This window comes from Mesorhizobium sp. MC2-1-1, from assembly GCF_057597255.1.
Genome location: NZ_CP195205.1, coordinates 4,733,933 through 4,789,065 on the forward strand (window position 1 = coordinate 4,733,933; position 55,133 = coordinate 4,789,065).

Below are 55,133 nucleotides of genomic sequence, written 5' to 3' on the forward strand. Positions count from 1 at the left end.
GACCAGGAGCGCGGCTGGTATCTCGAGCCGCCCGACCCGTTGCCCCGCCTCATCTATGTGACGCCGGCCTGCCAGCATCCGCTCGGCATAACCATGCGCATGGAGGAGCGGTTGCGCTTGCTCGACATCGCCGGGACCGCCAATGCCTGGGTGATCGAGGATGATTTCGACGGCGAATACCGGTTTCAAGGCCGCCCCGTGCCGGCGATCCAGAGCATGGACCGTTCCGGCCGCGTCATCTATGTCGGCACCTTCGCCAAGCTCCTGTTCCCGGCGCTGCGCCTGGGCTTCATGATGCTGCCGCCGGAACTCGCCGGCCGCATCGTCAACGCGCTCTCCACCACCGGCCAGTTCGCGCCGCTGCTCTTGCAAGCCGCCTTGGCCGATTTCATCACCGAAGGCCATATGAGCCGGCACCTGAAACGCATGCGCCGCATCTACGCCCAGCGCCGCCAGCTTTTCCGCGAGATCGTCACCGAACGCCTGCGCGACGAGATCACGCTCTCCCCCGCCGAAGCCGGCATCCAGGTGGTGGGCTATCTGAGGGAAGGCATCGACGACATCAAGGTCAGCCAGGCCGCCGCGAAAAGGGCGATCAACGTCTCGCCCCTGTCGAAATATTTCCAGAACACGGCGCCGACCCAAGGGCTGGTGCTGGGCTACGCGGCTTGTGACGCCGTGCAGACGCGGGACGGGGTGGAGAGGCTGGCTGCGGCGATCGGGGAGGTGCTGGGGTGAGGGGGCACCGGCGCCAGCAGATGATGGCGCACCCGACAGGATTCGAACCTGTGACCTCTGCCTTCGGAGGCCGATTTAGCTAGTCTTTTCAATAGCTTGTCTTTGTACGATATCGTTCGCTAAGCTACTACGACGACTGAGTTTTTGTCGATCCGAAGACCGAAGCCAGTATCCTATCGCAGGCCGGAGTTTCCGTCCGGGTGCTTCCGTGGTGCTTCCGCGGAATCACTTCGACAGAGCCGTGGGGTGCGCGATGGCTAAGCTGAACAAACGAACCGTGGATCAAGCAGGGCCGGGAAAGTCGGACTACTTCCTTTGGGATGATGAGTTGCCCGGCTTTGGGCTGCGCGTGTTTTCATCCGGTAAGCGCAGCTATCTCGTGCAGTATAGAGCTAAAGGTCGGACCCGCCGATTCACGATCGGTCCCCACGGGGCCTGGGCTCCAGAAGCGGCCCGAAAGGAGGCCCGCATATTGATCGGTCGGATCGCGCAAGGGGACAATCCCGCAGAGAAGAAACTCCTCGACGCCAAAACGATCACCGTCAAAGAACTTTGCACCCGATATTTGGCCGATTGTGAAGTTGGACTTGTACCAGGCAAAGGAGGTCGCCCCAAGAAGCCGTCGACTATGGAGATCGACCGTAGCCGCATAAAGCGCCATATCCTTCCGCTCCTCGGCAATCGGAGAGTGACCGAGATCACGTCGTCAGATATCGCCAAGTTTCTGCGCGATGTTGCCAACGGTAGGACCGGAGCCGACATCAAGACGAAGAAGCGAGGCCGCGCGATCGTTCGGGGAGGTATTGGCACTGGTTCGCGCGGCGTAGGTCTCCTCGGCGGCATCTTCACATATGCCATCCGGGAAGGGATCATCGAAAAGAACCCGGTTCACGGCTTTCGCAAACCAAAAGATCGTGTCCGTGACCGTCGTCTGACCGAGCGTGAGTATCGAACGTTAGGCAAGATTCTCGCGGACGCCGCTGACGACCCGCAGTTTTCAACGGCTTCCAAAATGGTGCGGACCCTCGCTTTGACGGGATGTCGACGAGGCGAGATCATCAATCTCAGAATGGGCGAGATCGATGTTGAGCGCAGCTGCATAAGGCTTCAAGATTCCAAGGAAGGAGCATCTACCCGGGCCATCGGCTTGCCCGTGGTCGAGTTGCTCCAACCACTATTGTCCAACGATGAGGCTGATTTCGTGTTTCCCGGTACGGAGGAAGGAAAGCCATTAGTCGGCTTCCCAAAGCTATGGGAAAAGCTCTTCAAAGACACATCGCTTGAAAGCGTTACGCCGCACGTGCTTCGTCACAGTTTTGCAAGCGTGGCAAACGATCTCGGTTTTACCGAGTCGACGATAGCCGCCTTGGTGGGACATTCTCGCGGAACGATCACGAGCCGCTACATTCACACGGTAGACACTGCGCTCGTGATGGCAGGCGACACAGTCGCTAGCTACATTCAGGCCTTGCTTGATGGAGTGAAGTTCGAGCGCGCAAATTATGCGCTCGATCACAGCGCGCGTAAGGATGCTATGCGGAAGTTCCTAAAGGCGGCTGCTTATTCTACCGATACCCAACTCTCCTAGTGATGCGATAGCGCAACATCTTGCAGGTTGGTCGTCGCGCTTGCGTGTAGGCGGGGACAGGGTGCCAGTGAGCGCCTCCCCCGAGGCTTTACCTTTGCTGGATTCGACCTCACGGTGTCTTCCGCCGCGATTAGGGCGTTAGAGGGAACGGCGTGACGATGCCTCGACATTGGAAGTCTTGCTGGACGGCCACGGGGAGGGAATTTTGTGTTCGCAGAGAGCTGAGTGGCACGCGGGCCAAAAATTAGGTTAAGGCTGACCCATCCTCTTGTTTACGCCCGTGATTGAAAAGGCCGGGCAAGGTCAGGCGCTTTCGAGCGCCTTATTTCTGACCGGCGCTATAATCCTGACGTTCTCAGCATATTGGCCTGGTCCCGGGGTGATTGCGTATTGGGAAACGGGCTCGATCGAGTAAATAAACGCGATGGCGCCGGTCACACCATCTATTTCAAGATAGTCCAAGGCATTAGCGGTTGCGTCTCGCGTCACGGTTCTCGGGGTGCGGCTTGTGCCCAGCCGCTTTATCTCAATGGCGATGCGTTCGCCTTCTTTTTCCACCATAATATCAACTCGCCGACCAAGCCCAGCCAACTCTTGAGAAACCTTCACCGTTCCGAGGCTGGATAATGCCGAATTGAGAAAGCCTGCCAACGCGCCTTCCAGTCGGTAGTAGTCGTTGCTGGCAGATTTGGTCACACCGATCCTATCAACGTGAGTTTCTCCAAACGACCGAATTCGTGCGGCTATAAGCTCAAGAAGCGGCTCTGCTTTTTCCATGTCGGTAGGCGGCTCCGCGGGTAAAGCCGCAGCCTCCTCATAAGCGAGCTTACCGGCAATTTGGTCGCTCAGAACGATTGCAAACCCTGCAACCGACGAGATCGCCAGAAGGGCTTCATCGTAATTGAAATCGAGCATGTAATCGTGGGTCGACGGGTTGCGCCATTCCTTCCTGTAGTTCTTGAACTGGTCCAGAACGCGCGTCTTGAGGATTTCCTTTTTTTCCAGGTACTGTTCGATTTCAAAAGGCTTCTGATGCGCCGGGTCCTTCCCGGCCAGAACGCGGTATGCCTCTTTGATGCTGCCTTCGAAGGCTTGGTTGCACCGGTAAATCGCATCCGTAAACAGGCTCTGGTCGGACTCGCTATGCCCCCTCTCAAAATGCTTGGCGGCGTTGTCGATGTGCAATTTCACCGACCGCAAGCCCTTCATGTGAGGGCCTTCCGGCAACGCGTCAATTTTCTCGCTGAGAATCTTTTGCAGGTCCATGCCGACAAGCCCACTAGCGGGGCTTTTATCGCCGGGCTGTCGAGTTATTGCAAGGCGGCAGCGGGATGAAGGCAGCCCAAGGCCATCAGCCGCACGCGAGTTGCGTAGATGGCAGTTCAGCTCTAGGGGGTAGAGCTCTCTGGGGACAGGTTCGTTCCGAACATCAACATGATCTTGCATCGACCTCTCTTCTGGCGGAGAAGGCCTGGAGCCAAAAAAATGACAAGCGGAGCTGGCTTTGGCGTTCAACCGACTGATATGGGGCATTGCCTGGCCTTCTGCCGCCCAAGGGCAAGTAGAATTTCCGGCCGATCGTATTTTAACTTCCTACACCGACGAGGGGACGAGGGCTAAGTGGAGTGTCGATAGAACTATAAAGGGAGCACCTGACTTCGCCCGTCTCGCGACGCTGCCTACCCTTTTCATGGCGGAAGGACGTGATCCGGACAGCGTTGCCCGCGTCGGCACCGTTTCGGTGCTCGGAAGCAATAGTAAAACCGCAATCATTCGATATCAATACGACCTCTCAGTGCCTCCAATTGGGCAGGATCGGTTGCCGAGTATTGCAACCGAATTGGGCCTCTCAAGCGTAGGACGCCAGTGGGATTGGACCACCACGCATTGGACGATCGTTGAGTCGGACCTTTACAGAGCGCTTTTCGGCCTAGCCCAAATTCAACAGAACGCGCCTCAGATTTTCGCCTTGCGGTATCCGCCCAGAGTGGATCCACAACAGGTATCAGCAATGATGCCATTCGAAGCCAGCTTCACTCCCGTTTACGACGCAATCAATCAAGCCGCGACTTCTATCAATCTCTTGTGCAATCGGGCTGACAACATTTGGGAACATAATCATGTCGTCCAAGACATCGTCACACTAATCGACCGCTCCCGAGTTGTGGTGTGCGACCTGACGGGTCGGAATGCAAATGTCTTCTATGAGACCGGCATCGTACACGCCCTTGGACGCAACTTCATTCTCATCACGCAAAATCCTGAGGACGTGCCGTTCGATCTAAGGCATCTGCGGTATATCCGTTATCTGAATAATGGTGAAGGACTTGCCGTTCTTCGCCAGCAACTTGTCGAGCGCATGACCACACTTGTGGGGTAGCAAAATCAAGGCGGCCGAACGACTCTGACTGATTTTCTCGACCCCTGCTAGCTAAAGCGAAAGTGAACTTTAGCAAGCTGACGAATCTGAATTGCCATTCCGTTTTTGCCCCCAAATCTGTCAGGCAGGCATGAGCCTCATTTCGGCCAATCCGGCTGATGGAACATTCTCCTGAATCTGACACGTATATTGAACAGTAGGGCCAGGTCGCGTCATCTCCCTCGTCGGAGAATTGTAGGGAGGTACTCGCTCGAACTGTTGCATACTCCCCCCAATATCTTGTGTGTGAAGAGCTTCGACCTATTGCGGGCATACTGCACCGATGACCGAAGTCTCGGTCCAAGCCGGTAGCATGCCGCCTGTACTAGCGCACTCGTGGCTTGCCGAGATGATGGCGCCGCTATAGACGTGGAATGAATAGGAATTGGCGGCTAAGACTTGATTCCGGCTGTCATTGAAAAACTGGCCACAAGAGCGCACCTGTCTCGCTCCAGTAGAACTTCAGCTAATCGAACATAGGAATCCGCCATGAGCGACCGGATACTTCTTCGTTTTCTCCACAGCGGATTGATTGACGTCGGCGGTGACGATGCGAAACTTGAGAAGCTGGCTGGCGCGGCCGACGATCTCGTCGAGGTTTTGAAGAAAACTCCGTCCAAGACAACTGCCTTCTCGCTTATTGCATTCGATCCGAATGCACCGTCGGACGATCCTGTGGTTAAGGAAGTCGTAGAGGTCTTAGCCAACCGCTGGGCTACCTATTCTAATACCTTTTCCGGTACGCCGATCGCGGTGATCCGGCCTATGTTGCTGGACGCCCTGGTGCGTGCAGCGAACGAGAACGACCGGATCGCCGTCGCCTTTGCCGTTTCTGCTAGGAATGCCCTCCCCTACATGGAGGTTGGGGACGAGAGGGACATCTGGACCGACGTTGTCCGGGAGGTTGAGCAGCGCGTCGATGACCGTGCGGAGAATGAGTGGGCTACGCCTGATTCTATTTCTGTCGGCAAGCTTAAGATCGATGCAATCCCCATAGTTGAAATGCGCTCGAAGGAGCGGACGATCAATCAGGCGGCGCTCGCGAAGAAGATCTCTGCCGCAGCAGGACCTCAGGATGCTCAGGGGCAGGCAACCGGTGGAAATCCGCATTGGTCAAACAATCCGCAGCCTTGGGCGACAGAGTTCGCCACGCGGATGGCGGCCGCCATCGCAAGTGTTGTCAACACCGCGGAAAATGAGACTCTTGGCGAAGCGATCGATTTGTCTAAACCGATCCAGACTCTGGTGACGGCAGTTGCGACACACGTCGACGTTACGCTGGCTGCGGTAAGCGCGGCCACCGCCGGACTTCAGCGCCGCGCAAACCTCCTCTGGTGGAAGGAAGCTCTCTTTTCGACGAGTGCCCGCGTCACTTATCGGAGCTTGCCGCCCTTTGCCGCCGCGGCTCTCATGGCTTTCGATTTGCACAAGCAGGTGCCGACGTTCTCACCGGCAAGCGTCGCAGCATTCCTAGAGGAAGCCGTTCTAGCGATCGACGGAGCGGCTGGGGGCACCAAACGAGGTATTGGCGAACTTGCTGAGGAACTCCAGACGATCGATGGCATGGCAGGTTTAATCCAGGCAGCAGCTCAACTCGCATCCGCCCCCGTCGGCAGAGGCCCAGTCATCGGCTTGGTTGGGCATCCTACGATGATGAAGGACGATTCGACCTTCAGGAAACTCTTCGGGGTTCCGGCAGACACTACGCTCACCGCGCCGCAATGGGCGACTTGGATTTTTCGCGAGCTCCAAGCGGCCCGCGCAACGCGCGACGTGCCGACGGTCAAACGAGCGGCGAAAGGCTGAGCCGTCATGAAATCGTGTCGGAAGCCGAATTGTTTTATGCCAGATGCGCCATGTGATCTAGGATATCTAGACGCGACCGAGTGTTCCGAATGGACTGGCACTACTCGGCCGGAGGGAGAAATCGTCAAGCTGTCCGACGAGCTGATGTTGCCGTGGTCGGGGAGCGCTATGGGACTCGCGGATCTCAGTTTCGTTTCAGGTAGAGGTAAGCCGATCGTCGTCGGCATTGCCGGCGTTGAGAATGCCGGGAAGACGACGCTTTTGGCCGCTTGGTACTTACTTCTCGGACGCGGACTGCTCTCCGAGCGCCATCGTTTCGCCGGCTCCTATACGCTCGAGGGATGGGAAGCTGTAGCGGGGGCGCTGCGCTGGGATCCAGGTCGATCGGCGGGATTTCCTCCCCACACAACAAGCGGGAACGGTAGGGTTCCGGGTCAATTGCACCTCGCGCTCGCTGGGGCGGAAGCGCCGCGAGATTATCTGTTCGCAGATGCGTCCGGGGAGTGGTTCCGAAAGTGGGCCGTGAATCGCGATGCACCTGATGGTGTGGGCGCCCAATGGGTGGCAGAGCATGCCGATGTCATCCTCTTGGTTGCCGACTGCGAAGCGTTATCCGGGTCTGCAATGGGTTCAGCCCGCGGTTCGTTCCAATTGCTTGCCGCACGCATGGCGGCTGAGCGTCATAATCGACCGGTGGCTTTGGTCTGGACGAAGGCAGATTTGGCTATCTCACCTGCTATGGAGAACGCAGTACGCGGTGCAGTCTTCAAACCGATGCCGGACGCTGTCGAATTCCGGGTGAGCATATTGTCCGAGACAGGGAATAAGGGAACAGGTCTGCTCGAGTTGCTCGACTGGGTGCTCGCGACGCGACGCGCAGTCGTCACACTTCCCTCACCTCCGTCGACGAAGCTCGATCCCCTCTTCCTTGTGGGCGTGAGGTGAGAATGAAAAAGACGAGAGCGATCCTTCTCGTCGGCGAATCCGACGTTGGCAAGACACACTTTGGTGCGCAGTTGCTAAAGCGCCTGATAAGAGGCGACGGCGAGCTGAAGATGGCGGGAGCGGCCACGAACCTGGCCCCGTTCGAGTCAGCGATGAAGCAGCTCGATGAAGGGATGACTGCCGACCACACACCCCGCTCAACTTATTCGGACAGTTTGTGGCCCATCGTCGACGAGGACGGTAGGACCGCCGAGTTGATATGGCCCGACTACGGCGGCGAGCAGGTGAAAGACATCATCGCCAATCGCAGGGTGCCCGCCTCCTGGAGAGCCAGGATCGCCAACACGCCCGCATGGGCGCTGCTGATTCGGCTTAATAAGATGCGTGTGACGGATGATATCTTCTCTAGGCCGCTGGCCGACTTGAAGGGAGCTAGCCGGCAAAACGAAGCGATACAAATCTCAGACCAGGCGAGGCTGGTCGAGCTGCTCCAGATATTGTTGCATGCTCGCGGCGGCGCGGAGGTCGAAAAGCTGGAAGCGCCACGTGTTGCGATTCTGCTCAGTTGCTGGGATGAGATGAACGTAGAAGGTAGACCGATGGACGTCTTACGCGAGCGCCTTCCGATGTTCGCAGACTTCATCACGAGCAGGTGGATCAGCCCGATCGTCCTAGGCCTATCTGCGCTCAGCCGCCCACTTGCTTCGGATCAGCCGGATCCTGAATACGCGGCCCTAGGCCCGGAGCAGTTCGGCTTTGTTATCAATCAGGGCGGAGAACAGACCACAGATTTGACGCTGCCTATCAAGCTGCTCCTAGCGGGCTCAGCCTGATCGCAGGACACTATATGATAATAGACCAAGCTGTGTATGGAGAGGCGAACGGTGCTCATGTGCTGCGGGCAGCGAGCGGCGATGCGCGCTTGGCGGCAGACTTGGCCAATCGGCTGGACTTGCCCGACACGGCGCCCCCAGGTGCAGATTGGTCTCCGTATTTAAGCGGGTTTCCGACCGGCGACATCTATGTTCTTGGCCGGACGTTCCGCGATGCCGGTGCCTCGCGTGCAGGTATGGTGCTATCACACGCACTTTTCATACCGATCGAGGCTATGGCGCAGATTTCCGACCTGCGCGCGTTGCTTGCAGTTCTCGCCACTTCGACGAATGTGCCTGAAACGCTCGTCAGGCTCGAAGTGAACGTTGGCAAGAGCGAAAAGGTCGCCACGCCGGACCTGGAAGCTACTGCGGCGGCTCTAGTGAGCCCAGGGCAAGCGCCGGTTGTTCGCGCCGGCCACCAGGGATTTGACGATCTCGTCGCCGCGTTGTGGCCGCATCTGCTGCCCTCTATTCGAAAAGCCTTTGCATTTCGACTGAGCTTCAGTCCCAAGGATCTGTGGGAGACGCCGTGTCCTTCCCTGATTTGTACACCGCAGGCACTCATCACGCGATGGTCTGGCTATCGCGTTGTCGGAGCAATGGCATCATCGACATCGCTGGCGGCCAAAATTCTCACTGGCGACGAGGAAGCGTCGCCCCTGCTTCAATTCATTCGCGAGATAGACGCCAAGCCGAGAACGATGTCCGATCTCGCCCTTCTGGAGAAAGCTTGGTTTCTCAGCTCGCGAGCTGATGCCACGTTCGAGCGGCTGATTTCAGCACTGCGACTGATCGACAAACTCTCACCGGATCCTGAGACCGGTAGCATGCATAAGGCTCTCATACTGGATCGCGTGCTGGCGACCGTCGGACAATCAACCGTACGGAATGTCCTCGCGCTTCGGAACCTGTCGATTCCAGGAATTAGTCCTGCCAAAGAGTTGTGGAAGGGCATCGAGCGTCGGGTCGCCGACGATTCGTTCGCGGCCGCTGACGACGCGGCCTACGCCGAGATCGTCGCTAGTGTGACAAGCGCCGAAAGAGCTATTCCGGAATGGAACGCCGCAGTGTTGGCCGGTCTTAACAATGCCGCGCTCGATCCACGGTCAAGTTTCGCTTCCGCGTTCTGGCGCTGGAGCCAGTTAGTGGGCGCGGCGACCGTTGAGCTGTTTACCATTCTGCCCAACAACCCTGCGGTTGAGGACAAGCTGGCCCAGGTCGTACCGATGAGCTTACCCGAGAAGTTGGCAAGTCAAATACTCGATGCGTCGCTTCGACGACACTGGTTCAAAGTTCACGGTGCCGTCGCCTCGTCATTCCTCGATCCCACCGCAGCGGCGAAGAGACAGCTAGAGGTCGATCAGGATAAGAGGCATTTGGCGGGATTGCGGCAGGCTTTGCGTCACGGGACTGGGGCCGAACTCGTCGCCGTCGCTCTATCCTTTGATGATCGACGTGTCGTGGAAATCGCAGTCGAGGTTGTTACAACCACCCCCGCTCTTCTCCGTGATCTTGACTATACAACGGGGCGTGCACAGCGATTGTGGGGCGCTGCGATGGAGACTGATCCCAAGCTCTGGCAGGCTCCCCAAAATCCAGAAGCAGCGCGAAACGCTGTGTTGACGAGCCTGCTCGATCAAGCCCGCGTCGACGGACGGCTGCTTTCAGTATTGTCACTCTCGCCGCTGGCGGACCTCGGCCGGTTCGAGCGGCGAGAGGAAGTTTGGGCAAGCCTCGACACGCAGGTGCGCCACAGATTCTTTGAGGCCTCGGCCGCAGGCTGGATAGACGCTTCAAAGGGAGGTAATCCGCCATACGCTCCGGACGGTGAACTTCAGGCAGAAATCATTGCTTCGCCGAGCCTAATAACCACCCTGGACAACTTAGCGCGCACCAACGTGGCCACTGCCGTGGGGATTATATCTGTTCTGTCCGACTACCGACAGGAAGTCTTCGTGGGCTGGCTGCGCCACGTTTTTGGGCGCGGTCGGGATCTTACTCCCGCTGAAGCTGAGGCAATCGGCCGTCTGGTCCTAGAAAGGAGATGGCAGAATGCCGCAAATGAACTCTCGGGTGCGGGTTGGCGAAATGATGTCAAAGTCGCATTGCGAATATGTCATAGTATGCTGGGGTTGATCACGCGCTTCATGCTAGGCATCACGCCCCTATCTCTCGATGAGAAATGGGACCTTGTAGCGAACGTAGCCGCTGATCTCTATTGGACTGGACCGGACCACAACGAGTTGTGGGAGCGAGCCGGTGGCAAAGGCGCAGATCTCACCTATCACGGCAACGGGCGCTCACGATGGCAGGATGCCATCCGCCGAATCCGGCAGGGAGGCGCTATGCCGCTTCGCGAACTTCTAAGCGAGATGCGGCGCGAGTATCCACAAAGTGAGGAACTGCGCTTCCTCTCGAACGACAACGATCTTACCCGTCGCTAAAGGAACTTTGTCCATGGCCGCAGGAGTTGGAACCACCGCGGACGCGAAGGGCTTCCCAATTGGTCGCGCGCTAATCATTGCGATCGCCAACTACGATGAGGTCAATCCCTTGCCGGGCTCCGTGCTCAACGACGCCCGTGACATTGCGACCGTCCTAACCTCTCCAGGCGAATGCGGCTACGATCCCAATCATGTGACGGTTCTGCTGGACGGCGAAGCTACGCTCAGCCGAATTCGACAGGGATTAGATGACCTAGCACGCCAGAGTGGCCCCGATGACACCGTGATTGTCTACTTCTCGGGCCATGGTGCGTTATTGGGCGATCCGTCCCATCAGCAGGCGGCCCTCGTCCCGACGGACTGCTCCCTTGCCGACATCGCTTCGACCACCCTGTCTGAGGACGAGTTTACCAACGCGTTGCGGGTGATCGATGCCGGCAGGCTTCTCGTATTCCTTGATGCATGTCACTCGGGTGGTGCGGGCAATCTCAAATCTGGCAGCGCGGTCGGCGGCCTTGATTTGGGCTTCACCGAAAAGGCTCTTGGGCGATTGGCGCAAGGCACCGGACGAGTGCTAATTGCTTCATCGAGGATGGACGAGACCTCCTTAGTGTTTCACGGCGCACGAAACAGCTTGTTCACCGAGCACCTACTCATGGCCCTGCGTGGTGGCGCGCCAAACCGTGGGGATGGCTTAATCCGAATATTCGAGACGTTCAGTTACGTAGGGGAGAAGGTGCGACAGGCGGCTCCAGGCCAACAGCATCCGATATTCAAGGCGCACGACGTCGAGGACGACTTCCCGATCGCACTCTTCCGCGGTGGGACGAAAGGCGCGGGAATGCCACAGTCGCTCGGGCTGGACGATTGGAAACGGTTCGAGCAGATCATGCTCGACCTCTATCCGACGGGCCCTCTTGAGCAAGACATTTGGGCGCGGGCTGGAGGCGACGTATCTCGACTCAAGCTCAGTGGCACCGGCCAAGCAGCTTGGTTTTCGGCGCTTCGAACGCTCCGGCAGGGTGGAGGTGGACGTGGCATTGACAGGAATGCCTTGATTCATACGGCCCTGCAAGAGTTCCCGCACCATCCAGAACTTTCCTCACTGGCTAAGCGCTGACAAGAAATGGCAATCGCTTGCCGACTTGCCCAACTCAAAACATTCGTCATTCGGCTATTGGCGCAACGCGGGCGGGGCTACACTGTCGGGGCTTCGCGCCGCCCGCTACTCGCGCTTCGCGCCGACCACCGCTACGTTCGCTGGCCCTTTTGCTCTTCTTACCGTTCGGCATTGAACGCCTGTTTTCCCTTCACGGCCCATAGGTTGCGCGGATGCTCGCTGTCATGGCTTTGCAATTTCGCAGCGATCCAGAGTAACGCGCCGTAGATGGTAGCGCGATCGTCATTGGCGAGCTCGACAATGCCTGCCTTGACGACGAGCCCGCCGAGTTCGATCAGAAGTCGCGTACGCTTGCGTCGCTCGACCTGCCACGTGCGCATGTCATTGCGAGCCTGTGCCGCCTGCCGGCGATTGTAGGCCGCCCGGTTGCGCCTGAGCGCTTCGCCGGTTGCCTTCAGATGCTGGAGCAGTTCGCCGCGATCGGCTCTCGAAAAACATCACCCCACGCTTAGCCCATGCATCACGCTTTGCGGTGTCGTTCGTCTCAGTGATTGCGACCAGTGCGCCGGCCAGCTCTTCGCTGCTGAGTTGGTCGGCGCCGGTGGCGATGACCAGCTCGCCAAGCTGCTGAACCTTTCGCGTCTTGAGCTCGCGCGCTTTGTCCTCCAGCGCCTTCAGTTCGGTGTCGAAGTCTCGTGGTTGTCTAATCGCTCTCATCTGGTCAACTCCATTTAGTCGGGCGATGGATTGCACCGCCGTAGGTTGGAACGAAGAATGGGCATGCCCGCAGTGGCCGCTTTCGCACGAGTCATAGGCGAGTGCCGGGAGCAGGGTTGTCTCCGCGATCGGCATTTGGCCGTCGCATTATGGGTCTTCGCAGGCGAGGCCTTCCTGTGTTTGCGCCGCAGTCTCCCGAGAGCTGCAATCACGAGAACGGAATGGTCTGACCCACGTCCCGGCAGGGACGCCTCGGCGCGCTAGAATGACGACGCGCTGAGAGTGTGGAACTGGGGGTTGCCTAGGCTAGGCGCTGGCCCCAGCCGATCGGTTGAAGGCTTCTCCTGACTTGAGCATCGCGTGCATGATGACTGACAGTTTACGCGCCACCGCGATCGCTGCGCGCTTGAAGCCCAGGCGCTCACGTAGCTGGAGTCCCCAGTTCTTGAGGCTGCTCTCGTTCTTGGCGCCGGTTCGGGTGAGGATCACCAGCGCGGCTTCATAGAGCAAGCTGCGCAGGCGTTTGTCACCTCGTCGTGAGATGTGGCCGTCATAGTCGACCTCACCGGACTGGTAACGCCGTGTGGTCAGACCCAGCCAAGCGCCCACCGCGCGTGACTTGCGGAAATTGTCGGTGTCTTCAATCGCTGCGACATAGGAAATAGCCGTCACCGCACCAATGCCGGGGACGGTCATCAGCAACTGAGCCCGCTGACTTTTGCGCACCGTGGCAAGTAGCTGACGATCGAGATCGGCCGCGCGCTTGCGAACGTCGCGCCAGGCTTCGAGCAGCGGCAGCATGATCCGAGCCAGACCTTCTTCGCCGTCCAGAAGGTTCCGGACATTGTTTTCGAACGCGCCTCCTTTGCCCCGTGGAACAATGAGTCCAAACGTCTTCATTGTTCCGCGTATCTGGTTGCCAAGTTGCGTCGAGATGAGGATGAATTGATTGCGTGCCGCCACCAGCGTGCGGATCAACATCGTGTCGTACGACTTGACTCGGACCGCTTTGAAGAAGCCCGCTTCGGCAAGCCGAGCTAACCCATCCGCGTCATTGGCATCGGTCTTGTTGAGCGTTTCGCTCAGCACCTTCTGCGCATGGCGCGCTTCGATGCAGATCGCAGGCAGACCTTTAGCCGCCAACGTGTGATAAAACCAAGTTGCCAATGGCCCTGTCTCGAAGACGACGCGGCTGGCGTGCGGTGCATGCTTGCGGATCACTTGCGCCAGTATCTGAGGGTCAGAAGGACATTTTCCACGCCAAATCCGCTCACCATCCTGGCGGATCGAAATTGCGGTGTCTTTCAAGGAAACATCAAGGCCGACATACTGCTCCATGGTTGCTCTCCGTCCGATATTTGGGCCCGGCGCCAATCGTGAGCCCGCTTCCGATTCTATCGAGGAGCAACCACCTTCACCATCCGCCGTCCCGACGGAATAGATCGTGAGTCGCGCCGCGATTAGCCCATGTTTTCGCATGGTTGTCTCCATTGATTGTCGATGTGGCAATGATAGGGGAGAGCTTGCCGGAAGGCTCCAGGGTTGCCGAGACAGCCCGGGACAGGCTGGTCCATCCCGAGATTTTTTCGAGGGAGGGCGCGCTTATACGTCGTGCCGACGTGCGCTTTGACGTGCAAATGATCTGGTCGCGATGGCGATCTATCATCTTCACGTCAAGGTCATTGGCCGCAAGGCAGGCTCAAGCGCTGTCGCGTCAGCCGCCTATCGCTCTGCCTCGCGATTGCGCGACGAGCGGATCGAGCGTGTGCAGGACTTTTCCAGCAAACGCGGTGTCGTCCATTCCGAGGTGATGTTGCCGGAGAATGCACCGGAGGCCTGGCGCGACCGCGAGAGGCTGTGGAATGATGTCGAAGCGTTCGAGGTGCGCAAGGATGCGCAGCTTGCCCGCGAGGTGGAGTTCGCCTTACCGCGTGAACTCAGCCAGGTGCAAGGCATCGAACTGGCGCGCGACTTTGTGGAAGCCGACTTTGTCAGCAAGGGCATGGTCGCCGATCTCAATGTGCATTGGGACAGGGCGGAGGATGGCAGTCCCAAGCCGCATGCCCATGTCATGCTCACCATGCGGTCCGTAGACGAGAACGGTTTTGGGTCAAAGGTTCGAGACTGGAATGCTACCCAGCTGGTCGAGCGCTGGCGCGAGCGGTGGGCGGAACTGGCCAATGAGCGCCTGGCCGAACTCGACATCGACGCCCGCATCGATCATCGCAGTCTGGAAGCGCAGGGCATTTCATTGGAGCCGCAAACCCAGATCGGTGCACCAGCTCAACGCATTGAAGGCAGCGGTACTGACGGCGCCGGTATTGAAGCAGATCGCGCCGAACTGCATCGCGAGATCGCCCGCAACAATGGCGCGCGCATCATTGCCGATCCATCCGTGGCGCTCGATGCAATCACCCATCAGCAATCGACCTTCACCCGAAAGGACATTGCGAAGTTTGCGCATCGACACAGCGACGGAATGGAGCAGTTCAACGAGGTGACGGCAGCCATCAGCAGCGCGCCCGATCTGGTCGAACTCGGCAAGGACCGGCGCGGCGAAGACCGTTTCACCACAAGACAGATGATCGAGACCGAACAGCGCCTTCACCGCGCGGCAGAGCGTATCGATTTGGACGACCGCCACGCGGTGAGTGACGCACATCGCGAGGCAGCGCTGGCGCGAGCTGCGCAACGCGGTCTTGTCCTGTCAGGCGAGCAGACCGATGCGCTTGCGCACATCACCGATGGTCGCGGTCTTGGTGTCGTTGTCGGCTTTGCCGGAACGGGCAAGAGCGCCATGCTGGGCGTTGCGCGCCATGTATGGGCAGCGGCGGGTTATGAGGTCCGAGGCGCCGCACTCTCCGGCATTGCCGCCGAGAATCTGGAAGGCGGTTCAGGCATCCCGTCACGCACCATCGCCAGTATGGAGCATGGCTGGGCACAGGGCCGCGATCTGCTCACCGCCCGCGATGTCCTGGTGATCGATGAGGCCGGCATGGTCGGCACGCGCCAGTTGGAGCGCGTGCTCTCCCATGCGGCGGACGTTGGCGCGAAAGTCGTCCTCGTCGGCGATCCGCAGCAGCTGCAGGCAATCGAGGCTGGCGCTGCATTCCGTTCCCTACGTGAGCGTCATGGCGGCGTCGAAATCGGCCAGGTGCGTCGGCAGCGCGAGGACTGGCAGCGTGATGCCACGCGCGATCTGGCGACCGGCAGGATCGGTGCCGCGATCAGCGCCTACGAGGCGCAAGGCATGGTGCATCAGGCTGCAACGCGCAATGAGGCGCGAGGTGAACTCGTCGAGCGCTGGGATCGCGACAGGCAGACAGAGCCAGACGCAAGCCGGATCATCCTCACCCACACAAACGACGAGGTGCGCGCGCTGAACCAGGCAGCGCGCGAGCACATGCGCGCTGCTGGAGATCTCGGCGACGATGTTCACGTGACTGTGGAACGCGGTGCAAGGACCTTCGCCAGCGGCGACCGTGTCATGTTCCTGCGCAACGAGCGCGGGCTCGGCGTCAAGAACGGCACGCTTGGAATCGTGGAGGAAGTCAGCACACAGAGCATGACGGTTCGCGTCGACGATGGCAGATCGGTTCGCTTCGAACTGAAAGACTTCGCGCACATCGACCACGGCTATGCCGCGACCATTCACAAGGCGCAGGGCATGACCGTCGACCGGACCCATGTGCTGGCGACGCCGGGCATGGACGCGCATGGCAGCTACGTCGCACTGTCGAGGCATCGAGACAGCATGGACCTGCATTACGGCGGCGACGACTTCAGTGCGCGGGACCGGCTGGACCGGACGCTGTCACGGGACCGCGCCAAGGACATGGCGTCGGATTTCGAGCAGGTCGATCCGGCGCAGAGCTATGCAGAGCGGCGCGGGATCACCTTCCGACAGCGTGTGGTCGAGATCGTACGCCGGATCGTTCCGGAGAAGCTGCGCGACAGGATCGGCGGGCTGATCGACGGGTTGCGCTCGCCTGGAGACGTGGAGCCCATGCAGGAACGTGGACCTGGGCCGGGAAGGGAGAGTGTTGGGGTGCGGATCGGAGATGCAGGCCCGACGCCCGACAGAGGAAATCTCGCGACCGGAGTGCGGCGCGACGTGAATGCGCCAGTGGACGCGGAAGCGGCGTTGCGCAGCGCTCGCACCAAGGCGCTTGTTCGTCACGCGCGCGCGCTCGACGCGATCCTCAGCACTGGAAACGCCGATGGCCAGGGCAGTCTGGAGCAGATGCAAGAACTGAAGGATGCTCGTAGCGCTTTCGAGAAGGTGCGGCCGCATGGCTGGCGCGATGCCGAAGCGGCCTATGTGAAAAATCCCAAACTTGTCCGCGAGGCGGGTGCCGGTCGCGTCAGCCGCATCGTGCTTGCTCTCCAGCTTGAAACGGAAATCCGCACCGGGATGGACAACGATCCCGGCCGCCGCGCAGACCGTTTCGTGGAACGCTGGCAAAAGCTCGACCGTACGGGCCGGCGCCAATACCAGGCCGGCGACATGTCCGGCTACAAGTCCACGCGCTCGGCCATGTCCGATATGGCCAAGAGCCTCGAACGCGATCCTCAACTCGAATCCCTACTGGCAAACCGCAAACGCGAGCTTGGGATCAACGTGGATTCGGGTCGTCGCCTTGGTGCCGAACTCGCCTTCAGCCATGGCATCGGCAAGGGGCGGGGGATTGGGATCTAAGACATGCCGATTTGCCGCCGTTTCCACTACACAGGCGGCACAGGCGACAAACCTGATTGCCTCCGGCATGGGTTCGTCCTGTCTGTCCCAGCAGAAATCAGCAACAACCAGTGAGATGCAGGCAGGCAATGCCCGAGCCGGATCGTATCATACGCCTCAAAACCGTCCTTGCCCGGACCGGCCTGTCCCGTTCGACCATCTATCGCAAAATCGCCGAAGGCACGTTCCCGGCCCAGATCAAGATCAGTGTCAACGGGGCTGGCTGGCGGGAATCCGAAGTCAATCGATGGGTTGACGATCCAGTTCTGTGGTGCGCCAGAACGCGGCAAAACAATAGCGACTAACCGCAATCGGTCATCAGGCATCGCCGCCATCAGACAGGTTCGCCCCTAGTATATCCAATGACCGATTAGGCGCCGTGAGCGGACGGTCTGCTGGAGAGCGAGGCGGAGAAAACTGGCTTACACAATGCCTTCGAATCCTGTGGTGTGGTTCGACCCTCTCCTCCGGGGGCGATGCAGGGTTCAGGAGGCGGTTAACTGCCGAGAATCAGCGAAACAGAAAGACCAACGCGCTGATCCAGAGCAAGCAGACCAGCGCGACAATGATGCCCAGCTTGCCCGAAGCCCTGACGTGCAACAGGCGCGCAAAAGCAACCTCAATTTCCTCCAGATTTTGGGAGGGAGGCCGGAAGGGCGCGCGCTGATCGGGATCATCTAGCATTACGGCTGAACCACGTGTAATGTGTTGCATTACACGTTACAGATCGCTATTCTTCTTGTCAAATAGGGAGCAGCGAATGGTCAAGAGATCCACGTCGGGCAAAACAGAAACCCCCCGCCATCCTGGGCAATATGTGCGTGAGGTTGCCCTAGAGCCGAAGGCTCTCACAGTGACCGAAGCGGCCAAACTCCTCGATGTCAGCAGGCCGAACGTTTCGAACTTCCTCAATGGCAAGGCGGCGGCCACCGCTGAAATGGCGGCACGGATCGAGCGTGCGTTTAAGATTCCGGCACAGACCCTGCTTGATATGCAGGCATCCTTCGATGCGGCCGAGGCCAAATCGAAGGGTGCGCAGTCCAGCGCCACGGCGTATGTGCCGCCGTTTCTTGCCTTCAAGCGGAATGACATAGAGGACTGGGCCGTCAGAAATATTTCTGCGCGCACACGCTTTTCGGTGTTTCTGCGTACGCTAGTCAACTCGACCGGGATCGGACTATCCAAGGTCGATTTCCCCGGCAATGACGATGCAGAGAGCCCCGGCTGGGACGGATTCGTTGAGACGACGGAAGGAACCCGGTGGATTCCGGCAGGCATTTCGGGTTGGGAGTTCGGTGTAAGCCAAGACATCAAAGGCAAGGCAGACGGGGACTTTGCCAAAAGCATTAAGGCTCTCAGCAAGTCTGAACGCATGACGATGACCTTCGTCTTCGTCACACCGAGGGCGTGGCCAGGCAAGACGAAATGGACAGCCGACGCAAAATCCAAAGGACAGTGGAAGGATGTGCGCGCCTATGATGCCCAGGACCTGGAACAATGGCTGGAGCAGTCACTTGCCGCCCAGGCTTGGTTCGCAAATGAAACACGCCATCCTTCGGAAGGTGTTCGCTCTCTAGACAAATGCTGGGCTGACTGGGCCTCGGTGACCACGCCTCCTTTGTCAGCGACGTTGTTCAAATCAGGCATCGACGCGGCCAAACGCACGATGCTCTCTCGGCTTACCAAAGAGCCGGATGGACCAACGGTCATAGCCGCTGATTCCACTGGTGAAGCATTAGCAATGCTATCGCAACTGTTCGGGCCGAGCGGCGGCGAAGAACTGGCCGCATATCGAGATCAGGTGTTGATATTTGATGCGCCAGGCGTTCTGCCACGGTTAGCGCAGAGCACACAGGGTTTTATTGCGGTGGTGGCGAGCCGCGAGGCAGAACGAGAGCTCGCTCCATTCGCGCGGACATTGCATACAGTAGTCGTGTATCCGCGCAACGCGGCGGTGGAGCCGCACATCGTCCTTGAGCCAGCGAGCGATCAGACTTTCCGCACCGCCCTAGAAGAAATGGGTTACAGCCGGGATGATACCAACCGGCTTGACAATGAGTCGGGACGATCCCTGACCGTGTTGCGCCGCCGGCTTTCAACGGTTCCTGCCGTACGTACACCCGAATGGGCCGAACCCAATGTGGCGGCACGTCTCGTACCGTTCCTGTTTGTCGGCGCCTGGAACTCGGCCAACGAAACGGACAGGGAGGCTCTTTCCCTGCTGTCCAACGATCTCTCCTACGAGACACTTGAGAAGGAATGCCACCACCTGGCGCAGCTCGATGATGCGCCGATTTGGGCTATCGGAACCTACCGAGGTGTCATTTCAAAGATCGACTTGCTGTTCGCCATAGCAGGCTCCATCACGACTAATGATTTGGATCGCTATTTTTCGATTGCGCGGATGGTGCTTGGCGAGGACGATCCGACACTTGATCTTCCGGAAAGCGAACGGTGGGCAGCCTCCATCCACGGAAAGGCGCGAGACTTCTCTGCCGCTTTTCGGGAGGGTTTTTCCGAAACGCTTGTCCTGCTGGCAGTTCATGGAAACACGCTCTTCAAGAGTCGCCTTGGGAAAGACCTGGAGTTCGAAGCGGAACGCCTTGTCCATGACCTTTTGCCAACGCCTCTCACCTTACGCAAACTAGAGGCGAACGATCGCGATCTGCCCACCTACGCTGAGGCCGCGCCCAACGCTTTTCTCACCATCATCGAACGCGATCTGAAATCCGACAATCCCGTCGTGCTCGGGCTTCTTCGCCCCGTCGATTCTGGGGTTTTCGGCAGTCATCCGAGCCGCACCGGCTTGCTCTGGGCCTTGGAGGGCCTGTCCTGGAATCCGGCCACGCTTTCTCGTGCGGCGCGAATTCTCGCGCGGCTCGCAGAAGTCGAGATCAATGACAACTGGATAAACAAGCCGACGCATTCGTTGGGTGCGATCTTTAGAGCCTGGATGCCTCAAACGGCGGCAAGTCTCGATGAACGCGTTGGACTCATGAAGATTCTCGCGGACAGGCATCCGGGCGTCGCGTGGAAGATCTGTATTGAGCAGCTCGATACCCGCGGACAGATGGGAGACTACAGCCATAAACCGCGCTGGCGGCCGGATGGCTATGGTTACGGGGAGCCTCTTCCAACATGGGGGCCAATCATCGCATTCAGGCGTGAGATGTTGAACATGGTCCTCGACTGGCCGAACTATTCGGCGAAAATGTTGTGCGACCTCGTTGAACACATTCATGACCTTGATGACGACTCGCGTGTCAAGGTCTGGGACACCGTGAGGTTATGGGCAAAAGACGCATCCGATGACGACAGGGCGGCAGTTCGTGAAAAGATTCGCGTGACGGTAATGTCACGTCGCGGCATCAGGCGAGCCGAGACAACCGGACGAGCCGTTATGACGGCAGATGCACAAGCGGCGTATGCTGAGCTGGAACCAGTGGACCTATTGAACCGGCATCACTGGCTGTTTCGCGATGTATGGGTCCAAGAATCGGCGGATGAACTTGAAGGGGAAGGTTTCGACTACCAAAAGCGCGACGAGCGGATCAGGCAACTGCGCGTAGCAGCCTTGCGGGAGGTGTTTCAGGAGCGTGGCGTAACCGGGATCTTCGAATTGGCCCAGCGGGGCAACGCGGCGTGGCAAATCGGCTGGTTGCTGGCAACCGATCTGATCCCGGAGTCTGAGCTTCCTCAGGTTCTTCTGGTCGCGATTCGGTCAATGATCAAATCGGAATCTTGGACAGATAAGAATCTGGTTTCAGGTGCACTTCATGCAATTCTCGATCATGAAAAGCGCAAGATTCTCCTCCGCAGCCTAGCAGAGCAGCTTTCCGGAGAAGAAGCCGCCAGGTTGCTGCTGTTGGCCCCGTTCCGCCGCAGTACGTGGGAGTTGGCGGACACGCTCAATCAGGCCGAACGAGAACATTATTGGGCCGAGGTTGCGCCCGGCTGGATACATGATTCCGATGCTGAGAACAGCGAGGCGATAGAACGCTTGCTGGCCGCAGAGCGACCGCGAGCGGCTTTTTCATGTGTCCGCTATAAACCATCGAAACTTCAGCCATCGATTCTCTATCGTGTCTTGAAGGCGATGGCGGCGGATAGCAAGGACAAGCCGGGGCAGTACCAAGTGGAGCAATATAGTATTGAGGAGGCCTTTGTCGCACTCGATCGCGCTTCCGAAATCACGTTAGAGCAGAAGGCGGGACTGGAGTTCACCTATTTGGACGCTCTCGCTCGTCCTCGGTCCAGTAGGCAACATGGAATCGTCAATCTCGAAAAGTACATTGAGGATCATCCCGAGATGTTCGTGCAGGCCGTCGTCTGGGTCTACAAGCGCAGGGATGGAAGGGAAGATCCTCAGGAATTTCGGGTACCCCCTGAAAGCCTCCAGCACTTTGCAGAGCGCGGATACAAGCTACTTGACGCCCTTGAGAGAATACCTGGGCAGGATGAGCCGGAAGAGCGGCAGGCCGGCAAGCTTGCAGCATGGGTAAAAACAGTGCGTGATGCTTGCGCAGAGTTGGGCCGGGGAGACATCGCCGATATTTGTCTGGGAAAACTGCTTTCGAGCGCACCGGTGGGAAGTGACGGCGTTTGGCCATGCGAACCTGTTCGACAGGTAATGGAGGACATCCAGTCGGAAAGGATTTCAGAAGGCGCACATACAGGACTGTATAACGCACGCGGTGTGGTCTGGCGTGGCGAGGGGGGCAATCAGGAGCGGGAGCTTGCTGAGAAATACCGCCGTTGGGCTACCGCCCTGCAATATTCTCATCCGTTTGTTGCCTCGACACTGCTGATGAGTATGGTTCGGACGTACGAGCACGAAGCATCCCGTGAAGATATGGAAGCTGGTATTCGACGACGTCTACGCTAAGGCTGCGGGAGAGCGCTAGCAAGGTTCAGCAGCCGTTTCCGTGCGATTGCGAGACACTGGAGCGGTCCCCCCTGCATTTTCTGGCGCCACAAGTGGCCGGCCTAAAATCCTCGAAGGGAAAGTGAACATGCCTAGCGCTCACGCAAAGATATTTTATGATCTGCAATCTGCTAATTTGGCTATTCTGTAGCGGACCTCCATTATACTCGCCGAGGCCATAGGGGAGAGCGTCACCGCTCACCGTCCAAAATGTTGCCGCGCCTGATCAGCAGAAAAAGGTCTGAGACCAATTCCTTCAGATGCTCGGGCAGGATTGATGCGTCGTCGTTCTTGCGGGCCAACCAAAGAAGCCCCGCCTCGAACGATCGAATGTGCATCAGTCGGATCGGGTTCTCGCCGTTCTCAAGGGCTTGGTATGTCCTGAACGGCATGCGCATGTGGTGGGCCATTTCTTTCTGAGATGCCCCAACGCGTTTTCGCATGTTGGCCAACGCTTCCTTGTTGATGTGCGGTTCGATCATCGCGACGTTCCTTGTTACTCCAAGGATTGTCTTGCACATAATATGGTTGGTTTGCAAACCATATTATGTGCATTGGAGGAGTGCAGGCTCGCGACAGCGACCGGCCGAGTCCGACGCAAGAACTGTCAACAGCGATGACACGTTTCGTTCCTTCCCGTGTGAATGTGGGCTTCGAACCGTTAGCCGAGATTTGGACGCACCTGCTTCCACCCCGATCTTGCTGACCTCACTGAACAACCCGTATGCTGATCAAGTAGTGGATCAAATCGTGGAGCGGCGTGTGCCGTCGTTTTGTAGCTTCCTAGTATTTAAACCAAGTCAAACTGAATTGGTGATGTCCCTCTGTCGCCGAGCCGGTTGGAAGGTTCGCTTCATTCCTGATCCGTCCAAACGTTACAGATTTAGAAAAAGTGGGTATTCGGAAGTTACAAAACCCGGGGCTTTGGCGGATTTCGGCCCTCTCGGAGAGGGCGAAACTCACGGGCAGTTGTTGGTCGTGGAGGCTGGAGAGACCGAAGCTAACAACATCATTCAACTCATCCGCGCCGCCGATATTGTCGTTGAAGGGTTCCCGGATCAGAAGCATGGAAACCCTTCTGGCTTCCAAATGCCGGACGACGCGTCTGAGCAAGACAGCATCTTTGAAAACGTCTTCCAAACTACTGGGTTCTTTGAACTGTTCTCGTTCAATATGGAGAGGCCAGTGGCCGTTGCGATGGCAGTCAACGCTTGGCCAGATACGCGCATTGTCTATGCTATCCACAAACTCTCAATAAGCTATGAGACAGAAGCCATTACGCCTTGGTCAGCGCACCCACGGTATGGGCAGAGTCTTCGGGAAACACTCCGGCGAGTTCTCTGATCACGTCCGAAGTTCCATTGCTATTAACCTTGCCTTCTCCGCGATCGAGGAGATGAACCTGCAAGTGAAATCCAGCCGGGAAAAACCACGATGGTTGGATAAGGAATACACGTGGAACCCTCCAGTCTTGAAGGACATCAAATCCAGGCTGGAAAAGGCAGGCATCAATCCGGAGAGAACCGTTGATTGGATAGTAAGGGGAGATAAGACCGAACTCACAGTCGAGCCGGTACGCGACCGATTTTCACTCTACAGCGACGGGCGAGTAACCCGAGACATCGAGCTCTCTCTTCCCGACGCAATTCACGCCTGCAGTTACTTACGGAATTTCGTGACGGCACATGCTTTCGGGAAAAAGACGTCACTCTTGGGGCCTTACGAGGTTTATAATGTCCAGCAGGTGGCGCGCTTTCTAGTTCTCTCGATATGCGGCCTCTTTAACGTGTGGACCGATGACCTGTTAGAAAACATGGCCTCATCAACTTAGAACTTATGATGCCCCAGTGACTGAGGAACGTCCGCTTCAGCCCGAAAGCGCGGTAAAGATCGGATGCATCCGCTTCCCAATTGGAAACGATTTTCCGAGCCGGATTGGGCCGACAACTGACCGGCAGCTTTCAAGTTCCGATATCCCTGCCGCCCAGGTTGAAGAGGGCGACGAGGATGGAGATGGGTGGCCCCTGATGGGCAAGAAATCGGAACTAACGACTCGTCTTCGTCGGCTTCTCTTGCAGCGTGAATCCCGGGTGGTGCGGCAAGACGAGGCCTTCCACTATCTGTCTCGCCCAGCCTACCACCTCGACGGTGTCTGGCTCTTCGGCGAACGCGCCCCGGTGCACGATGGCGTTGCGCTTGCCGTTGATCTTGTCGGCGATCCCTTCGAGGGCCTTGAGCTCTTTCTTGCGGTCCTTGTCCTTCTCCGAGGGCACGATCAGACGGCTGAACTTCCCCTTGATCCCGTTCGCCCATTCGAGCAGCTCATTCACGAACTCGGGCGAGAACTGGCTGTTGGCCTCGAAACGCTTCCGAACCGCGATGTTGGCGGCAATCTCCGCTGCCGTCGCCGCGCGGACGATGGCTGCCGACCAGTCCCGTCGCGAACGAAGCCCCGCGATCTTGTTCCATTGTGACTGTAGCTTGTCGATGTCGGAGCGGTCATTGTACGGCGTCGCGCGCATGTCATCTCCTAAAGCGTTTCGATATTTGGCATGCGCCTGTTGACATCGGCCCACGATGCCAGTTCGACGCTGAGGAAGAGGCGGGCGTATTCCCTCTCGACATCCTTCATCGCTCGACGCGAGATGACTACGGCGGTGCCGTCACTCCTGACCTGTCTGTCTACATCGAACGGGGCGGATTGAAGCCGGTCCCCTCCCCACTCGCGGAGGTCGCCGATGTGCTCTTCGGTGAAGAAGTAGCAGGCAGCCGACATCTCGTAGCGGAGCCATTCAAGCTTCCGTCCGGCGGTGCCGATGTACTGGACGGCCTTGGCGGCCTCTTTGCGTTCCAGCAGGCCGATGGTCATGTCCATCGCCGCAGTCTCGTCTTCGCAGCCCGCGAAGGAGAGTAGCCATTGCTCATACTTCCTGAGCTCGACGAGAAACTTGCAGTTGGCGCGGACCAGGGCCTCACCCTGCATGCTTCCGAAATAGCTGTCCCGGGCGACCTTCTTCGGCAGCCTGTCGTCATACCGTGCGGCCTCGTTGTCGACCATCTCGACGAGAATGTAGTCGCCGCCGGTCTTCCGCACCTGCCGCAGCGCCTTTTGAATTGACGGTGCGCCGCTCTTGAAGGCGCGGAAGATGCTCTCAATCTCCGTAGCGATCGGTTTGAGTGCTTCGATCTCCTGCAGCATGCCGGGGACCCGGGTGAGGCGCGGCATCAGGAAGTCTTCCTGATGCCTTCGGGTGTCGTCCGCCTTCTTCTTGCTAAGGGCGGCATGCTTTACCTCAGCGGCTGCGCAGTCGTGGCCAATGATGGCGACACACTGTCTACCGAACAGGAAGACGAGGGAGCCTTCGAGAAATTTCTCTTTCTTGCGGCACATGGGACAGGGGATGTAGTCGCCCTGCGAGCGCTTCTTACTGTCGACGGCAAACTGATGCAGGATCTCAAACGGTTCGGTTGTGCGGAGCCGTCCCCAATACAAGCCCGGGAAGGTTTCGGGCGCGTAGGTCTCTTTTACGTGGGCCTTGAAGTCTTCGATGATGTGGAACGGTGACTCACGGTACGTCGTGTGTCCCGTGTACTCTTCAGGAAACGTAAACTCTATCGCATGAGCAGTGGCTTCCATGGTGGGTCTCTTCCCTGTTGTTTGCCATTCGCTCCTCCCTGGCGGTTCAGTACGACTCGTCTCCTCCGACAACTGCCGATTTTATTAGCAGATTCGGTTTTCCATGCGGAGTCCGAATAGCCCGGGGATGTCAGCAGTCGGTTGATATCGGGGAAAAGTGTTCCTTGACTGTTCTTGCCCGATGTCGCGCCGGCACCAATGATTCCCGGGTTTTGGATGGGGGAAGGACATGGAAGAGTTCTTGGGGTTGAAGACGCAGGGCATGGACGATGTCCTGACCCTTTTGACGACTTCAGCGGCGGCGATCATTGGCGCTCGCCATCATCCGCCCGCTCCTTCGCTGGGAATGTCTGCTTTCGGGGAGCAGCAAAGACGCCCTGAATGAACCGCATGGGGGCGCCAAGCTGCCGCCCGCTAGCCACAGGTCCGCTCGACGCGTGCTGGCGAGCGGCTCGTAACTATGCCAGGACTAGAAGTCGTTAGGTTTGACCAACTCCAAATGACTTACCCCTAATGCTTGGGCAAGCTCGTAAAGAGTAATTACGGTGGGGTTCCGCCGACCGCGTTCGAGGCTGCTTAGGTACTGCTGACTGAATCCAGAGCGTGCTTCCACATCCTCCTGCGTCAGGCCTTTCTCTCGCCGTATCCGCGCGAAGTTTGTTCCAACCAGCTGACGCATGTCCATGCGTCGGACAATCGAGGTTTACACACTTTAAGTTTATCAACTATAATATGTATTCACTGAGCCCGAAACTCGCCTGGAGCCCAAACCGTGTCGACGACAAATCCGAATGTCTTTGCTGCAAGCCGGAACGAGGTGGAGCCGCAACTGGCTGGCGTGCATGACCCCGCGCTGCAGTTAGTGAACGATTGGCAGATGGCTCGATACGTCTCCCTGCTATTATGTCGCGTGCAGCAGCGTTTGGAGAGCCGAATGATGGTCAATACCGGAAATTGGGGATTGACCGCAGATTTACGAAGCCAGGCTGAAAGCCAAGCAGGGTGCACTGTCAGTGATTCAGGGGCGTATGCGGTTGCGCGAGAGGCCGAGGTCTTAGCGATGACCAAAACTCTAAAGCTTCAAGATATCATCCCCGAGGTGGCGGCTTCGACGCTCACGGGAGTCATAGCCAAGTTGGAGATGATCGTCGGTGCAGATCGAGATATCGGGGACCCTACTGACTTCCCGTGGCCGCATATTGCTTCCGTGCTACGCGACCTCAAAGACGTTGCGGGCGAATTGCCTCCTTATCGGCCAGACCGGGCCTCGACACGCGCGGATGCAGCGCGCTATTGGCAGGATGCTTGTAAGCTTGTCAGGGCGCTTGCGGACGAGGATGCTCTGCTGGCAACCACTTTATAAATCTCGCTACACTGGCCAAGGCTTGCCGGGTGGCAAGTTCCCTGACGTGGGCATGTTGAAACTGGCCGTTGTCCAAAAGCATCGTCACGGCCATAAACGTAGCTATTGCCGCAATCGGTAGTTTGTTTGACGGGAAACGGGCGCCTGACTGGACAGCGTCTGGCCTATAGCTAATCCGAATATCCTGCCGACTGCTTCCGTGGTGCTTCCGCGACGGTTTTCCCGACCGCTTTCCATCGAGAAATGGTCTTGCTAACTACATGTTTTTGCAGTATAAAAGTGGCGCACCCGACAGGATTCGAACCTGTGACCTCTGCCTTCGGAGGGCAGCGCTCTATCCAGCTGAGCTACGGGTGCTTTCCGGGTAACCGGAAAACGAACCAGCCGGTGAGCCGGCCAGCCACGGCTTCTTAGCGGAAGCCGCAGCACGCTTCAACGGGCAATTGGCGAATGTGCGGCGGCTGTGATTGTCCGACTGAGATTGTCGGATAGGGCGCTCCCCTTTCCGTCTCGGCTTCGCCGAGCTACCTCTCCCCACTTCGTGGGGCTAGGAACTGCCCTCACCCCTCCGCCGGCGCCTTCGCCGCCTTGCGGCTCACGGCACGCCTTGCCGTATGCTTCTGCTTTTTCGCGCTTGCCAGCTCATGCATGGCGTCGAGCTGCATCTGCTGCATTTCGGCCAGGCGCTGCCATTGGCGCGAGATCAGGTAGTCGAGCTTTTCGTGCAGGTGCCGCACTTCCAGCTCGGCCTTCAGGTTCACCCGGTAGTCGTTGAAGGAGCGCAGCCGGTCTTTGGCTTCCTGGCGCTTCTGGCTCATCATGATCACCGGCGCCTGGATGGCGGCGATACAGGACAGCAGCAGATTGAGCAGGATGAACGGGTAGGGGTCGAAGGCGTTGGTCGTGCCGGCGACGAGGTTGATGCCGATCCAGGTCAGCAGCACCGCCCCGAAGGAGATCAGGAACCACCAGCTGCCGCCGAACTCGGCCATGGTGTCGGAAACGCGGTCGGGGAAGGAGCGGTGCTCCTCATATTCCTCTTCCGAGTTTTCCGAGATCGTGTCCTGCTTGGCGATCGATTCCACGACCTGGCGGTCGAGCTCGGAGAATTCGCCATGCTCCTGCTGCAGCAATTCCTCCATGTAGCGCATGCGGTAGCGGCCGAGCTCCTCGCGGCTGATGCGGGCGCCGCGCGGCAGGTCGGGATGGTCGGAGCGGATGCGGTCGGCGAGGCTGGGCCTCAGATCGTCGATGCGCACCAGGTCGCGCTTGCGGAATTTGCGCCCCGATATCGCCGAGGGTTTCTTCTTGGGCTTGATCCGGGCGGCGCCCGGAACATGCGGTTCGGCGTGCGGCTCCGAATCCGGCACTTCCGGCGCTTCGAGGATTTCGTCGGCGGCTGCCTGCGCATCCTCCGGCACGGTCTCCGCCTCGAGATACTCGCCTGCGATGTCGTGCTCGTCGTCGGCCTGGACTTGCGCGGATGCCTTCGGGTCGCCTGCCATGGTCGGGTGCTCCTGTTCGAGGCTTTGCGCTACGATACGCCAAGCCGGCGCGGCATATCCATGGTCTGTGTGAAGAGTGTGTGACGGAACAAGTTCTTGTGATTGGGGCGGGGCGTCGTGTTCTTCGCCGACCTTCGCCTCGCGGTCACATGAGGGCCGGCGATTTCTCGCCCGCCCGCTGGCGCAATGATCCGTGCCGGCTGGCCTTGATGCATATCAAACTGCCCCCTGTGGTTGGCCTGCTAGGCCAATTATATCGGGACCAGGCCTGATCGCTCGCAGTGCTTGACCAGGCTCCCGCCACCCAGGGGCGTGCGCCCCGCAAAATGAGGGATCGCCACCATGTACAGGAAAATCCTGATCGCCACCGATGGGTCGGAGCTTGCCCAGAAGGGCGTGGACCAAGGCCTGGAGCTGGCCAAGGGCCTCGGCGCCACGGTCACCTTCGTCACGGTCTCCGAGCCGTTCCCGGCGCTGGCCTGGGGCGGCGCCATGGCCGGCTACATCGCCGCCGACGAGCTGGTCAATTACGAGGAAAGCGCGCGCAAATACGCCCGCGAGCTGCTCGACAAATGCAAGGCCGAGGCCGATGCCAAGGGCGTCGGCTCGAAGGGCATCCATGTCGAGAACCGGACGCCAGCCGAGGCGATCCTCGACATCGCCGGCAACGAGGCCTGCGACCTGATCGTCATGTCCTCGCATGGCCGGCGGGGCATCGGCCGCCTCGTTCTGGGCAGCCAGACGGCGGAAGTCGTGTCGCTGACGCAGATCCCGGTGCTGGTGGTTCGGTAGGGCTAACGCAAGGCGGCCCCGCTCAATTCGTGATTCCAGGGTCTGCGCGCGTCGCTTCGCTCCTTGCTCCGCCCTGGAATGACGAAAGAACGGCGGCAGGCGCTCCTCGTAATCCGCCGCCCTACTGCGCCGGCGGCAGCAGTGGCGAACCGGACGAAGCTAGATCCGGCGACGGAAAATCGGACGCCGGCTGGCCGGGCTGCGCCGACGCAGGCGTCGCCTGATCCGGCGGCGGCGGCAATCCCGGCAAGGCCGAGTCCGCCTGCGGCAGGCCGGGAAGCGGCGTGGCCGAGGGCTGCTGTCCGGAATACATCAGCCTGGGCTGGGTCGCGGCGGCGGTCGTCGGCCCGAGGCTGCGCTGGATCAGCGCCTCGGCATGGTCGTTGCGCTGGCGCGCCGAGTCGGCGCCCATCACCACCACTATCAGATGCCGCCCGTCGGCATTGTAGGAGGTGACGATGTTGTAGCCGGAAGCACGGATGTAGCCGGTCTTGATGCCGTCGACGCCGCGCACGCGCCCCAGCATGTCGTTGTGGCCGCGCACCAGCTTGCCCCGGAACATGAAGTCGCTTTCCGAGAAATAGTGGAAATGCTGCGGGAAGCGCTTCTCCAGCGCCATGCCCAGCACCGCCATGTCGCGCGCGGTGGTCACCTGGCCGTCGTCGGGCAGGCCGCAGGCATTGCGGAAATTGGTGCCGGTCATGCCCAGCGAGCGCGCCTTGGCCGTCATCATGGCGGCGAACTGGTCCTCCGAGCCGCCGCCCAGATATTCGCCCACCGCCACGGCCACGTCGTTTGCCGACTTCACCACCATGGCGCGGATGGCGGAATCGACGTCGATCGTCTCGCCGCGCCGGAAGCGCAGTTTCGTCGGCGGCTGCGAGGCGGCGTGATCGGAAACCGGGATCCGCGTCTCCTTGGTGACGCGGCCGCTCTCCAGCGCCTCGAACAGCATGTAGAGCGTCATCATCTTGGTGAGCGACGCCGGATAGCGCTGCGACCTCGAATTGACCTCGAACAAGGTCTTGCCGGTCGAGGCATCGACCACGATCGCGGCATATTTCTGCGGCTGCGCCGGCACGGCCAGCACGCTCTCCGGCGGCGCGGCCGTGGTGCAGCCGCCCACCAGCGCGAGCAACGCCAACGCGACGATCAGTTTCTGCAGGAAAGGGAAGATACGGGGCAAGACGTTCAAAAAGCTGTTGCTGAGACGCGGCGAAGCTAGCGTAACCCATCGGTCGCGTCCAATCGGTTAAGGGCGCCAACATGGCATTTGCCCAGGTTTTAAGCCGCAACGTCTGCCCCGCCGCAAGGGTGAGGGTGGGGCGCTGATGCAAATTGCCTGCCGCGGCGCTTGCATCCGCGACGCCGGACAGGCTTTGCTGGCGCGCTGTGAAAGATTCGCGGGAGGCTGGCTTGGACATCGTCACGATCGGCGCAAAGGGCATCTCCGTCTCGCTCGATCTCGCCGTCGGCCATATCGCCGCCATGGAGGTCGAGGCCGAAGGCCGCGTCCTGAAGCCGCTGCATCGCGCGCCATGGGTCGGCTCGCCGCGCGAGACATTGCCCGCGAACCTCCCCGAAGGCACGGTGCGCCTGTCCGGAGATTTTCTCTGCGCTCCTTTCTCCGCCAGCGATGTCGAGCCGGCCCCCCTGCATGGCTGGCCGGCCAACAGCGAATGGGACGCCGTCGAGAACGGTGCAATTCCCGGCGGCTGGCGCGCCGTCTTCCGGCTGCGCCGCAAGGTGATGGGCGCCGCCGTCGACAAGATATTCACGCTCCGCGACGGCCATCCTTTCCTCTACCAGGAACACATCTTTTCAGGTGGCTCCGGCGCGATCTCCGTCGCCCACCATCCGATGACCGTGATGCGCGACGGCGGCCGGCTGGCTTTCTCGCCGAAACGCCTGGCGGTGACGCTCGCCACACCGCTCGAGCCCGATCCGGCGCGCGGCCGCTTCATGCTGGCCTATCCGGCCCGCTCCACCGAGCTCGCGCGGTTCCCGCTCGCCGCTGGCGGCACCATCGACCTCGCCGATTATCGCATGGAGGACAGGCGCGAGGATTTCATCACCCTGGTCGAGGCCGATCACGGCGGCCCGGGCTGGACGGCGGTAGCCCGCCACGCCGAGCAGGACCTTGTGCTGGTGCTCAAGAACCCGGACGAACTCCCCGTGACCATGCTGTGGTTCTCGAATGGAGGCCGGGATTACGCGCCCTGGAGCGGCCGCCATCTCGGCGTGCTTGGCGTCGAGGACGGCCGGACGGCCGTCGGTCACGCCGCCTCGCTCGGCGACAACTGGCTGAAGCATGAAGGCGTGGCGACGGCCTTCGCGCTGGCCGAAGGGCGATCTGTCTCGTTCCGCCATGTCATAGGTGGCGTGCCATTTGCCGTGGCCGAGCCGCCGGCCGGCCTGGAACAAGCGACCGATCGATTGCGCATCCTTGGCCCGAGCGGGGCGGTGAAGGAGGTGCCTTTCGACGGCGGGTTCCTGCGCATCGGGCGCTCTGTTCCGGCGTAAGGCTCAGAGGCGGAGCCGTTTAAAGAATTCGCCATTCCAGGCCGGGGCAAGGAGCGGAGCGACGCGCGTTCGCCTCGCATGACGATGGGACAAGGCGTTCCGGCCAATCTCGGGGCGACTGCCAAGCAATCGGATCAAACCTCTGCGTCCGGAAACGAGGTTTGAAATTTCCATCCACACCCGCCAAGATGCGGTCCGAACCGCAGCCGGAAAGCCGCCTATGTCCGAGATCGCCCATATCACCGCTGCCATCTTCAAGCGCGCCGGCAAGGCCAGGCGCTTCATCGTCGCCATCGCCGGCCCGCCGGGTTCCGGCAAGTCGACGCTGTCGGCGACCCTGCATGAGCTTTTGCCGGAAGGCACATCCGAGGTCGTGCCCATGGATGGCTTCCATTATGACGACATCATTCTGAACCGCCGCGGCCTGGGTCCGCGCAAGGGCGCGCCGGAGACCTTCGATTTCGCCGGCTTCGAGACCCTTTTGAAGCGCATCCGCTCCGGCGAGCCCGATATCGCCATTCCGGTTTTCGATCGCAGCATCGAACTGTCGCGCGCCGCGGCCGAGATCGTTTCCGCCAACACCAAATTCATCCTGGTCGAGGGCAACTACCTGCTGCTCGACGAGGAGCCCTGGTCGCGGCTGGCGCCTTTGTTCGATTTCACCATCTTCGTAGACGTGCCGCGAGACGAACTCGAGCGCCGGCTCATGGAGCGCTGGCGGGAGCACGGCAAGTCGGATGAGGACGCCCGCGCCTGGATCGCCTCCAATGACATGCCGAACATCGAGCGGGTGCTGGCGCGCCGGCGGCCGGCCGACATGGTCATTGGCCTATGACCTTGGTTAACCTGTTCAATTTTCAATATTTTTGGGCGGGAACTTTAAGGTTTTCAGGCCGTTATTAAGCTACCCCGAATTATCCGGCGCCGGAGCAATTCCAGGAAGCGCGCAGCCGCTTCCGTGCGGAATTGTGAAAAGAACAAAGCAGGAGCCGTCAGATGGCAACCAACAGCAGAAAATCCCCACCCAAGAAGAGCAAGTCCAGCCAGCCCAGAGCGACGCAGGCCAAGGCCGGCGCAGGCCCGGCGGTAGCGGAGCGTTCGAAAGACGCCAAGCCAGCCTTCGGCAAGGCGGCGCCGAAAAAGGTGACGGCTGCCGCGACGCACAAGGTCGCGGCCAAGAGCGCGAAGCATTCCAGGACGCCCACGGGGCCGGCGGCAAAGGAGCCAGGTCCGATCCGCACTGCCGCAACCGTCGCCACCGGAGCGGTCGTCGCTACCGCGCGTCTCGCGGCTTCCGTGTTCGGCCGGGGAGGTGCCAAGGCCAAGGCGAAATAGCAAAGGCGAAATGGCGGTCGGCGCGACGCAATCACGCGCGGAAAGCCGCGGCGAAGCTGCCGGGCCCGACGCATGGACTTCCTGGAACTGCGTTCGAGCCTGTCAGCCCTTAGCCGGGATGGCGAGGCCTCGCTTCACCGCCGGCCGCGCCAGGCCGCGCTCCAGCCAATCGGCGACGGTGGGGAAATCGTCGAAGCCGACCAGGTCGCGGGCGTCATAGAAGCCGATCAGGTTCCGCACCCAGCCCAGCATCGAAACGTCCGCAATGGTGAAATCGTCGTCCATGATCCACTTGCGGCCCTTCAGCCGTGTTTCGAGCACGCCGATCAGCCGCCGCGATTCGTCGCGGTAACGCTCCAGCGGCCGCTTGTCGGCAATCTCGCGCCCGGCGAATTTGTGGAAGAAGCCGACTTGCCCGAAGATCGGGCCGATCGCCGCCATCTGGAAGAACACCCACTGGATGGTCTCGTAGCGCCGGGCCGCATCGGCGGGAATGAGCTTGCCGGTCTTGTCGGCGAGATAGAGCAGGATGGCGCCGGATTCGAACAGGCCGATCGGCTTGCCGCCCGGACCGTCGGGGTCGATGATCACTGGGATCTTGCCGTTCGGATTGAGCGACAGGAATTCCGGCGTCCAGCTCTCGTTCTTGCCGATATCGATATAGTGCGGCTCATAGGGCAGGCCGATCTCCTCCAGGGCGATCGAGACCTTCACGCCATTGGGCGTCGTGGCGGAATAGAGCTGCAGGCGGTCCGGGTGCTCGGCCGGCCAGCGCTTGGCAATCGGAAAGGCGGACAGGTCGGTCATCGCAAGCTCCGGAAGGGGATTGGCGCCGGGCGGCGCTCATGGCGGGTGAGCTAAGAGTTAGGGCCCCTGCCGGACGGGATCAATACATCCGAAGCCGGCTTTCCAAGCACACAAGAAGGGTCGGCAGGCCGCGATCAGACGGCCTTGAAGGCCAGCACCGCATTGGTCCCGCCGAAGGCGAAGCCATTGGAGAGCGCCGCACGGATCTTGCGTTCGCGCGCCACGTTGGGGGTCACGTCGAGATCGCAGTCGGGATCCGGCTCGCGATAATTGGCGGTCGGTGGCACGATGCCCTCGCGGATCGCCATCACGCAGGCGATCATCTCCAGGCCGCCGGAAGCGCCCAGGCAATGCGCGTGCATCGACTTTGTCGAGGACACCGACAGCGAAGAGGCATGCTCGCCGAAGACGCGCTTGATCGCCGCGGTCTCGATCTGGTCATTGGCCTTGGTGCCGGTGCCGTGCGCGTTGAGATAGTCGACGTCTTCCGGATTGAGCCCGGCATCCGCCAGGCAGAAACGCATCGCCGCTTCCGGTCCCTCGACGGTCGGTGCGACGATGTCGGAGGCATCGGCCGAAAGCCCGGCGCCGGCGATCTCGGCCAGGATGGTGGCACCGCGCGCCATCGCATGATCGTAGCTTTCCAGCACCGCCATGCCTGCGCCCTCGCCAAGCACCAGGCCGGCTCGGTCGGCCGAGAACGGCCGGCAGGTGTCGGGCGAAAGCACCCTGAGCGCCTCCCAGCCCTTGAGCACTCCCCACACCAGCGGCGCTTCGGTGCCGCCGGCAACCATCACGTCGGCGCGGCCGAGCCTGATCTGGTCGACGGCCGAGGAAATCGCGTGGTTTGCCGACGAACAGGCCGAGGTGGCGCCGAAGACCGGGCCGCGCAGGCCGAGCGCCATGCTGACCTGGCCGGCGGCCGCGCCCGGCATCACCTTCGGCACCGTGAAGATGGCGGCGCGGTTGCGACCCTCGAGCAGGATGGCCCGGTAATTCTCCTCGATTGTCTCGAAGCCCGCCACGCCGATGCCGATGACCGCGCCCATCCTGTAGGTGTTGTCGGCATGCGCCGTCAATCCGGACTGCCGCATGGCTTCGCGCGCCGCGATCACCGCCAGCAGGCTGAAGCGGTCCATCGACACGACCTGCTTGCGGTCGATGCCGTGATCGGGCAAGTCCTTGATTTCGCAGCCGACCTTGACCTTGAGATCATGCAGCGACGGATTGTCGATCGGGCCGATGGCCGAGCGGCCGGCGCGCATCGCGTCCCACATCGTCGGCACATCATTGCCGAGCCCGCAAATCCCGCCGATGCCGGTGATGACGACGCGTTTTTTCATGCGGTTCAGGCTTTTTTCGCGATCAGCTCGCGAACCGCCTCGACCATGTCACCGACGGTCTTGAGGTTGCTCCAGGCGTCGACCGTGTTCATTTCGATCTCGATGCCGTATTTCTCCTCGAGATCGAAGATGATCTCCGTCAGCTCCAGCGAATGGATGCCGAGCGTGTTGAGATCGGTGCTGGTGGTGATTTCCTCGCCGCCCGTATCGGCATGCGCTTTGATCTTTTCGATGATCTCGGTCGTCAGTTGGTCAGCCATTCGGTTCCTTCCCTGTCGTTTCCCGACGCCAACTGATCAGCGCCCCTTTTGATCCCCGGATCCAACAAACGCCGTCGCCCTTACCTCGCCGGGCACCGCGCGACCGCTCCAAGGTGGCTTCCCTCTATAGAAACCAAAACGATGTCAAGCAACAAGCGATATATCGACAAAGCCGCCGGAGTGCTTAACCTTGGTGCCGTGGACATGATCGACGACACCGTGACATCCCGGCCCGTCCTGCCTGCCGCGCAACGCGCTGCCGGCTTGGGCGGGCTTATATGCGCAAAGAGCGGCGGACGCACGCGCTTGCAGCGGCTTTACCAGGACGGATCTGCCAAGATCCGCCTGCCGGCGGTAGAAGGCGATCCGTTCGAGGCCGTGCTTATCAACACGGCCGGCGGGCTGACCGGGGGCGACCGTCTCGGCTGGACGATCGAGGTCGGCGCCGGCGCTTCCGCCTCCGTCACCACCCAGGCCTGCGAGAAGGTCTATCGCGCGGCCGTCGACAGGGCCGAGACCAGCGTCGGCCTGCGGGTCGCCCCGGGCGGCCGCTTGGCCTGGCTGCCGCAGGAAACGATCGTTTTCGACAATGCTGCTTTCGCCCGCACGCTGGATGTCGACCTCGCCGAGGATGCCGAGGCATTGATTCTCGAAGCGACGCTGTTCGGCCGGCTGGCGATGGGCGAGCGGACGGTCAAAGGCGGTTTCCAAGACCGTTGGCGGGTGCGCCAGGGCGGCGAGCTGATCCATGCGGAGGATTTTCGCGTCGGCCCTGACATCGCGGCAACGCTCCGGCGGCCGGCCGCCGCCGGCGGCGCTCTTGCCGTTGCCACATTGCTGCTCGTTTCGCCGCTGGCCGAAAGCCTGCTGGAGCCGGCCCGCGCCGTCATCGGCGAACCCGTCGCCGCGAGCTGGGGCGGCGCCAGTTTCTGGAGCGTCGGCCGATCTGGCAAGCTTCTTGCGAGGCTCTGCGCCGGTGACGGCTGCCAGCTCCGCAAGCGGCTGGTTCCGCTCGTCGAACTGCTCAATGGGCGGGCGGGCCTGCCTAAATTGTGGTCACTCTGATCTGGAATACCGGGACATCGCATGAACCTGACGCCGCGTGAAAAGGACAAGCTGCTCATCGCGATGGCGGCGATGGTGGCGCGCAAGCGGCTGGAGCGTGGCGTCAAGCTCAACCACCCCGAAGCGATCGCCCTGATCACCGACTTCGTCGTCGAAGGCGCGCGCGACGGCCGTCCGGTCGCCGAACTGATGGAGGCGGGCGCCCATGTCGTCACCCGCTCCCAGGTTATGGACGGCATTGCCGAGATTATCCACGACGTCCAGGTCGAGGCGACGTTTCCCGACGGCACCAAGCTGGTGACCGTGCATGAACCGATCAGGTGAGGAGAAGGGCCCATGCTGGACCTCAGGCCGAATTGCGAGTGCTGTGACAAAAATCTGCCGCCCGACGCGACCGATGCGCTGATCTGCACCTTCGAATGCACCTTCTGCGCCGACTGCGTCGACAATGTGCTGGGTGGCGTCTGCCCCAATTGCGGCGGCAATTTCACACCGCGGCCGATTCGGCCGGCGGCCAAGCTCATGAAATATCCGCCATCGACCAAGCGCGTGCTCAAGGCAGAAGGCTGCGGCCCACGCAAAGCCGCTTGAACAGACAACCGGAAGGCAGACCGATGATTTCCGCTTCAACCAAACGCAGCGCGCTCGCCGTCATCCTGTTGCTGGCGGCCGCGATGCCGGCTTACGCCCATGTCGGCGCGGGCTCCACCTCGTCCTTCGCTGCCGGCCTCGCGCATCCGCTGTCCGGGCTCGACCACATGGCGGTCATGGTCGCCGTCGGCCTGTGGGCGGCGCTGAAGGGGGGCAAGGCGATCTGGGCCTGGCCGCTAGCCTTTGTCGGCGTGATGCTGGTGGGCGGGACGCTTGGCATGGTGCATGTGCCGTTGCCCTTCGTCGAGCCGGGCATCCTGGGTTCCGTCGTGGCGCTCGGCCTGCTGGTGGCGCTGGCGATCGATCTGCCGGTCTCGGCCGGTGTCGCCATCATCGGCCTGTTCGCGCTGTTCCATGGTCATGCCCACGGCACCGAGGCGCCGGAAAATTCCGGCGGACTGTACTATATGGCCGGTTTCGCGATGGCCACGGCGCTGCTTCACGGCGCCGGCATTGCGGCCGGCCTCGGGCTTGGCTCGCGCTTCCGCGGCCTGGCGCGCGCCGCCGGCGCCGCGTGTGCCGCGGTCGGCGTCGGCCTCGCCTTTGGCCTGTTGTGAGGGCGCGATGATCCCCGGCGAAGTCATTGCGGCCAAAGGCGAGATCGAGCTCAACAAAGATCGGCCGACCGTCACGCTCAAGGTCGCCAACAGCGGCGACCGACCGATCCAGGTCGGCAGCCACTATCATTTCTTCGAGACCAATGAGGGCCTGAAGTTCGACCGCGAACGCGCGCGCGGCATGCGGCTGGACATTGCCGCCGGCACAGCCATGCGCTTCGAGCCGGGGCAGGAACGCGACGTCACGCTGGTGCCGCTCGGGGGAAACCGCGAGGTCTATGGCTTCCAGAAAAAGGTTATGGGCAAGTTGTGAGGGCCGCCGGCGCGCTCAAATCGTTTCGGGGGCCGTCACTTCGGGGGCTTGGCCGCGGCATAGATGACGATCCTGCCGGGATTGTCGAATTCGACCGCGAGAACGTCCTCTGCCAGCACCCGCCGCGAATCGATCGCGTTGAAAAGCAAGGCATTGGCCTCGATCTCCCGGCGCAGTTCGGCCACGTCGTCCTTATGCTGCTTCACCTTGCTCTCGATGGCCGGCGGTGGCCCACCTTCACTGCGCGCCGCATCGGTCAGGAATACGATGTCGACCGTGTTGAGCTTGGTGGTCTTGCGCACCATGCCGATATTTTCGCGGATGCGATCGATGGCCGTGATGACCTTTCCCGCTTCCGTCCTGGAGAGCGTCTCCTCCTGGCGAATGTCGGAATCGACGATTGCGGCGGCGGGCTTGTCGCCACCCAGCGGCTGCGCCACGGATACTGCACCGGGCACGGCCAGGCAGAGCGGGGCGGCAACAACGAAACTCCATCTTGCAAGGCACCGGACACTCGGCATCGCGCGCTCCTAGCTGAACTTGAGGCGGGGCGAGAACAGCGAAACGGTCGTGATCGGCTGGAGGTTCCGCTCAAAAGCCGGCAGGCGGACCGCGCGGCGGCCCGCCTTACCTTGAGAATACGACAGGCGGATCGCGCGGCGGCCCGCCTGGGCGCGCAATCAGCTCGCCTTCTTGGTGATCAGCGTCAGGGCGCCATTGGGCTGCATGCTGGCGGCGATGACTTGCGCCGAGCTCACGCCCTTGGCTTCGAGCGCGGATTTGACTTTGGGCGTGGCGTCGATCGACTTGCGCAAGGTCTGCAGGCCGGCATCGCCGCGCTGCGCCACGATCTGGTTGACCTGTGTCTGCGCATCCTTGGGCAGTTCGCTGATATCGACGACGTTGACGCTCTGGATCGTCGGCACCGAGGGCTGAGCCTTGGGCGCGGCGGGCTCAGTCGGCGCCGGCCTGGGCTGAGGAGTCGGCTGCTGCTGGGCGCTCGCGGCACCCGCCATCATCAGGGTCGCGGTCGCGGCGAGAAGCATCGCTTTGCGCATGAATATTCCTTCCATTGGCTTGGGAGTGATACCGCCCGCCTCAACCGCCCGATGGGAAGGCCCAAATGGGCGCTCAGAGTGTCGCCGGGCGGGTCATTGCATGACCATTGGATGGCGGCAATGTGTGCCCCTTGCGCAAACAGATGGAATTTCGGGAGCGATCGCTGATGGCCAGGATAAGCCGTGCCGCCTATGCGCGGATGTATGGACCGACGGTCGGCGACAAGGTGCGGCTTGCCGACACCGAACTGTTCGTCGAGGTCGAGAAGGACCTCACCGTTTACGGCGAGGAAGTGAAATTCGGCGGCGGCAAGGTCATCCGCGACGGCATGGGCCAGAGCCAGGTCACGCGGGCAGGCGGCGCGGTCGACACCGTCATCACCAATGCACTGGTCGTCGACGCGCTCACCGGCATCATCAAGGCCGATATCGGCCTGAAGGATGGCCGCATCGCCGCGATCGGCAAGGCCGGCAATCCGGATACGCAAGCTGGCGTCACCATCATCATCGGCCCTGGCACCGAGATCATCGCCGGCGAGGGCAAGATCCTGACGGCCGGCGGCTTCGACGCGCATATCCACTTCATCTGTCCGCAGCAGATCGAGGAAGCGCTGATGAGCGGCGTCACCACCATGCTCGGCGGCGGCACGGGTCCGGCGCATGGCACCCTGGCCACCACTTGCACGCCCGGCCCCTGGCACATGGCGCGCATGATCCAGTCCTTCGATGCTTTCCCGATGAACATCGGCCTGTCCGGCAAGGGCAATGCGTCGAAGCCGGCAGCGCTGGAGGAGATGGTGCTGGCCGGCGCCTGCTCGCTGAAGCTGCATGAGGACTGGGGAACGACGCCTGCGGCAATAGACTGCTGCCTGTCGGTCGCCGACGAGTACGACGTCCAGGTGATGATCCATACCGACACGCTGAACGAATCGGGCTTCGTCGAGAACACGGTGGCAGCCATCAAGGGCCGTACCATCCACGCCTTCCACACCGAGGGCGCCGGCGGCGGCCATGCGCCCGACATCATCAAGGTCTGCGGCCTGCCCAACGTCATTCCGTCCTCGACCAATCCGACCAGGCCCTACACGGTCAACACCCTGGCCGAGCACCTCGACATGCTTATGGTCTGCCACCATCTGTCGCCGTCGATCCCCGAGGACATCGCCTTTGCCGAAAGCCGCATCCGCAAGGAGACGATCGCCGCCGAGGACATACTGCACGACATCGGCGCCTTCTCGATCATCTCCTCCGACAGCCAGGCCATGGGCCGCGTCGGCGAGGTGGCGATCCGCTGCTGGCAGACCGCCGACAAGATGAAGCGCCAGCGCGGTTCGCTTCCCCAGGAGACCGGCGACAACGACAATTTCCGCGTCCGCCGCTACATCGCCAAATACACCATCAACCCGGCCATCGCGCACGGCCTGTCGAAGCAGATCGGCTCGGTGACGGTCGGCAAGCGGGCCGATCTGGTGCTGTGGAATCCGGCCTTCTTCGGCGTCAAGCCGGAGATGGTCCTGGTCGGCGGCTCGATCGCCGCGGCCCCGATGGGCGATCCCAATGCCTCGATCCCGACACCGCAGCCGATGCACTACCGGCCGATGTTCGGCGCCTATGGCAAGGCGCTGACCAATTCTTCGGTCACCTTCGTCTCGAAGGCGGCGCTCGATTCGGGCCTGCAGGGCAGGCTGGGTGTAGACAAGGCGATGGTCGCGGTCGAGAACACGCGCGGCGGCATCGGCAAGCATTCCATGGTCCTCAACGACGCCACGCCGCATGTCGAGGTCGACCCTGAAACCTATGAGGTTCGCGCCGACGGTGAATTGCTGACCTGCGAGCCGGCAACCGTGCTGCCGATGGCGCAGCGGTATTTTCTGTTTTAGGATCGGTGCGCCCACCAAGTATCGGACTCACCCATGAATGAGCAAAAGAAGCTGGCGTTGATTTCCAGGATGGGTGCGTTGCGCAAATACAATGGCGGCGTCACCCCGCTCACCATGCCGCTTGTTACGCCAGAAGAATATTTTGACGGGGCCGAAGGTGAAGCCGGATTGCTCTGCAATAGTGCGGAAGCGCTGGACAATAATACGGTTCTGGCAGAACTTCAGTCGATACGCAAAAGGCCCGAAGTTCACGACGTCCGGATAGCGATCGTCTAGTGCGATGATGGAGAATGGCCGTTCTCGGACAAGATCGTCATCACGACGCGCGCCGCTGAAGCCGATGTCATTGGCTGGCTGCCGTCAGGGTTTGAACCGGATGAAACGTGGGAAGGCGATGTGGAGCACCTGCCGGCCGAGCAAGTTGCAGTTCCGGCGGGCTACCGAAAGCTATGGCTCTGGTATGACTGACCGAGCCTGTTCGTAGATGACCGCCGAAATCGCCTCTCCGCACGACATCTTCCCCCACATCCGTATCGTCATGGGAATGGTGATCGGTCTCGGCGTCACGCGGCTGCTTTCGGGAACCGCCCGCATCGTCCAGCATCCCGGCCAATACCGGCTCTATGCGGTCCATCTCGCCTGGGTCGGCTCGGTTCTGTTGATGCTGGTGCATTTCTGGTGGTGGGAGTTTGGCCTCTACGCCATCGAGAACTGGACCTTCGGCAAATACCTTTTCATCATTTTCTACGCCATCGCACTGTTCCTGCTCTGCGCGCTGCTGTTTCCGGATTCGATGCTCGATTACACCTCCTACGAGGACTATTTTTACTCGCGCCGCGCCTGGTTCTTCGGGCTGCTTGGCGCGACCTATCTACTCGACGTCATCGACACGCTGCTCAAAGGCCCGGAGCACTTCGCCCGCTTCGGCAACGAATATCTCTTCCGCACTCCGGTCTTCGTCGCGCTCTGCCTCGCCGCCATCCTGGTCCGTGACCGCCGCTTCCACATCGCCTTCGTCGCGGCGACGCTGATCTACCAGATATCGTTCATCCTGCGGCTGTTCGACACCATCGTCTGATCATTCGCGATGCGTTAGGGTTCTCGCAAAAGGCAAGAGTTTAACCATGTACAAGGCCGTCGGATCACGCGGGTCCCGGGTCAGCCGGGTGCTCTGGATGCTCGAGGAGCTCGGGCAGCCCTATGAGTTCGTCGAGGTCAAGCTGCGCTCGCCGGAGGCCTTTGCTCTCAACCCCTCCGGCAAGGTGCCGGTCCTGATCGATGGCGACCTCAAAGTGACCGACTCGGCGGCGATCTGCGTCTATCTGGCCGACAAGCATGCCGACAAAGGCATGGGCGCCAATCCCGGTCTCGCCGGCCGCGCCGAGATGGATTCCTGGATGCATTTCGCGCAGAGCGAGCTGGAAGCGCCGCTGTGGAACAAGCTGCGCCATCGTTTCCTGCTGCCCAAGGATGTCCGGGTCGACGTCGGTCCGGCCGCGGCCTATGATTTCGCATCCGAAATAAAAGCGCTGGACCGCCGGCTTGGCGACAAGCCCTTTGCGTTGGGCGATCGGTTCTCCGCTGTCGACGTGCTGCTCGGCGACATGGGCGGCTGGGCGCGCGCCGGACGGTTTCCAATCGAATCCGAACGGGTGAATGCCTATTTCGATCGTGTCCTTCAGCGCCCCGCCCGTGCTAGGGCGCAAGCCAATGGCGGAGCCATGAAATGAAGCTGAACATCAACACCGATTTCACCAAATTCCCGCGCGCGGTTTCGGTTCTGCCGGCCGGCGAAGCGGGAGCAGCCGCGCCCTACGACAAGGCCGTGCTGCCGCATGACGAGCGGCATCTGCGCCGCCGCGCCATCGAGACAGCCGGCGGCGACAAGGTGCTGGTCGACCTGCCCGAACCGGTCGCTTTGGCCAATGGTGACCGGCTGGTTCTGGAGGATGGCCGCCAGCTCGAGATCGTGGCGGCGCCGGAGGAGGTCTACGACATCCGCGCCCGCGACACTGTCCATCTCACCGAGCTTGCATGGCATATCGGCAACCGCCACCTCGCCGCAGCGATCGAGGCGGACCGCATCCTGATCCTGCGCGACCACGTCATCAAGGCGATGCTGGAAGGTCTCGGCGCCACGGTAAGCGAGGTTTCGCAACCGTTCAGCCCGGTGCGCGGCGCCTATTCCGGCCATGGCCACGATCACGGCCATTCGCATGATCACCACGGTCATGACCCCCATGACCATGATCACGGCCACTCGCATGACCATCGCGATCATGACGATCACCATGATCACGACCATCATCACCACGACCACGGTCATCACCATCACCATGACTGAGCAGCTTTCCGCCGGCGCGCTCTTGCGGCTGATGGCCTGGTTGTCGCCGGCCTTCCCGGTCGGCGGCTTCTCCTACAGCCACGGCCTCGAGCGCGCGGCGCATGACGGGCTGGTCGCCGATCGGAAGGATCTCGCAGGCTGGCTGGAGACGCTGGTCGAGCTGGGTTCCGGCTGGAACGACGCCGTGCTCTTCGCCGAAAGCTGGCGGAGGGGACGGGACGGCGGCGATCTCAACGAGGTTGCCGCGCTGGCCGAAGCGCTTGCCGGGTCGCAGGAGCGCCATATGGAAACCATGCTGCAGGGCGCTGCCTTTCTCCAGGCGGCGTCTGCCTGGCCATCTCCGGCCTTGCAGCGATTGCCGGCCGATTGCCCCTATTGCGTTGCCGTCGGGGCCGTTGCCGGCAGCGGCGGCATCGATCTTTCGCAGGCGCTGTCCGCCTTCTTGCAGGCTTTCTTTTCCAATCTTGTGCAGGCGGCGATCAGGCTCGGTATCATCGGTCAGATCGACGCCGTCGCATTGTTAGCCGGCTTCGAGCCTCTGGCTCTTGCGACGGCATCGCGCGCCGCCGCTTCCAGTCTGGACGATCTCGGCGGCGCGGCCTTCATGTCCGACATAGCGGCGATGCGGCACGAAACACAATATTCGCGGCTGTTCCGTTCATGATAATGCTTGCCGTCTTCCTCTCCCTTGTCCTGCTTTTGATCACCACGCTGCATGTCTATTGGGCCATAGGCGGCATCTGGCCGGGTACGGACCAGGCATCCTGCGCGCGCGCCGTCGTCGGCTTCCGTGGCGTCGACGAGATGCCCTCGGCCGTCGCGAGTTTCGCCGTCGCGGCTTGCCTGGCGCTTGCGACGCTCTGGCCGCTGGCGCTTGTGGGTGTGTTCGCCACGCCCTTTCCACGGGAAGGCCTGGCGGCCACTGCATTGATGATCGGCCTTGTCTTCCTCGGCCGCGGCATGGCCGGCTTTACGCCTTGGTGGCGCCGGCTCGCGCCCGAACAGCCTTTCGCGCGGCTCGACCAGCGTCTTTACTCGCCGCTCTGCCTGCTGATCGGGGCAGGTTTTGCAATCCTTGCCATCACGGAGTTTCCCGCATGACCCAACCCAACGGTCCTCTTCGCGTCGGCATCGGCGGTCCTGTTGGCTCCGGCAAGACGACGCTCACCGAAAAGCTCTGCAAGGCGTTGCGCGATGATTTCTCCATCGCCGTCGTCACCAACGACATCTACACCAGGGAGGATGCCATGATGCTGGCTCGCCTGCAGGCGCTGCCGGAAGAGCGTATCGTCGGCGTCGAGACCGGCGGCTGCCCGCACACCGCCATTCGCGAGGACGCCTCGATCAACTTGCGCGCCATTGCCGAGCTGAACCGGAAATTCCCCGACCTCGACATCATCTTCATCGAGTCCGGCGGCGACAACCTCGCCGCCACTTTCTCGCCCGACCTTGCCGATCTCACCCTTTATGTCATCTCGGTCTGCCAGGGCGAGGAGATCCCGCGCAAGGGCGGCCCGGCCATCACCCGCTCGGATTTCCTCATCATCAACAAGAGCGACCTGGCGCCTTATGTGAACGTCAACCTCGACGTCATGGAAAGCGACGCCGGGCGCATGCGCGGCAAAAGGCCGTTCGGCTTCACCGATCTGTCGCGCGGCAAGGGATTGCAGGAAGTGATCGACTTCATCGTCGAGCATGGCGGGTTGCAGTCGGCGCGCCCCGCCGCCTGAACGCGGCCTGACCTACCAGTTTGCGGTTGCTGGCGGCTGCCAAGCGCGGCATTCTCGTACGACAAACCAAGCGGAGGATTTTCAATGAGCCTTGCCCGCCTGCACAAGGAACCGCTGAGCAACCTGCCCTATTATGAGGAGCGGGTCGATCTCGCCGCCGCCTTTCGCTGGACGGCGCGGCTCAACATGCACGAGGCGGTGGCCAACCACTTCTCGCTGTCCGTCAACGAGGACGGCACCAAGTTCCTCATGAACCCGAACCAGGTGCATTTCTCGCGCATCAAGGCGAGCGACCTGCTTCTGATCGACGCCAACGATCCCGAAACGCTGTCCGGCCCCAACGCGCCCGACCCGACCGCCTGGGGCCTTCATGGCGCCATCCACCGCAACGTCCCCCATGCGCGGTGTGCAATGCATGTCCATTCGATCCACGCCACCGTGCTCGCCTCGCTGGCCGATTCGACACTGCCGCCGGTCGACCAGAACTCCGCCATGTTCTTCAATCGCCACGTCGTCGATGCCAATTATGGTGGGCTGGCCTTCGAAGAGGAGGGCGAGCGCTGCTCGCAGCTTCTCACTGACCCCAAGGTCAAGGTGATGATCATGGGCAATCACGGCGTCATGGTCATAGGTGACACCGTTGCCGACACATTCAACCGCATGTTCTATTTCGAGCGCGCCGCCGAGACCTACATCAAGGCGCTATGGACCGGCCGACCGCTGCGCACCCTCTCAGACGAGATCGCCGAGAAGACCGCGCGCGAGATGGACGACTATCCCGGCCAGGCCGAGCGCCATCTGGCCGAGCTGAAGGCGATTCTCGACGAGGAAGAGCCGGTCTACCGGAACTGAATATCCTTCCTTCTGCCCGTTTACAGGGAGAAGGTGCCGGCAGGCGGATGAGGGGCGGCGCCGACGTGGGCGGGCTTCAGAGTCCTAACTGCTTTCGCAGTTCCTCGGCGCTGCTGATCACGATGGCGCCGGGCGGCCCCTTCATCGGCGCTTCCGGCCAGAAGATCGTCTTCATGCCCGCCGCCAGCCCCGCCATGGCGCCGGTCACGCTGTCGTCGACGGCAAAGGCATCCGCCGGATCGACGCCGGCGAGATAAGCCGCGCGCAGGAAGGGCTCGGGAAGCGGCTTGCCGTCGATCACGTCGTTGCGGCTGACCGTCATCATGCCCGGATAGGTGAGGCCGACGGCGCGAAGATTGGCGTCGACGATGAGCCTGTCGGAGTTCGACACCACCGCCTGCTCGACGCCCAGCGCGCGCAAGTCGTTGAACACCTCGATCGCGCCGGGCCGTGGCTTCAGCGTTTCGGCAAGCGGCAAATAGTGATCGTATTTGCGCACGATCCAATGGTCGAAAGGCAGGTCGAGGCCGAATTCGTCCCGCAGCATCTCGTAGACCGGCCATGCGGCGATGCCCAGCACGCGCTGGTGCAGGTCGACGGGCGGCGCGATGCCGACGCTGCGCAACGCCGCCACAAGGGCCGCCTCATGCAGCGGCTCGCTGTCGACCAGCGTTCCGTCCATATCCCAGAAAACGGCTTTCGGCGTCATGCGCGGCTCCCTTCGCCGATCCCCTTAAAGCATGTCTCCCGAAAGTGGTAACCGGTTTCGGGACAAAGACATGCGCAAAACAAAAAACTAAAGCGCATGGAGCGAATCTGAAAGATCGCGACGCGCTTTAGTGCGTTTCCCGATGGAGATAAACCGTCCCGGCGGCAAATGGTTGGGCAGGCGATCTGCATGTCTTTTGCGAGCCTGACACAGCCCAAGCAATTGCCCTTTCGATAGACAATTGCGCGTAGGCGTATTCGCTGTAAGCTATAGCGCCCGTGTCAGCATTCGAGCGGGGCGGGAGGCAGAACGTGAATTCGCGACAGGAAACCGGCAACACCAGGTTGGACGACGCCGCGCGCGCCGGCTGGCTTTATTACGTTGCCGGCAACACACAGGACCAGATCGCGGCCAAACTGGGCATCTCCCGGCAGACGGCGCAGCGGCTGGTGTCGCTCGCCATGTCCGAAGGCCTGATCAAGGTGCGCGTCGATCATCCGATAGCGAATTGCCTCGACCTTGCCGCGCGGCTGAAGTCACGCTTCGCTCTCGACCTCGTCGAAGTGGTGCCGAGCGACCCGGCGTCGAACTCGACGACCATCGGCATCGCCGAGGCGGCGGCGGCCGAGATCGAACGCCGGCTGCGTTCGGAAACCCCCATCGTCATGGCGATCGGCACCGGGCGCACGCTGAAGGCGGCGATCGAGCAACTGCCGCCGATGGAATGTCCGCAGCACAAGGTGGTGTCCCTGACCGGCAACATCTCGCCCGACGGCTCGGCCGCCTTCTACAACGTCATCTTCACCATGGCCGACCGCGTCAAGGCGCGCTCCTTCCCGATGCCGCTGCCGGTCATCGCTTCCTCGCCGGAAGAGCGCGAGATGCTGCTCAACCAGCCGATGATCCAGCCGACCCTGGCACTGGCCGCGGAAGCCGACGTCACCTTCGTCGGCATTGGCGACCTCGGTCCGAAGGCACCGCTCTATGAGGACGGCTTCATTTCCGAAAGCGAGCTGAAGGCGCTGCAGAAGGCCGGCGGCATCGCCGAGATCGTTGGCTGGGTCTTCGACCGCGAGGGCCGCATGATCGAGGGCATCACCAATGATCGCGTCTCGTCCGCCGCGCTGCCGTCACGCGAAAAGTCGCTGGTCATCGCCCTGGCCATGGGCGAGCGCAAGCTGCCGGGCATCCTCGCCGCCGTCAACCGCCGGCTGGTCAACGGGCTCATCACCGACGAACGGACAGCAGAAGCCCTGCTTGCCGCTGATCGCCGATAAAAAAAGGACCGGCTACTGCGAACGGCCACGCGGATCGTTGCCGTCGAGAAAACCCATGTCGCGCTGCAGATACTCCGACAGTTCCCGGACATCGATATAGCCGCGCCTGCGCCGCGAAAACCGTGAGAATTCCCGCGCCAGCACGAGAAACCAGCCGCGTATGGGGGTCGAAACGCGTTTTTCCTGGACCGTGATCATGATCGTCAGCCTTCGCAGTGCTTGAACTGGATTGATCGTCTACCCCAAATATCGGCTTGGGCGGTTCGTGCTTCCAATTAAACCTCGATCATGACCCATAAGGAGGCCTTATGCCCGATCTCAGCTCTCCGCAGTTTGCGCCCCTGCCGCCGCTGCAGGCGATCCGGGTGTTCGAAGCGGTGGCAAGGCACCTGTCCTTCACCAAGGCCGCACAGGAACTGGGCATGACCCAGGCGGCCGCGAGCTATCAGATCAAGCTGCTGGAAGAGCGCGTCGGCGCGCCGCTGTTCCTGCGCAGGCCAAAGCAGATCGAGTTGACCGAGCCCGGCCAGCGCCTGGCGCCCGCGGTCAGCGAGGCTTTCTCCATCATTGCGCAGGCCTATGCCGCGGCGCGCGGCGGCGCCGAAGGACTGCTTTGCGTCACCACCGTGCTGACCTTCGCTTCGAACTGGCTGGCGCAGCATCTGGGTGCGTTCCAGATCGCTCATCCAGCGCTTGCCGTGCGGCTCGACACCTCGAGCCGCCTGACCGATTTCGCGCGCGAGGATGTCGATCTCGCCATTCGTTCCGGCGCGGGCAAGTGGCCAGGCCTGGAGGCTCACAAGCTGCTCGACGCCGATTTCACGCCGATGCTGAGCCCGAGCCTTGCGGCGAGCATCGGCGGCGTCAAGGAGCCGGCCGACCTGTTGCGGCTGCCGATCCTCGATCCCGGCGACATCTGGTGGACGCAATGGTTCGAGGCTGCCGGGGTGACCGGGCATGATCTTGCAAAGCGGCCCGGCTCCAGCATGGGCGCGCAGGCCTACGAGGCGAACGCGGCAATCGCCGGCCATGGCGTGGCGATCCTGACCAGGGCGCTGTTCAAGAACGAGATCGCCGACGGCCGCCTGATTCAGCCCTTCGACCTGGTCGGCGACGACGGCCATGCTTATTGGCTGGTCTATCCGACGGCGCGTCGCAACGTGCCGAAGATCCGCGCATTCCGCGACTGGATCCTGGCCGAGATCGCCCGCCCCTAGGCCGACCGCCCCCCGGCTGACTGCCAGAAGGTTCCGGCACGTCGCCGGACCGGGGCCTGGTCGCGTCATTTCTGCTGCGCCGCAGCATAGATTCCGGCTTGACATAAATCATGTTAAGTGAGTAATTGCCCATAGCCAAGGCAAATGCTCACTTGGTTTAAGGGAGGAATTTGATGAAACTTCGCACGCTAACCCTGGGCCTGTTGTCGGCAAGCGCTCTTGCTTTCGCCGCGCATGCCGAATCCATCACCATCGCCACCGTCAACAATGGCGACATGGTCCGCATGCAGAAGCTGACGGACGACTTCACCAAGGCCAACCCCGACATCCAGCTCAACTGGGTTACGCTCGAAGAAAATGTACTGCGCGAGCGCGTCACCACCGACATCGCCACCAAGGGCGGCCAGTACGATGTCATGACCATCGGCACTTATGAGGTCCCGATCTGGGCCAAGCAGAACTGGCTCCTGTCGCTCGACAAGCTCGGCGACGACTACGACGTCAAGGACATCATCCCGGCCATCGCCGGCGGGCTTTCGGTCGACGGCAAGCTCTATGCCGCGCCCTTCTACGGCGAAAGCTCCTTCGTCATGTACCGCAAGGACCTGATGGAAAAGGCCGGCCTCAAGATGCCCGACGCGCCGACCTGGGACTTCATCAAGCAGGCCGCCGACAAGATGACCGACCGCGCCAACGGCGTGAACGGCGTGTGCCTGCGCGGCAAGGCCGGCTGGGGCGAGAACATGGCCTTCCTCACCGCCATGTCGAATTCCTTCGGCGCGCGCTGGTTCGACGAGAACTGGAAGCCGCAATTCGATCAGCCCGAATGGAAGAAGACGCTGCAGTTCTATGTCGACCTGATGAAGGCCGACGGTCCGGAAGGCGCTTCGTCCAACGGCTTCAATGAAAACCTGGCGCTGTTCCAGCAGGGCAAGTGCGGCATGTGGATCGACGCCACCGTCGCGGCGTCCTTCGTCTCCGATCCGAAGGCCTCCAAGGTCGCCGACAAGGTCGGCTATGCGCTGGCGCCCGACAACGGCCTGGGCAAGCGCGGCAACTGGCTGTGGGCATGGTCGCTGGCGATCCCCGCCGGCACCCAGAAGGCCGCCGCCGCCGAGAAGTTCGTCTCCTGGGCAACCAGCAAGCATTATGCCGAGCTGGTCGCTTCGAAGGAAGGCTGGGCCAATGTGCCGCCGGGAACGCGCACCTCTCTCTACAACAATCCTGAGTATCAGAAGGCGGCGCCCTTCGCGAAGATGACGTTGGACTCCATCAACGCAGCCGATCCGACGCATCCGACCGTCAAGCCGGTACCGTATGTCGGCGTGCAGTTCGTCGCTATTCCAGAATTCCAGGGCCTCGGCACCACCGTCGGCCAGCTCTTCTCGGCCGCCCTTGCCGGCCAGTCGAGCGTCGACGATGCGCTCAAGCAGGCCCAGGACGCGGCCACCGCGGCGATGACCGAAGGCGGCTACATCAAGTAAGGCTCCTCCCGGTGCCGAACGCCGGTCGCCTATCAGGCCGGCAAGGGCCGCCCGAAACCCAGTTCGGGCGGTCCCCCTTAAGAACCGGGAAAATTCTGGCGCGACTCTGAAAATCCGGCTGACTTTGGGAGGGTGACCGTCATGGCTACTCAGCAAACCCGTTCGCTTGCCCGCTTCATGATGGCACCATCGGTGATCCTGCTGTTCGTCTGGATGATCGTTCCGCTGGCTTTCACCCTGTGGTTCTCGTTGCTGCAGTACAATCCACTGAACCCGATCCGCGACGGGTTCGTCTGGTTCGACAACTATAAGCTTTTCTACTCCAACCCGGCCTTCCTCCATTCGATCCTCAACACGCTCACGATTGTCGGCAGCGTGCTGGTCATCACCGTGGTTGGCGGCATCCTTCTGGCGATGCTGCTCGATCAGCCGATCTGGGGCCAGGGCATCGTGCGCATCCTGGTCATCTCGCCGTTCTTCGTCATGCCCCCAGTCGCGGCGCTCGTCTGGAAGAACATGATCATGCACCCGCAATACGGCGTCTTTGCCGATATCGCGCGCTTCTTCGGCGCTGAGCCGATCGACTGGTTCGGCCAGCATCCGCTGACCGCCATCATCCTGATCGTCGCCTGGCAGTGGCTGCCCTTCGCGACGCTGATCCTGCTCACCTCGCTCCAATCGCTTGATGGAGAGCAGAAGGAGGCGGCCGAAATGGACGGCGCCGGCTTCCTCAGCCGCTTCTGGTATCTGACGCTGCCGCACATGTCGCGCGCCATCACCGTCGTCATCCTGATCCAGACGATCTTCCTGCTCTCGGTCTATGCCGAGATCCTGGTCACCACCAATGGCGGCCCAGGCTATGCCTCCACCAACCTGCCCTTCCTGGTCTACCAGAAGGCGCTGCTGGAGTTCAAAATCGGTCAGGCATCCGCCGGTGGTGTCATCGCCGTCATTCTTGCCAACATCGTTGCCTTCTTCGCCATGCGCGCCGTCGGCAAGAACCTCGACAAGTAAGGGAGGATAAGATGGCACGCGCAGTCACCACCCAGCACAAGACCATCGCCACGGTTGCGGCCTGGATCGTCGCCCTGCTGATCTTTTTTCCGATCCTTTATACGATCATCACCTCGTTCAAGTCGGAGCAGGAGGCGATCCAGGGTTTTAACCTGATCCCTTCCGGGACCTTCGAGAGCTATTCGGAGGTGCAGGCGCAAAGCGGCTACTTCAAGTTCTTCCTGAACTCGGTGATCCTGTCGGTCGGGTCTACCGTTCTGGCGCTCCTGGTCGCCGTCCCCGCGGCCTGGTCGATGGCGTTTTCGCCGACGAAGCGCACCAAGGACATCCTGATGTGGATGCTCTCCACCAAGATGATGCCGGCGGTCGCGGTGCTGTTCCCGATCTACCTGATCTTCCGCGACACCGGCCTGCTCGACAGCCGCATCGGCCTCACCGTGATGCTGATGCTGATCAACCTGCCGATCGTGGTCTGGATGCTCTACACATACTTCCGCGAGATCCCGGGCGAGATCCTGGAAGCGGCGCGCATGGACGGCGCCTCGCTGTGGAACGAGATCATCTATGTCCTGACGCCGATGGCCGTTCCCGGCATTGCCTCGACGATGCTCTTGAACATCATCCTGGCCTGGAACGAGGCGTTCTGGACCATCCGGCTCACCACCACCAACGCCGCGCCGCTGACGGCCTTCATCAGCTCCTTCTCGAGCCCTCAAGGCCTGTTCTGGGCCAAGCTCTCGGCAGCATCGACGCTGGCGATCGCGCCGATCCTGATCATGGGCTGGTTCAGCCAGAAGCAGTTGGTGCGCGGCCTGACTTTCGGTGCCGTGAAGTAAGGCGGCGCCGTGAAGTAGGAACGCCGCGCGGCGGACGAAGAAGACCACCCCCGGGGAGGAAGCCATGGGAAACATCACGCTCAAGAACGTCTCCAAGTCCTTCGGGTCGACGACGATCATTCCGAACATCGACCTCAACATCGAGGATGGCGAGTTCGTGGTGTTCGTCGGCCCCTCGGGTTGCGGCAAGTCCACGCTGCTCAGGTTGATCGCCGGGCTCGAGGACACCAGTGGCGGCACCATCTCGATCGATGGCCGCGACGTCACCCGCGAGGCCCCGGCCAAGCGCAAGCTTGCCATGGTCTTCCAGTCCTACGCGCTCTACCCGCATATGACCGTCGCCAAGAACATCGCCTTCCCGCTGAAGATGGCCGGCGAGGACCAGGCGACCATCGACAAGAAGGTCAAGGACGCCGCGCGCATCCTGAACCTCACCAACTATCTCGAGCGCCGCCCCGGCCAGCTCTCAGGCGGCCAGCGCCAGCGCGTCGCCATCGGCCGCGCCATCGTGCGCCAGCCTTCGGCCTTCCTGTTCGACGAGCCGCTGTCCAACCTCGACGCTGCACTTCGCGGCACCATGCGCCTGGAGATCAGCGAGTTGCACCAGCAGTTGAAGACGACGATGGTCTACGTCACCCACGACCAGGTCGAAGCCATGACCATGGCCGACAAGATCGTCGTCCTCAATGCCGGCAACATCGAGCAGGTCGGCTCGCCGATGGAGCTCTACAAGACACCGAAGAACCTCTTCGTCGCCGGCTTCATCGGTTCGCCCAAGATGAACATGATCGAAGGCGCGCCGGCGGAAAAGTACGGCGCCAAGACCATCGGCATCCGGCCCGAGCATCTCGCCATCTCGACAACGTCCGGCGACTGGAAGGCGACGGTTGGCGTTGCCGAGCATCTCGGCTCCGATACTTTCCTGCACGTCCAGGCAGATGGCATAGGCACGATCAATGTCCGCGCCGACGGCGAGGTCGCGGTCAGGCATGGCGATACCGTCTACCTGACGCCCGACAAGTCAAAGCTCCATCGCTTCGACGCTGACGGCAAGGCGCTGGCGCAATGAGGCTGCAAGGCAAATCGGCGCTGATCACGGGGTCGGCGCGCGGCATCGGCAGGGCCTTCGCCGAGGCCTATGTGCGCGAAGGCGCGACGGTGGCGATTGCCGACCTCGACTTCGAGGCGGCGAAAGCGACATCCAAGGCCATTGGCTCCGCCGCTTACGCGGTTCGGCTGGACGTCACCGATCAGGCCTCGATCGAGGCGTCGGTGAAAGCGGTCGAGGCGAAGGCCGGTGGGATCGACGTGCTGGTCAACAACGCAGCGATCTTCGACCTCGCGCCGATCGTCGAGATAACGAAGGCGAGCTACGAAAAACTATTCTCGGTCAATGTCGCCGGCACTTTGTTCATGCTGCAGGCGGCCGCCCGTTCGATGATCGCGCGCGGCAAGGGCGGCAGGATCATCAACATGGCGAGCCAGGCAGGTCGGCGCGGCGAGCCGCTGGTCGCCGTCTATTGCGCCACCAAGGCCGCCGTCATTTCGCTCACGCAATCGGCGGCGCTCGATCTCATCAAGTACCGCATCAACGTCAACGGCATCGCGCCGGGCGTCGTCGACAGCGACATGTGGGATCAAGTCGACGCGCTGTTCGCCAAATATGAGAACCGGCCGAAAGGTGAGAAGAAGCGATTGGTCGGTGAAGGCGTTCCGTACGGGCGCATGGGCAAGCCGGAAGATCTTGCCGGCATGGCGGTTTTCCTGGCCAGCGACGAGGCCGAATACATTGTCGCCCAGACCTACAATGTCGATGGCGGCCAATGGATGAGCTGACGGGAATGAGTTGAGGGGGAAGGCGCTTCTCTCTTTCCTCCGGAGAAGACGCCGCGGGCAGGTGAGGGGCGGCATACTGGAACACCAGGTGTCGTCCCTCATCCTCGCACTTCCGAAGGAGGCGGAAACAGTCGGCCTGCAGATCGGCCAAAGGGTAACTGAGATGACCGTGAAACTCTCTTCCTCGAACCTCGCAAGGCTGCCGGCCAAGGTCGCCGGCCCGAAATATGACCGCTCCGCCCTCAAGGGCGGTATCGTCCATTTCGGCGTGGGCAATTTCCACCGCTCGCATCAGGCGGTCTATCTCGACGAGCTGTTCGGAAGAGGCGAGGGCCACGACTGGGCTCTGATCGGCGCCGGCGTGTTCGAGGGCGAGAAGATCGGTCGCGCCAAGCTGCAGGAGCAGGACTGGCTGACCACCGTCGTCGAGC

Annotated in this window: 58 protein-coding genes, 1 tRNA gene and 1 pseudogene (2 of these 60 running past the window's edge); 41 read left to right on the plus strand and 19 right to left on the minus strand. The window is 61.2% G+C overall.

Annotation, left to right across the window (positions count from 1 at the left end):
* Together mocR and ACR64R_RS23510 are read left to right on the plus strand one after the other, a co-directional pair.
* Positions 1-738, plus strand: the 3' portion of a protein-coding gene (gene mocR, locus ACR64R_RS23505; protein WP_487358643.1) for a rhizopine catabolism transcriptional regulator MocR. The gene continues 735 nt to the left of window position 1, outside the view; 738 of the gene's 1,473 nt are visible here — the last part of the coding sequence; its start codon lies off the left edge, out of view; it ends in the stop codon at positions 736-738.
* 253 nt (positions 739-991) lie between these two features.
* Positions 992-2,326, plus strand: a complete 1,335-nt coding sequence (locus ACR64R_RS23510) for a tyrosine-type recombinase/integrase (protein ID WP_487358644.1) — start codon at positions 992-994, stop codon at positions 2,324-2,326.
* 303 nt (positions 2,327-2,629) lie between these two features.
* Here ACR64R_RS23510 and ACR64R_RS23515 read toward each other — a convergent pair whose 3' ends face one another.
* Positions 2,630-3,592 (minus strand): hypothetical protein, encoded by a 963-nt coding sequence (locus ACR64R_RS23515; protein ID WP_487358645.1) that lies wholly within the window; start codon positions 3,590-3,592, stop codon positions 2,630-2,632.
* Positions 3,593-3,830: 238 nt separating this feature from the next.
* Between ACR64R_RS23515 and ACR64R_RS23520 the strand changes: the two genes are divergently transcribed.
* The 6 genes from ACR64R_RS23520 to ACR64R_RS23545 all read left to right on the plus strand — a co-directional run bounded on the left by ACR64R_RS23520 (position 3,831) and on the right by ACR64R_RS23545 (position 11,935).
* On the plus strand, positions 3,831-4,706 hold the full coding sequence (locus tag ACR64R_RS23520; RefSeq protein WP_487358646.1) for a hypothetical protein: 876 nt from the start codon (positions 3,831-3,833) through the stop codon (positions 4,704-4,706).
* A gap of 528 nt (positions 4,707-5,234) precedes the next feature.
* Positions 5,235-6,551, plus strand: a complete 1,317-nt coding sequence (locus ACR64R_RS23525) for a GTPase-associated system all-helical protein GASH (RefSeq protein ID WP_487358647.1) — start codon at positions 5,235-5,237, stop codon at positions 6,549-6,551.
* 168 nt (positions 6,552-6,719) lie between these two features.
* Entirely contained in the window at positions 6,720-7,496 is a 777-nt protein-coding gene (locus ACR64R_RS23530; protein WP_487358648.1) for a TRAFAC clade GTPase domain-containing protein, read from the plus strand.
* A gap of 2 nt (positions 7,497-7,498) precedes the next feature.
* Positions 7,499-8,329 (plus strand): TRAFAC clade GTPase domain-containing protein, encoded by an 831-nt coding sequence (locus ACR64R_RS23535; protein WP_487358649.1) that lies wholly within the window; start codon positions 7,499-7,501, stop codon positions 8,327-8,329.
* Between the two features lie 14 nt (positions 8,330-8,343).
* The gene (locus tag ACR64R_RS23540) at positions 8,344-10,815 is read left to right on the plus strand and encodes a GAP1-N1 domain-containing protein (RefSeq protein WP_487358650.1); all 2,472 of its coding nucleotides are present in this window, start codon (positions 8,344-8,346) and stop codon (positions 10,813-10,815) included.
* A gap of 13 nt (positions 10,816-10,828) precedes the next feature.
* Positions 10,829-11,935, plus strand: a complete 1,107-nt coding sequence (locus ACR64R_RS23545; protein ID WP_487358651.1) for a caspase family protein — start codon at positions 10,829-10,831, stop codon at positions 11,933-11,935.
* A 158-nt stretch (positions 11,936-12,093) separates the two neighbouring features.
* Here the strand turns inward: ACR64R_RS23545 and ACR64R_RS23550 are convergent, their stop codons facing one another.
* From ACR64R_RS23550 to ACR64R_RS23560, 3 genes are all read right to left on the minus strand, one after another.
* Positions 12,094-12,315: a conjugal transfer protein TraD gene (locus ACR64R_RS23550; protein ID WP_487358652.1), complete on the minus strand. Its 222-nt coding sequence runs from the start codon at positions 12,313-12,315 to the stop codon at positions 12,094-12,096.
* Position 12,316: 1 nt separating this feature from the next.
* Positions 12,317-12,643 (minus strand): conjugal transfer protein TraD, encoded by a 327-nt coding sequence (locus ACR64R_RS23555; RefSeq protein WP_487362526.1) that lies wholly within the window; start codon positions 12,641-12,643, stop codon positions 12,317-12,319.
* 315 nt (positions 12,644-12,958) lie between these two features.
* Positions 12,959-13,990, minus strand: a complete 1,032-nt coding sequence (locus ACR64R_RS23560) for an IS110 family RNA-guided transposase (RefSeq protein WP_487358653.1) — start codon at positions 13,988-13,990, stop codon at positions 12,959-12,961.
* A gap of 313 nt (positions 13,991-14,303) precedes the next feature.
* On the opposite strand from ACR64R_RS23560, the gene traA reads away from it, so the two are divergent.
* Complete coding sequence (traA, locus tag ACR64R_RS23565) at positions 14,304-17,351, plus strand: Ti-type conjugative transfer relaxase TraA (RefSeq protein ID WP_487358654.1); 3,048 nt, start codon at positions 14,304-14,306, stop codon at positions 17,349-17,351.
* Positions 17,352-17,479: 128 nt separating this feature from the next.
* Positions 17,480-17,695 carry a helix-turn-helix transcriptional regulator gene (locus ACR64R_RS23570; protein ID WP_487358655.1) on the plus strand — a complete coding sequence of 72 codons (216 nt, stop codon included), beginning with the start codon at positions 17,480-17,482 and terminating at the stop codon, positions 17,693-17,695.
* Positions 17,696-17,900: 205 nt separating this feature from the next.
* Here ACR64R_RS23570 and ACR64R_RS23575 read toward each other — a convergent pair whose 3' ends face one another.
* Positions 17,901-18,074, minus strand: coding sequence for a hypothetical protein (locus tag ACR64R_RS23575; RefSeq protein WP_487358656.1), 174 nt, complete (start codon positions 18,072-18,074; stop codon positions 17,901-17,903).
* 76 nt (positions 18,075-18,150) lie between these two features.
* Between ACR64R_RS23575 and ACR64R_RS23580 the strand changes: the two genes are divergently transcribed.
* Positions 18,151-22,275 (plus strand): HigA family addiction module antitoxin, encoded by a 4,125-nt coding sequence (locus ACR64R_RS23580; RefSeq protein ID WP_487358657.1) that lies wholly within the window; start codon positions 18,151-18,153, stop codon positions 22,273-22,275.
* A 230-nt stretch (positions 22,276-22,505) separates the two neighbouring features.
* On the opposite strand, the gene ACR64R_RS23585 is transcribed toward ACR64R_RS23580, so the two are convergent.
* On the minus strand, positions 22,506-22,796 hold the full coding sequence (locus ACR64R_RS23585; protein WP_487358658.1) for a helix-turn-helix domain-containing protein: 291 nt from the start codon (positions 22,794-22,796) through the stop codon (positions 22,506-22,508).
* A 190-nt stretch (positions 22,797-22,986) separates the two neighbouring features.
* Between ACR64R_RS23585 and ACR64R_RS23590 the strand changes: the two genes are divergently transcribed.
* Positions 22,987-23,658, plus strand: coding sequence for a hypothetical protein (locus ACR64R_RS23590; RefSeq protein WP_487358659.1), 672 nt, complete (start codon positions 22,987-22,989; stop codon positions 23,656-23,658).
* Entirely contained in the window at positions 23,618-24,145 is a 528-nt protein-coding gene (locus tag ACR64R_RS23595; protein ID WP_487358660.1) for a hypothetical protein, read from the plus strand. The genes ACR64R_RS23590 and ACR64R_RS23595 overlap by 41 nt, the downstream gene beginning before the upstream one ends.
* 214 nt (positions 24,146-24,359) lie before the next feature.
* On the opposite strand, the gene ACR64R_RS23600 is transcribed toward ACR64R_RS23595, so the two are convergent.
* Together ACR64R_RS23600 and ACR64R_RS23605 are read right to left on the minus strand one after the other, a co-directional pair.
* The gene (locus ACR64R_RS23600; protein WP_127303225.1) at positions 24,360-24,836 is read right to left on the minus strand and encodes a hypothetical protein; all 477 of its coding nucleotides are present in this window, start codon (positions 24,834-24,836) and stop codon (positions 24,360-24,362) included.
* Between the two features lie 8 nt (positions 24,837-24,844).
* Positions 24,845-25,951: a hypothetical protein gene (locus ACR64R_RS23605; RefSeq protein ID WP_487358661.1), complete on the minus strand. Its 1,107-nt coding sequence runs from the start codon at positions 25,949-25,951 to the stop codon at positions 24,845-24,847.
* 229 nt (positions 25,952-26,180) lie between these two features.
* Here ACR64R_RS23605 and ACR64R_RS23610 point away from each other — a divergent pair, with 229 nt between their 5' ends.
* Positions 26,181-26,336: a hypothetical protein gene (locus ACR64R_RS23610; protein ID WP_487358662.1), complete on the plus strand. Its 156-nt coding sequence runs from the start codon at positions 26,181-26,183 to the stop codon at positions 26,334-26,336.
* An 84-nt stretch (positions 26,337-26,420) separates the two neighbouring features.
* Here the strand turns inward: ACR64R_RS23610 and ACR64R_RS23615 are convergent, their stop codons facing one another.
* Entirely contained in the window at positions 26,421-26,636 is a 216-nt protein-coding gene (locus ACR64R_RS23615) for a helix-turn-helix domain-containing protein (protein ID WP_487358663.1), read from the minus strand.
* 87 nt (positions 26,637-26,723) lie between these two features.
* Here ACR64R_RS23615 and ACR64R_RS23620 point away from each other — a divergent pair, with 87 nt between their 5' ends.
* Positions 26,724-27,314 carry a hypothetical protein gene (locus ACR64R_RS23620; RefSeq protein WP_487358664.1) on the plus strand — a complete coding sequence of 197 codons (591 nt, stop codon included), beginning with the start codon at positions 26,724-26,726 and terminating at the stop codon, positions 27,312-27,314.
* Between the two features lie 280 nt (positions 27,315-27,594).
* Here ACR64R_RS23620 and ACR64R_RS23625 read toward each other — a convergent pair.
* Positions 27,595-27,671, minus strand: a tRNA-Arg gene (locus ACR64R_RS23625).
* Between the two features lie 203 nt (positions 27,672-27,874).
* On the minus strand, positions 27,875-28,819 hold the full coding sequence (locus ACR64R_RS23630; protein WP_487358665.1) for a DUF1003 domain-containing protein: 945 nt from the start codon (positions 28,817-28,819) through the stop codon (positions 27,875-27,877).
* A 342-nt stretch (positions 28,820-29,161) separates the two neighbouring features.
* Between ACR64R_RS23630 and ACR64R_RS23635 the strand changes: the two genes are divergently transcribed.
* Positions 29,162-29,611, plus strand: coding sequence for a universal stress protein (locus ACR64R_RS23635; protein WP_487358666.1), 450 nt, complete (start codon positions 29,162-29,164; stop codon positions 29,609-29,611).
* A gap of 121 nt (positions 29,612-29,732) precedes the next feature.
* Here ACR64R_RS23635 and ACR64R_RS23640 read toward each other — a convergent pair whose 3' ends face one another.
* A complete protein-coding gene (locus ACR64R_RS23640) occupies positions 29,733-30,797 on the minus strand; it encodes a D-alanyl-D-alanine carboxypeptidase family protein (RefSeq protein ID WP_487362527.1) in 1,065 nt (354 codons plus the stop codon).
* A 230-nt stretch (positions 30,798-31,027) separates the two neighbouring features.
* On the opposite strand from ACR64R_RS23640, the gene ACR64R_RS23645 reads away from it, so the two are divergent.
* The 3 genes from ACR64R_RS23645 to ACR64R_RS23655 all read left to right on the plus strand — a co-directional run bounded on the left by ACR64R_RS23645 (position 31,028) and on the right by ACR64R_RS23655 (position 33,469).
* Positions 31,028-32,134, plus strand: a complete 1,107-nt coding sequence (locus ACR64R_RS23645; RefSeq protein ID WP_487358667.1) for a hypothetical protein — start codon at positions 31,028-31,030, stop codon at positions 32,132-32,134.
* 220 nt (positions 32,135-32,354) lie between these two features.
* Entirely contained in the window at positions 32,355-32,969 is a 615-nt protein-coding gene (locus ACR64R_RS23650) for a nucleoside triphosphate hydrolase (RefSeq protein WP_487358668.1), read from the plus strand.
* Between the two features lie 161 nt (positions 32,970-33,130).
* A complete protein-coding gene (locus ACR64R_RS23655; RefSeq protein ID WP_487358669.1) occupies positions 33,131-33,469 on the plus strand; it encodes a hypothetical protein in 339 nt (112 codons plus the stop codon).
* 102 nt (positions 33,470-33,571) lie between these two features.
* Here the strand turns inward: ACR64R_RS23655 and ACR64R_RS23660 are convergent, their stop codons facing one another.
* The 3 genes from ACR64R_RS23660 to ACR64R_RS23670 all read right to left on the minus strand — a co-directional run bounded on the left by ACR64R_RS23660 (position 33,572) and on the right by ACR64R_RS23670 (position 35,879).
* The gene (locus tag ACR64R_RS23660; RefSeq protein ID WP_487358670.1) at positions 33,572-34,276 is read right to left on the minus strand and encodes a glutathione S-transferase family protein; all 705 of its coding nucleotides are present in this window, start codon (positions 34,274-34,276) and stop codon (positions 33,572-33,574) included.
* Positions 34,277-34,410: 134 nt separating this feature from the next.
* Positions 34,411-35,619 carry a beta-ketoacyl-[acyl-carrier-protein] synthase family protein gene (locus tag ACR64R_RS23665; protein WP_487358671.1) on the minus strand — a complete coding sequence of 403 codons (1,209 nt, stop codon included), beginning with the start codon at positions 35,617-35,619 and terminating at the stop codon, positions 34,411-34,413.
* 5 nt (positions 35,620-35,624) lie between these two features.
* Positions 35,625-35,879: an acyl carrier protein gene (locus ACR64R_RS23670; protein ID WP_487358672.1), complete on the minus strand. Its 255-nt coding sequence runs from the start codon at positions 35,877-35,879 to the stop codon at positions 35,625-35,627.
* 204 nt (positions 35,880-36,083) lie between these two features.
* On the opposite strand from ACR64R_RS23670, the gene ACR64R_RS23675 reads away from it, so the two are divergent.
* Genes ACR64R_RS23675 through ACR64R_RS23695 form a run of 5 tightly spaced genes read left to right on the plus strand, consistent with a single transcriptional unit; the run spans position 36,084 to position 38,465 of the window.
* On the plus strand, positions 36,084-36,944 hold the full coding sequence (locus ACR64R_RS23675; RefSeq protein WP_487362528.1) for an urease accessory protein UreD: 861 nt from the start codon (positions 36,084-36,086) through the stop codon (positions 36,942-36,944).
* 21 nt (positions 36,945-36,965) lie between these two features.
* Positions 36,966-37,268: an urease subunit gamma gene (locus tag ACR64R_RS23680; RefSeq protein WP_487358673.1), complete on the plus strand. Its 303-nt coding sequence runs from the start codon at positions 36,966-36,968 to the stop codon at positions 37,266-37,268.
* 12 nt (positions 37,269-37,280) lie between these two features.
* Positions 37,281-37,535 carry a DUF1272 domain-containing protein gene (locus ACR64R_RS23685; RefSeq protein WP_487358674.1) on the plus strand — a complete coding sequence of 85 codons (255 nt, stop codon included), beginning with the start codon at positions 37,281-37,283 and terminating at the stop codon, positions 37,533-37,535.
* Between the two features lie 23 nt (positions 37,536-37,558).
* Positions 37,559-38,152 (plus strand): HupE/UreJ family protein, encoded by a 594-nt coding sequence (locus ACR64R_RS23690; protein ID WP_487358675.1) that lies wholly within the window; start codon positions 37,559-37,561, stop codon positions 38,150-38,152.
* Between the two features lie 7 nt (positions 38,153-38,159).
* On the plus strand, positions 38,160-38,465 hold the full coding sequence (locus tag ACR64R_RS23695) for an urease subunit beta (RefSeq protein WP_487358676.1): 306 nt from the start codon (positions 38,160-38,162) through the stop codon (positions 38,463-38,465).
* Positions 38,466-38,500: 35 nt separating this feature from the next.
* Here ACR64R_RS23695 and ACR64R_RS23700 read toward each other — a convergent pair whose 3' ends face one another.
* Both ACR64R_RS23700 and ACR64R_RS23705 read right to left on the minus strand, forming a co-directional pair.
* Positions 38,501-38,986, minus strand: coding sequence for a hypothetical protein (locus tag ACR64R_RS23700; RefSeq protein ID WP_487358677.1), 486 nt, complete (start codon positions 38,984-38,986; stop codon positions 38,501-38,503).
* A 159-nt stretch (positions 38,987-39,145) separates the two neighbouring features.
* Positions 39,146-39,523: a hypothetical protein gene (locus tag ACR64R_RS23705; RefSeq protein WP_487358678.1), complete on the minus strand. Its 378-nt coding sequence runs from the start codon at positions 39,521-39,523 to the stop codon at positions 39,146-39,148.
* 167 nt (positions 39,524-39,690) lie between these two features.
* Between ACR64R_RS23705 and ureC the strand changes: the two genes are divergently transcribed.
* The 9 genes and pseudogenes from ureC (at position 39,691) to ACR64R_RS23750 (ending at position 46,329) form a co-directional block, all read left to right on the plus strand.
* The gene (gene ureC / locus ACR64R_RS23710; RefSeq protein ID WP_487358679.1) at positions 39,691-41,403 is read left to right on the plus strand and encodes an urease subunit alpha; all 1,713 of its coding nucleotides are present in this window, start codon (positions 39,691-39,693) and stop codon (positions 41,401-41,403) included.
* 33 nt (positions 41,404-41,436) lie between these two features.
* Positions 41,437-41,871 (plus strand): annotated as a pseudogene (locus ACR64R_RS23715) (hypothetical protein).
* A gap of 16 nt (positions 41,872-41,887) precedes the next feature.
* A complete protein-coding gene (locus tag ACR64R_RS23720) occupies positions 41,888-42,481 on the plus strand; it encodes a hypothetical protein (protein WP_487358680.1) in 594 nt (197 codons plus the stop codon).
* Between the two features lie 46 nt (positions 42,482-42,527).
* Positions 42,528-43,133, plus strand: coding sequence for a glutathione S-transferase family protein (locus tag ACR64R_RS23725; RefSeq protein WP_487358681.1), 606 nt, complete (start codon positions 42,528-42,530; stop codon positions 43,131-43,133).
* On the plus strand, positions 43,130-43,747 hold the full coding sequence (gene ureE / locus ACR64R_RS23730) for an urease accessory protein UreE (RefSeq protein WP_487358682.1): 618 nt from the start codon (positions 43,130-43,132) through the stop codon (positions 43,745-43,747). Before ACR64R_RS23725 ends, ureE begins: the two co-directional genes overlap by 4 nt.
* Positions 43,695-44,411, plus strand: a complete 717-nt coding sequence (locus tag ACR64R_RS23735) for an urease accessory protein UreF (RefSeq protein ID WP_487362529.1) — start codon at positions 43,695-43,697, stop codon at positions 44,409-44,411. Before ureE ends, ACR64R_RS23735 begins: the two co-directional genes overlap by 53 nt.
* Entirely contained in the window at positions 44,408-44,848 is a 441-nt protein-coding gene (locus tag ACR64R_RS23740; protein ID WP_487358683.1) for a DUF3995 domain-containing protein, read from the plus strand. The genes ACR64R_RS23735 and ACR64R_RS23740 overlap by 4 nt, the downstream gene beginning before the upstream one ends.
* On the plus strand, positions 44,845-45,477 hold the full coding sequence (gene ureG, locus ACR64R_RS23745) for an urease accessory protein UreG (RefSeq protein WP_487358684.1): 633 nt from the start codon (positions 44,845-44,847) through the stop codon (positions 45,475-45,477). Before ACR64R_RS23740 ends, ureG begins: the two co-directional genes overlap by 4 nt.
* A gap of 84 nt (positions 45,478-45,561) precedes the next feature.
* Positions 45,562-46,329, plus strand: coding sequence for a class II aldolase and adducin N-terminal domain-containing protein (locus tag ACR64R_RS23750; protein ID WP_487358685.1), 768 nt, complete (start codon positions 45,562-45,564; stop codon positions 46,327-46,329).
* Positions 46,330-46,405: 76 nt separating this feature from the next.
* Here the strand turns inward: ACR64R_RS23750 and ACR64R_RS23755 are convergent, their stop codons facing one another.
* Positions 46,406-47,038, minus strand: coding sequence for an HAD family hydrolase (locus ACR64R_RS23755; protein ID WP_487358686.1), 633 nt, complete (start codon positions 47,036-47,038; stop codon positions 46,406-46,408).
* 311 nt (positions 47,039-47,349) lie between these two features.
* Here ACR64R_RS23755 and ACR64R_RS23760 point away from each other — a divergent pair, with 311 nt between their 5' ends.
* Complete coding sequence (locus tag ACR64R_RS23760) at positions 47,350-48,315, plus strand: sugar-binding transcriptional regulator (RefSeq protein WP_487358687.1); 966 nt, start codon at positions 47,350-47,352, stop codon at positions 48,313-48,315.
* A 12-nt stretch (positions 48,316-48,327) separates the two neighbouring features.
* Here ACR64R_RS23760 and ACR64R_RS23765 read toward each other — a convergent pair whose 3' ends face one another.
* Positions 48,328-48,513, minus strand: a complete 186-nt coding sequence (locus ACR64R_RS23765; RefSeq protein WP_487358688.1) for a hypothetical protein — start codon at positions 48,511-48,513, stop codon at positions 48,328-48,330.
* A 110-nt stretch (positions 48,514-48,623) separates the two neighbouring features.
* On the opposite strand from ACR64R_RS23765, the gene gcvA reads away from it, so the two are divergent.
* The 7 genes from gcvA to ACR64R_RS23800 all read left to right on the plus strand — a co-directional run.
* Positions 48,624-49,532 (plus strand): transcriptional regulator GcvA, encoded by a 909-nt coding sequence (gene gcvA / locus ACR64R_RS23770; RefSeq protein ID WP_487358689.1) that lies wholly within the window; start codon positions 48,624-48,626, stop codon positions 49,530-49,532.
* A 173-nt stretch (positions 49,533-49,705) separates the two neighbouring features.
* Positions 49,706-51,016 (plus strand): ABC transporter substrate-binding protein, encoded by a 1,311-nt coding sequence (locus ACR64R_RS23775; RefSeq protein WP_487358690.1) that lies wholly within the window; start codon positions 49,706-49,708, stop codon positions 51,014-51,016.
* Between the two features lie 141 nt (positions 51,017-51,157).
* Positions 51,158-52,030: a carbohydrate ABC transporter permease gene (locus ACR64R_RS23780; protein WP_487358691.1), complete on the plus strand. Its 873-nt coding sequence runs from the start codon at positions 51,158-51,160 to the stop codon at positions 52,028-52,030.
* Positions 52,031-52,041: 11 nt separating this feature from the next.
* Positions 52,042-52,866, plus strand: a complete 825-nt coding sequence (locus tag ACR64R_RS23785) for a carbohydrate ABC transporter permease (protein ID WP_487358692.1) — start codon at positions 52,042-52,044, stop codon at positions 52,864-52,866.
* Between the two features lie 64 nt (positions 52,867-52,930).
* Positions 52,931-53,935 carry an ABC transporter ATP-binding protein gene (locus tag ACR64R_RS23790; protein ID WP_487358693.1) on the plus strand — a complete coding sequence of 335 codons (1,005 nt, stop codon included), beginning with the start codon at positions 52,931-52,933 and terminating at the stop codon, positions 53,933-53,935.
* Positions 53,932-54,702 carry an L-iditol 2-dehydrogenase gene (locus ACR64R_RS23795; RefSeq protein ID WP_487358694.1) on the plus strand — a complete coding sequence of 257 codons (771 nt, stop codon included), beginning with the start codon at positions 53,932-53,934 and terminating at the stop codon, positions 54,700-54,702. The genes ACR64R_RS23790 and ACR64R_RS23795 overlap by 4 nt, the downstream gene beginning before the upstream one ends.
* 163 nt (positions 54,703-54,865) lie before the next feature.
* Positions 54,866-55,133, plus strand: the 5' end (the start) of a protein-coding gene (locus ACR64R_RS23800; protein WP_487362530.1) for a mannitol dehydrogenase family protein. It continues 1,211 nt past the right edge of the window; 268 of the gene's 1,479 nt are visible here — the first part of the coding sequence; its start codon is at positions 54,866-54,868; its stop codon lies beyond the right edge, outside the window.

Bases quoted from the DNA above. Each gene is read 5' to 3' on its own strand.
- ACR64R_RS23680 (WP_487358673.1), top strand. From the start codon at position 36,966: ATGAACCTGACGCCGCGTGAAAAGGACAAGCTGCTCATCGCGATGGCG.
- ACR64R_RS23665 (WP_487358671.1), bottom strand. From the start codon at position 35,619: ATGAAAAAACGCGTCGTCATCACCGGCATCGGCGGGATTTGCGGGCTC.
- ACR64R_RS23605 (WP_487358661.1), bottom strand. From the start codon at position 25,951: ATGGAAGCCACTGCTCATGCGATAGAGTTTACGTTTCCTGAAGAGTAC.
- ACR64R_RS23795 (WP_487358694.1), top strand. From the start codon at position 53,932: ATGAGGCTGCAAGGCAAATCGGCGCTGATCACGGGGTCGGCGCGCGGC.
- gcvA (WP_487358689.1), top strand. From the start codon at position 48,624: ATGCCCGATCTCAGCTCTCCGCAGTTTGCGCCCCTGCCGCCGCTGCAG.
- ACR64R_RS23660 (WP_487358670.1), bottom strand. From the start codon at position 34,276: ATGACCGACCTGTCCGCCTTTCCGATTGCCAAGCGCTGGCCGGCCGAG.
- ACR64R_RS23785 (WP_487358692.1), top strand. From the start codon at position 52,042: ATGGCACGCGCAGTCACCACCCAGCACAAGACCATCGCCACGGTTGCG.
- ACR64R_RS23705 (WP_487358678.1), bottom strand. From the start codon at position 39,523: ATGCGCAAAGCGATGCTTCTCGCCGCGACCGCGACCCTGATGATGGCG.
- ACR64R_RS23655 (WP_487358669.1), top strand. From the start codon at position 33,131: ATGGCAACCAACAGCAGAAAATCCCCACCCAAGAAGAGCAAGTCCAGC.
- ACR64R_RS23510 (WP_487358644.1), top strand. From the start codon at position 992: ATGGCTAAGCTGAACAAACGAACCGTGGATCAAGCAGGGCCGGGAAAG.
- ACR64R_RS23740 (WP_487358683.1), top strand. From the start codon at position 44,408: ATGATAATGCTTGCCGTCTTCCTCTCCCTTGTCCTGCTTTTGATCACC.
- ACR64R_RS23750 (WP_487358685.1), top strand. From the start codon at position 45,562: ATGAGCCTTGCCCGCCTGCACAAGGAACCGCTGAGCAACCTGCCCTAT.
- ACR64R_RS23765 (WP_487358688.1), bottom strand. From the start codon at position 48,513: ATGATCACGGTCCAGGAAAAACGCGTTTCGACCCCCATACGCGGCTGG.
- ACR64R_RS23530 (WP_487358648.1), top strand. From the start codon at position 6,720: ATGGGACTCGCGGATCTCAGTTTCGTTTCAGGTAGAGGTAAGCCGATC.
- ACR64R_RS23630 (WP_487358665.1), bottom strand. From the start codon at position 28,819: ATGGCAGGCGACCCGAAGGCATCCGCGCAAGTCCAGGCCGACGACGAG.
- ACR64R_RS23540 (WP_487358650.1), top strand. From the start codon at position 8,344: ATGATAATAGACCAAGCTGTGTATGGAGAGGCGAACGGTGCTCATGTG.
- ACR64R_RS23780 (WP_487358691.1), top strand. From the start codon at position 51,158: ATGGCTACTCAGCAAACCCGTTCGCTTGCCCGCTTCATGATGGCACCA.
- ACR64R_RS23545 (WP_487358651.1), top strand. From the start codon at position 10,829: ATGGCCGCAGGAGTTGGAACCACCGCGGACGCGAAGGGCTTCCCAATT.
- ureE (WP_487358682.1), top strand. From the start codon at position 43,130: ATGAAGCTGAACATCAACACCGATTTCACCAAATTCCCGCGCGCGGTT.
- ACR64R_RS23560 (WP_487358653.1), bottom strand. From the start codon at position 13,990: ATGGAGCAGTATGTCGGCCTTGATGTTTCCTTGAAAGACACCGCAATT.
- ACR64R_RS23720 (WP_487358680.1), top strand. From the start codon at position 41,888: ATGACCGCCGAAATCGCCTCTCCGCACGACATCTTCCCCCACATCCGT.
- ACR64R_RS23695 (WP_487358676.1), top strand. From the start codon at position 38,160: ATGATCCCCGGCGAAGTCATTGCGGCCAAAGGCGAGATCGAGCTCAAC.
- ACR64R_RS23735 (WP_487362529.1), top strand. From the start codon at position 43,695: ATGATCACGACCATCATCACCACGACCACGGTCATCACCATCACCATG.
- ACR64R_RS23755 (WP_487358686.1), bottom strand. From the start codon at position 47,038: ATGACGCCGAAAGCCGTTTTCTGGGATATGGACGGAACGCTGGTCGAC.
- ACR64R_RS23725 (WP_487358681.1), top strand. From the start codon at position 42,528: ATGTACAAGGCCGTCGGATCACGCGGGTCCCGGGTCAGCCGGGTGCTC.
- ACR64R_RS23775 (WP_487358690.1), top strand. From the start codon at position 49,706: ATGAAACTTCGCACGCTAACCCTGGGCCTGTTGTCGGCAAGCGCTCTT.
- ACR64R_RS23595 (WP_487358660.1), top strand. From the start codon at position 23,618: ATGGGCAGAGTCTTCGGGAAACACTCCGGCGAGTTCTCTGATCACGTC.
- ACR64R_RS23670 (WP_487358672.1), bottom strand. From the start codon at position 35,879: ATGGCTGACCAACTGACGACCGAGATCATCGAAAAGATCAAAGCGCAT.
- ACR64R_RS23690 (WP_487358675.1), top strand. From the start codon at position 37,559: ATGATTTCCGCTTCAACCAAACGCAGCGCGCTCGCCGTCATCCTGTTG.
- ACR64R_RS23650 (WP_487358668.1), top strand. From the start codon at position 32,355: ATGTCCGAGATCGCCCATATCACCGCTGCCATCTTCAAGCGCGCCGGC.
- ACR64R_RS23575 (WP_487358656.1), bottom strand. From the start codon at position 18,074: ATGCTAGATGATCCCGATCAGCGCGCGCCCTTCCGGCCTCCCTCCCAA.
- ACR64R_RS23535 (WP_487358649.1), top strand. From the start codon at position 7,499: ATGAAAAAGACGAGAGCGATCCTTCTCGTCGGCGAATCCGACGTTGGC.
- ACR64R_RS23790 (WP_487358693.1), top strand. From the start codon at position 52,931: ATGGGAAACATCACGCTCAAGAACGTCTCCAAGTCCTTCGGGTCGACG.
- ACR64R_RS23635 (WP_487358666.1), top strand. From the start codon at position 29,162: ATGTACAGGAAAATCCTGATCGCCACCGATGGGTCGGAGCTTGCCCAG.
- traA (WP_487358654.1), top strand. From the start codon at position 14,304: ATGGCGATCTATCATCTTCACGTCAAGGTCATTGGCCGCAAGGCAGGC.
- ACR64R_RS23615 (WP_487358663.1), bottom strand. From the start codon at position 26,636: ATGGACATGCGTCAGCTGGTTGGAACAAACTTCGCGCGGATACGGCGA.
- ACR64R_RS23570 (WP_487358655.1), top strand. From the start codon at position 17,480: ATGCCCGAGCCGGATCGTATCATACGCCTCAAAACCGTCCTTGCCCGG.
- ACR64R_RS23585 (WP_487358658.1), bottom strand. From the start codon at position 22,796: ATGATCGAACCGCACATCAACAAGGAAGCGTTGGCCAACATGCGAAAA.
- ACR64R_RS23580 (WP_487358657.1), top strand. From the start codon at position 18,151: ATGGTCAAGAGATCCACGTCGGGCAAAACAGAAACCCCCCGCCATCCT.
- ACR64R_RS23685 (WP_487358674.1), top strand. From the start codon at position 37,281: ATGCTGGACCTCAGGCCGAATTGCGAGTGCTGTGACAAAAATCTGCCG.
- ACR64R_RS23515 (WP_487358645.1), bottom strand. From the start codon at position 3,592: ATGGACCTGCAAAAGATTCTCAGCGAGAAAATTGACGCGTTGCCGGAA.
- ACR64R_RS23525 (WP_487358647.1), top strand. From the start codon at position 5,235: ATGAGCGACCGGATACTTCTTCGTTTTCTCCACAGCGGATTGATTGAC.
- ACR64R_RS23610 (WP_487358662.1), top strand. From the start codon at position 26,181: ATGGAAGAGTTCTTGGGGTTGAAGACGCAGGGCATGGACGATGTCCTG.
- ureG (WP_487358684.1), top strand. From the start codon at position 44,845: ATGACCCAACCCAACGGTCCTCTTCGCGTCGGCATCGGCGGTCCTGTT.
- ACR64R_RS23675 (WP_487362528.1), top strand. From the start codon at position 36,084: ATGATCGACGACACCGTGACATCCCGGCCCGTCCTGCCTGCCGCGCAA.
- ACR64R_RS23550 (WP_487358652.1), bottom strand. From the start codon at position 12,315: ATGCGCACGTGGCAGGTCGAGCGACGCAAGCGTACGCGACTTCTGATC.
- ureC (WP_487358679.1), top strand. From the start codon at position 39,691: ATGGCCAGGATAAGCCGTGCCGCCTATGCGCGGATGTATGGACCGACG.
- ACR64R_RS23600 (WP_127303225.1), bottom strand. From the start codon at position 24,836: ATGCGCGCGACGCCGTACAATGACCGCTCCGACATCGACAAGCTACAG.
- ACR64R_RS23700 (WP_487358677.1), bottom strand. From the start codon at position 38,986: ATGCCGAGTGTCCGGTGCCTTGCAAGATGGAGTTTCGTTGTTGCCGCC.